Genomic DNA, 56035 nt, shown 5'->3' with positions numbered 1-56035 from the left:
GAGCTGGCGCATAGTCAGGTTCGTACGCCAATGCCTCGTCCAGCCGTGCCCGGTCCTCCAGCGGAAGACTCCTCGGCCTGCCCTTGCGGACCGCGTCCGCAACCGCGCGCTCAGCCCGGAGAACGGAGTTCTCCAGCAGGGCCCGGACTCCGTGATCACACCTTCGCTGCGTGATCATTCCACTGCTTCAGGTTCGCCCTGCTCGAACGCGATGCGGCAGCGTTCCACCCTGGTCGGCGACCTGCTCCATGAACCAGCACATGACCTCGTAGGGGACAACGCGATCGTCAGGGCTGTAGATGCGGACGGTGGGTTGCAGATTCGGGTCCTCGTCTGGGACAAGTGCTACCAAGAAGGCAGCGCCGGGCAAGTGGGTCACCGAGGCGTTGGGGTTCTCGGCCCCCTTGGTCGACGCGGGCACAGCCTCGCTCAGCTCCACGGCCCAGGCATCGTCGGGCAAGGCGTAGTGGAAGAGGACGGCGTAGTGACGGCCTGCGTGTTCTCGCAGCTCCCATGGCATGTCAGCAGGCTGCCACAGCTGCTGTGCTGGAGGCTCGCCGGTATCCCGCTCTCGCATGGGTGCGTCCGGCCAGCGTTTGCGGGACGACCCTCAGGCCGTCGCCTCTGAGTCACGTTCACCGCGGCCGCTTCCGCAGGCCCGATCATGTCCTGCGCTCCGTCTGACCGGCACACCACGCAGCCGTTTGCCTCGGCACATGCTCAAGCAGTGGCGCGGACTGGCCACCCGCCCCGGCGAGACCGCCGCCACCCACCTCATCGGACGCTGACCGGTTTCGGTGACGGCGTCTCGGCGGCGGATGGTGACTGTTTTGTAGAGCATGTCGCTGACGACCCACTCACGTCCTTCGGGCCACTTCGCCTCTTCTTGAGACCGACAGCCTCGACGAATGCGGGATTCCAGGCGCCCTTGCCTGTCATTATGACCTCGTTCGGGGTCTGGCGGTACTCATGAAGCCGGTTGTCAGGTTTCTCTGCGGGCTCGCCCCAGTCGACCGACTTCACTTCGGCCCAGGTGAGCCACGTAGTGCTGTGAAAGCCGTCCTCGCCGTACTACTTGGTCAGCTGCGCGAACCGCGTGGTCACGCCCGCTGAGGCGTCCGCGGGCCAGCCCCGGTTGGCGGCCAGCGGGGAAGTTGAGTAGCTGCGGTTGCTGGGTTGAAGGTGCCGTTGCGGCAGGTTCTACGGTCGCGAGCAGGGCCGGAGACGCCGGCCTGGCGACACGTGTGGGAGTCGTGATGGACTGGCCGATTGAGGAGGTGGCTCGGATGTCGGGGGTTACGGCCCGGACGTCGGGCGGCGCGCCGCTTCGATGAGCCAGGCCGATGCCGACGCGGCGCACCGTGAGCGCACCGCGCAGATGATCCGGCTGGCCGAGTGCATGGCCGCGGGGCTTGCGTCCGACGCCGATCCCGTCCAGGCCGAGATCGACAGCCAGTACCGGACGCTGACCGAAATGTGTGCGGTGTCCGCCGAGGACTATCGGGCTATCGGGCGCGGTGTTGTCGATAACGAGACGTGGCGGAACGCCTACGAGGCCATTGCCCCGGGGCTCGCCGCCTACCAGCGGGACGCCATCGAGGCGTACGTCGCCACCCTGCTCGGATGAGAGGAGGAGCGGCCGCCGTCGCGGGAGGACCGCGAGGGCGGCTGCACCGCATGGTGAAGAATCGCCGGCGCCGCATGTCGCATGTCGCATGTCGCATGTCGGAAGCGGTCGAAATGTAGTGAATAAAGCCATGAGGCCATCCTGTGACCCACGTCACGACTTCGGTTTTCGTCTTTGCGTTATTACCGTGCCTGGCTGAGGCTCTCCCGTGTGCAAGGAACTCCACCAGGCAAGTGAAGGACGGACAGCGTGCAGCGGACCATGGGTTTTGAGCAGCTGACGGATGCGGAGCTGATACGGGGGGCGCAGTATGGCGCTCCTTGGGTGCGTGAGCGCCTCGCGGCCGCGTATCAGCCGCTCGTCCAGGCGCTGGCGGCTCGTGCGCTGGAGGGGAGGGCCGGTGCGGAGGGGGCTGTGCTGGGCGTGGTGCGGGACACGCTGGGGCGCGTGGAGTACGGGTTGGGCAGTGCGGTGTCCGCGGAGGGGCTGCGTCCCTGGATCGTCGCGGTCGCGGTGGAGAGCACGCTCGCTCACGCGGCTTCCGTCCAGGTGTATCCGGGTCTCGCCGCGGTGGCGGGGGGCGGTTTCGCAGAGGCGCTGTGGTGGCTGGACGTCGAGGATGCGCTGATCGCGGCGCTGTCGTCGTTGGAGCAGGAGGGGTGGCTGAGCAGGTTCGAGACGGCTGCGGCGCTGAGCTGGTCCCCGTATGACACCGAGATGCGGATGGAGGCGGTACGCGGGCGCGTGGACGCGGCCCGGTCGGTGACCGCGGCGCTGGTCCGGGAGCCCCGCTGCCCCGTCCTGGCCCGGGAGGCAGCCGCCTGGGACGGGCGGCCGGGTGCGCTCTGGCGCGACCAGCTGGCCAGGCACACCGCGCAGTGCGGTCATTGCGCCACCGGAAGGTTCGCGGGTGCGCCCTCCCGCGGTCCGGCAGCGGGTGTGGCCGCGGTGCCGACCGTTCACGATGCCCTTAATACCCGCAATGCCCCTGATGCCGCTAATACCTTTGATGCCTTTGATGTTGATGTTGATGTCACCGCGGCCTTTGTGCTGCTCCCCCAGGACGGCGATTCCTCCGCTCATGCGGAGCGGGGTGTCGGTGGTGGGGCGGCGGGTGGGCGTGGGACGCGTGCGGCTCGGCGGCGGCGGCGTCAGGCCGACGAACGTACGCGTCGTCGGGCCGCTGTCGCAGCCGGGATCGCCGTCGCCGCAGTGACCGCGGGGGCTTTCTCGCTTCAGTCGGGGAGCGATGGGGAGGACCGGCTTGAGGCGAACCGGGCGGCTGCCCCGGACCTCGCCCTTCCCCTGGCGAACGACCCGGGCACGCTGACCGCCGGGCCGTCCACGACCTCCGCGTCGCCTTCGGCATCCGCGTCGGCATCCGCCACCGCGACCCCGGGCGCCCCCAAGAAGGCCACGCCCAGCAAGAGTGCCCGTTCCACCACCACGCCGGCATCGCGGCGCCCCACGACCCCGGCCGCCACGACGTCCGCGCCGTCGAAGAGTGCCGCGCCGACGGGCGGGACGGACACCGGTACCGGGGGCGGCGGGCGGCAGGACACCGGCCAGGCTACGGCGGCCGATCAGGTGATCGCGCTGGTGAATGCCGAGCGGGCCAAGGCCGGCTGTGGGCCGCTCACTGCCAACGCGACGCTGACGAAGGCGGCCCAGGGGCACTCCGACGACATGGCGGCAAGGGACTTCTTCGACCACACCAACCCTGACGGCAAGGGCCCCGGGGATCGGGTGACAGCCGCGGGCTACCCGTGGTCGACGTACGGCGAGAACATCGCGATGGGGCAGCAGACACCGGAGCAGGTCATGGACGCCTGGATGAACAGCTCGGGCCACCGCGCGAACATCCTCAACTGTGACTTCAAGGAGATCGGCGTAGGGATCCACACCTCGGGCGGTCCTTATTGGACCCAGGTCTTCGGCGCTCGCTGACCTTCGGGTACCTCCTTCCCCGAGCATGCCCGGCGTGCGGTGCGCAACGCACGTCAGGGCGTGTCGCCCGAATGGTGGAAGCGGCACACGATGCCGGGGCCTGGAGTTCGGGGTTCGCCGGGGCGTGGGTCGTACAAGGAGCGTCCGCCGGGCCACTGCCCCAGCTCGGTGGCCAGTGCGGCGCCGTCCTCGACCTCCTCGGGCCGCCAGCCGGTGATGTCGAGGAGCAGGCCGTCCAGGGGCCCGCCTATGAGCACGGCGTAGCTCTGCCCGGGGGTCGGGCCCGGGTCCGGGTCGTCGTGGTCGTGGCCGTACACCCGGCCGCGTAGCAGCTGCTCATCGCCGTTCATTCCTCCAGCTTTCCAGCCGCCACTGACAACGCAGGTCGGGCAGGGCGGCCGAGGTCCCTCCTGAGGCCGGACGGTATGTCCGTCGGTGGTGCCGTTGCCGTTGACTGTGGGGGCCGTGGTGCCGTTGCCGTTGACTGTGGGGGCCATGGTGCCGTTGCCGCTGGCTGTGAAGGCGGTGGTGTGGTTGGCGGTGAGCAGGGTGGTGCCTTGACCGTGAGCGCGGCGACGGCGGCGGGGGCTAGCTGCTGCGTGCACCCGACCCCGCAGGCGGAAAATAGGTCGATCGGCCGCGGCCTGCCGGTCTAAGGTCTGCGGCGTGGCGACGAAACTCAATCAGATCATCGCAGTGGAGAAGGGCGTCAAGTCCCGGGCGCACCAGGACCTGACGGCGGCTCATCACGGCTTGCAGAAGCCCGCGTTGCTTGCCGGCATCTCGCGCACCTACCAGCCGAAGGACGAGGAGGGTGAGCAGCTGCCGCCCGAGTCGACGCTGGTGCAGGTGAAGGCCGAGGACGTACTGCGGGACACCGCAAGGGCGTTGACGCGTCTGTTCGATGTGACGGCCACGAAGGACTGGGCGAACTGTGAGGCGCGCGCGGATGTCGTGGTGGACGGGCGTGTGCTCGTGGGGCAGGTGCCGGTCGCCTATCTGCTGTTCCTGGAGAAGCAGTTGACGGACGTGAGTACGTTCGTCCGGAAGCTTCCGGTGCTGGATGCCGCGGAGTCGTGGACGCAGGACCCGTCGACCGATGCGTGGAAGACGGAGGTCGTGCGCACGGTGCGTACGAAGAAGGTGCCGCGGAACCACGTGAAGGCGGAGGCGACGGACAAGCATCCGGCGCAGGTCGAGGTCTATTACGAGGACGTGCCGGTCGGGTACTGGACGACGGTGAAGTTCTCGGGTGCGCTGCCCGCGCGGCGGGTCAACGAGCTGCTGGCGCGGGTGGAGAAGTTGCAGCAGGCGGTGAAGTTCGCCCGTGAGGAGGCGAACAGTGCCGAGGTCACCGACCAGCGGGTCGGCGACGCCGTCTTCGGCTACCTCTTCGGGTAGCGGGGACACCATGAACTCCCCGGCCACAGAACACGGCCGGGGTGCGCGAGGAGCGCAAAGCTGAAGCTGAGCCTTGTCGTGACATCCGCGGTTCCAGTGGAGGTTCGAGTCCTCCTCCCGGCACTTCGCGCCGGGATGGCCCAACCAGGCAGAGGCAGACCGCGGTCAATCTCAGACTATTGCTCCAGACTCAGCATGCGCCGCTCATCGCCGGATCGACCGGGCCCGGGCCCTGGTGCGTCGAAATGCCAGTTCGAATCTGGTCCGCCGAGCTCGATCGGCGGTGGTCCAATGGCAGGACGCGACGCAATGACGAATGACCCGGGTCCTCAAGTGTGCCGGCGTGTGATGGGGAGCGGCATCGACAGGGTCCGGGGGCAGGCTACGCCCTCGGACCCGCTCCTTTTTCCGCGTGGGGCGGCTTGCGTCAGCTCGGTTGTGCGGTGGGCATGACGGTGAGCTGCTGGATGTTCACGCGGGGCGGGAGGCTCGCGGTGAAGCCGACGGTGTGGGCGATGTCGGCGGGGGTGAGCCACTCCATGGACTCCTTGGAGCTCTCCAACCACGCGAGGGCGCCTTCGTCGGTGACGTGGCTCTGGAGCTCGGTGGTGACGATGCCCGGTTCGATCGCGGAGACGCGGACGTTCTTGGTGCCCAGTTCCGCGCGCAGGTGGCGGGAGAGGTGGGTGACGTACGCCTTGGTCGCGGAGTAGACGGCGAAGTTCGGGAAGATGTTCTGGGCCGCGATCGACGACGTGTTGATGAGGTCCGCGACGCCTCGCTCGCCGGCCGCCTTGACCAGCTGCGGGGTGAAGGCGCCGATGGCGTTCATCAGACCGGTGATGTTGAGGTCGATCTGGTGCTGCCACTGGTCGGCGGCCAGCTCTTCGACGGGGGCCGGCAGCATGACGCCCGCGTTGTTGAACAGGAGGTCGGCACCGCCGAATTCGACCGCGACCCGGTCCGCCGCCCCGCGCACGGCCGTCGTGTCCGTCACGTCGACCGCGAGGGCCAGGGCTTCCCCACCGTTCTTCTCGATCCTGGCGACGAGCTCGTGAAGGCGGTCCGCGCGCCGGGCCAGGACGACGACCCTGGCGCCCAGGTCGGCGAGGTGTTCGGCCGTGGCTTCGCCGATGCCGCTGGAGGCACCGGTGACGACCGCGACGCGGCCGGCGAGGGGGTGGGAGGACGTGTACGTGGTCATGATGACGCCTTTCGAGGTGCGTAAGTGAACAGTGGATGACTGGGTACGAGGGGGGCGGCGCCGTGCGGTTTCCCTCGGCGCCTTCTCAAGAACACCACCCGCGGATGCCGCGTGGAGCGCCGTAGAGGGCCCTGACCAGGCCGGTACTGCCGAGGCTGGTACCGGCAGTACCACCCGCGCCGCCGTCTCGGCCGCAGTCGCCCGGCACACTGGGGGCATGGATGATCGTGGTCGCGAGCTAGCCGATTTCCTGCGTACCCGCCGTGCCCGGGTGACACCCGGGCAGGCGGGGCTGCCCGATGACGGGCGGGTGCGCCGTGTGCCCGGGCTGCGCCGTGACGAGGTCGCCCGGCTGGCCGGGGTCAGTACCGAGTACTACACCCGCCTCGAACAGGGCCGGGCGCAGAACCCCTCCCCCGAGGTCGTCCAAGCCCTCGCCGACACGCTGCGCCTCGACCCCTCCGAGCGTGAGCACCTGACCGACCTGTTCGCCCGGCCCGCGCCGGGCCGCCGGGCTCCGGCAGGGCCTCAGCGGGTGAGGCCTGGGCTGCACTTGATGCTGCAGACGCTCGACCACGTACCCGCGTTCGTCATCGGTCGGCGCACCGACGTGCTGGCATCCAACCGACTGGCCCGAGCGGTCCTCACCGACTTCGACGCACTGCCCGCTCCGCGCCGCAACCTGGCCCTGTACTACCTCCTTGCCCCCGAGGCACGCGAGCGCGTGGGCGACTGGGAGCGGATCGCCGCCGAGACGGTCGCGATCCTGCGCCTGGAGGCCGGCCGCAACACGAACGACCGCAGACTGGCCGATCTCGTCGGCGAACTCACCCTCAAGTCACCGGAGTTCTCCGGCTGGTGGAACGACCACCGGGTGCTGCGCCGCACCCACGGTGCGAAGCACTACCGCCACCCGCTCGTCGGCGACCTGCACTTCTCCTACGAATCCTTCCAGGTGCCCGGCGACTCCGACCAGACCCTTTGCGTCTACGGCGTCGAGCCGGGTTCCGACACCGCTCAGGCCCTGCGTCTGCTCAGCAGTTGGGATGCACCCGAGCCTGCGGCACGGACGTCACCCTCGACGCCGACGCCGACGCCGACGCCGACGCCGACGCCAACGTCGGAACCGGGAGCGTAGGCACACTCCCGTGGGGAGTTCTTCCGTGGTGGTCAGCCGAGCTGGTGGGCGAGCTCGCTGATGTTGCCCTCGGGGCCGCGGAGGTAGGCGAGCCGATAGACGTCCTTGCACTTCGGTGTCCCTGTGCGTGTGCGCGGGCGCTTCGGGTTACGCCGGGCGCGTCCCGTGTTACGCCGGGCGCGCCCTTCGAGGGGTGATGAGCGCTGTGCGCTCGCTGAATCAAGTGAATATGACAGGTGGTGTGTTGATGCGGTTATGCCGATGGGCACGTACCCCCCAGCGGTTCTCACCGTTGAGAGGGACACGCAATGACGAGCCATATGAGGGAAGTCGAGCTGGAAGGCCTTCTGCGCCGAGCGCTGCGGGCCACGGGTACGGGTGCGCGTTGGACGGCCGAGGCGGACGAGATGTGGTGCCGGGTCGCGGCCACCGGGTCGCGGACGCGACGCGAGCAGGGGTGGAAGTTACATGTGTCGGCGACGGCCGCGTCCGCGCCGGCGGTTCTCGACAAGGCCCTAGAGGTGCTGCTGCGCGGGGATTCGGGGTTCAAGTTCGCCCGCTCCCTTGAGCAGGTCAGTGCGCTCAACTCCCGTGGCACGCCTCGGGGCAGCTCGGGGAAGTTCATCACCGTCTATCCGTGTTCCGATGCCGAGGCGGCCGTTCTCGCCCGGCAGCTGCACGAGGTGACGGAGGGGATGCCGGGGCCGAGGATCCTGTCCGACCAGCCGTACGCCGTGCACAGCCTGGTCCATTACCGCTACGGGTCGTTCGTCGGCCGGCGGCGGCTGTCTGACGACGGCCTGCTGGTGTGGTTCATCGAGGACCCGGACGGCAATCCCGTGGAGGACAAGCGGACGGGCCAGTACGCGCCGCCTCCCTGGGCGGTCTCTCCCTTCCCCGCCGCGGCGCCCGCCCCCTCGCGTAACCGTGCGGCGGGCAAGGGCGGGGTGGTGCTCGGCGGCCGGTTCGCCGTGCAGGAGGCGATCCGGCACACGAACAAGGGCGGTGTGTACCGGGGCAGCGATGTCGGTACGGGTGCTCGCGTGGTCATCAAGGAGGCCAGGCCCCACGTGGAGGCGGACGCCTCCGGGTGCGACGTGCGCGACTGGCTGCGGGCCGAGGCCCGGATGCTGGAGACGCTGAAGGGCTGGGGGCTGGCTCCGGAACCGCTGGCGCTGTTCGAGCACGCCGGGCACCTGTTCCTCGCCCAGGACGAGATCCCGGGGGTGACGCTCCGGACCTGGGTGGCCGAGCACTTCCGCGACGCGGGCTTCGAACGCTACCGCGCGGACGCGCTCCTCCAGGCGGCGCGGCTGGTGGACCTGGTCGAGGCGGCGCACGCCCGCGGCTGCGTGCTGAGGGATTTCACGCCGGCGAACGTGATGGTCCGCCCCGACGGTGAACTCCGCCTCATCGACCTCGAACTCGCCGTCCACTCCGACGACTCAGCCCTGCCGACCCGCGTCGGAACACCCGGTTTCAGCGCCCCCGAGCGCCTCGCCGACGCCCCCGTGTCCGCCACGGCCGACTACTACAGTCTCGGCGCCACCGTGTGCTTCGTCCTGGCCGGAAAGGTGCCGAACCTCCTGCCGGAGGAGCCCGCCGGCGAGGCCGTCGAACTGCGGCTCGCCACATGGCTCGCGGCCTGCGCCGGGCCGCTGGATCTGCCGGACGGTGTGGCGGAGACGATCCTCGGGCTTATGAGGGACGACCCCGCCGAGCGGTGGGATCCCGCCAGAGCGCGCGAGGCCCTCCGGGCGGCGACGCGCGGACGGCGGACGTCTCGGGCCTTCACCCGCCCCGTATCAGAGGACGGGGCGCGCGAGGGAGTGGCGCGAGTGGCGGCGACGCGAGACGGAGGGGCACGGGACGCATCGGCACGGGACGCATCGGCACGGAACGCCGGCGGGCCCGCCGCAGCGGGGCCGGCCGTGGTGAGGCCGGGTCCGGTGGGGCTGGACATGACGGGGCCTGACGCCGTGGGGCCTGACGTCCCGAGACCTGACATCGTGGGGCCCGACATCATGGGGCCCGACATCATGGGGCCTGTCGTGGCCGGGCTCGTGGACCATCTGATCGGCTCGATGACTCCGGCCGACGACCGGCGGTTGTGGCCCGTGTCGACGATGGCCGGGGAGAGCGACCCGTGCACCGTGCAGCAGGGCGCGGCCGGCGTGCTGGCCGTCGTGACGCGGTGTTTCGAAGTCACGGGCGATACGCGTCTGCCCGGGGTGATCTCGACGGCGGGCCGCTGGATCGCGGACCGCGTCGATACCCGCTCGACGCGGCCCGGCCTGCACTTCGGCGGTCGCGGGACGGCGTGGGCGCTGTACGACGCGGGCCGTGCGATCGACGACCGCGCGCTGACGGAACGTGCGCTGGCCCTGGCTCTGACGCCGCAGGAGGCGACGCCCCATCACGACGTCACCCACGGCTCCGCGGGGAGCGGGCTGGGGGCGCTCCATCTGTGGCAGCGCACCGGGGAGGCGCGTTGGGCGGAGCTCGCCGTCGACGCGGCCGACCGGTTGGCCGCGGCCGTGCGGCACGGGCCGGACGGGGTGGGATGGCCGGTGCCCGGTCAGGCCGGCGGACCGGAATCCGGCTCGCCGCCGGGTGCCCCTTCGGGGGGCGGCTCGCCGGGACGGGCCTCCGCGCAGGCCGATTCCGCCGGAGAGGGCAAGCGGTATCTCGGCTTCGCGCACGGAACGGCCGGCATCGGCTGCTTCCTCCTCGGCGCGGCGGGCCTCTCGCTGCGCCCGGAGCACAGGGAACTGGCCGTGCGGGTGGGTGAGGAGCTGCTGGCGAGCGCCGTGCTGTCCGGCGAGGCGGCGCAGTGGCCGGCCCAGGCAGGTGACGTACCGACGGCCCCGTACTGGTGCCATGGTGCTGCGGGTATCGGCGGCTTCCTCGTCCGGCTGTGGCAGGCGACCGGGGACGACAGGTTCGGTGACCTCGCCCGCCGCAGTACGCGTGCCGTCGTCGAGCGTGCCTCTCGCGCTCCGCTCACCCAGTGCCACGGCCTCGCGGGCAACGGGGACTTTCTCCTCGACATGGCCGATGCCACCGGTGATCCCGTCTACCGCTCGATGGCCGGGGATCTGGCCCGCCTGATCGTCTGCGAGAAGACCGACCGTGACGGCCACGTGGTCTTCCCCAACGAGTACGGGGACGTATCGACCAGCTGGAGCGACGGGTCCGCCGGGATCCTCGCCTTCCTCCTGCGGCTCCGCCATCCCGGGACCTCCCGGCACTGGATGGTCCAGCCGCCCTCCTGAGCCCGCGGGCCCCTCCCCGAGGTGCCTCTCGCCTCCCCACGGGTACGGGCACGGCCCGGGCCCGCTGGAATGACGTATCCGCTCCGGAATCCCGGTCTTCGCCCGCGGATCCGTCCCCTCGACCCCCGGCACTGGATGGTCCATGTGCCGGTGTGCGCGGCAGCACGCCTGTCGCCACCTCACAGAAGAAGGAGAAACCCCATGGAGAACCACGACATCGAACTGCTCGCCCAGCTCCACGCCCTGCCGGAGACGGACCCGGTCGGCGTCGACGGAGCGCCGTTCGCCGCCACCTGCGAGTGCGTCGGCCTCCTGACGCTCCTCAACACGGTCTGTATCGGAATCAGCTGCGCGTAGGACGTGCGGCACCATCCGGCCGGCGGTCAGACCCGGGACGACCGCCGGCCGGACACCCACCCGCTCGACAGCGCGGCCGCCTGGCGGCCGCGCCTCCACCGCACACACCCCGCCTGATCTCGGGCGTGCCGCCCGCGGCACATCGGACGCGCGTCGCGACTCTCGCGTACGCCCGGTGGCCGCGGTCGGCGAACCCGTGGACGAGGGCCAGGAGACGAGGACCGGACCCCATGCAGCCACCCGCCGGCGACGCCGAGCTCACCCCAGCGGCCCTCCTGACAGCCGCCCCCACGGGCGAGCGCACCGCCCGGCACCCGCCGGGGCCCGCGTACGCCATCAGCACCCGCGCTCTGGGCAAGAGCTACCCGGGGCCGGAGGGCACCGTCACCCAGGCCGTGCGCGGCCTGGACCTGGACGTGGCGCGGGGGGAGACGTTCGCGTTCCTCGGGCCCAACGGCGCCGGGAAGTCCACCACGATCGCGTTGCTGTGCGCCCTGGCCCGCCCCACCTCCGGCCACGCCACGGTGGCCGGAGCCGATGTGCTCGCCGAGCCCCATCAGGTACGACGACGGGTCGGGATGCTCTTCCAGCACAGTGCCGTGGACGGTGACCTGACGGCCGAGCAGAACCTGTTCATCCACGCGCGGCTGTACGGGATGTCGCGGCGTCACGCCCGCGGACGCGTCACCGAGGTGCTGGAGACGGCCGGACTGGGCGACCGGCGCCGCTCCCCCGTACGCACCCTGTCCGGGGGCATGCGGCGTCGTCTGGAGATCGCGCGCCAGCTGCTGCACGCCCCGGGCGTGCTGTTCCTTGACGAACCGACCACCGGTCTCGACCCGCACGCCCGGGCCGAGGTCTGGCAGCACCTGCGCACCCTCCGCGAGCGGCACGGCAGCACGCTCTTCGTCACCACCCACTACCTGGAGGAGGCGGAGAATTGTGATCGCCTCGCCATCATCGACCGCGGCCGTCTGGTGGCCCAGGGCACTCCGCTCGCGCTGAAGACCGCGATCGGGGACGACCGGGTCGTCCTGCGCACCGGCGACGACGCGAAGGCCCGCGACGTCGTGCGTTCGCTCGCGCCGCTCGATCGCGATGTCACCGCGGACGCGGGCGGGGGCGTCTGCCTGCGGGTGCCTGCCGGCAGCTCCTGGATCCCCCGCCTGTGCGCGGCGCTCACCTCGCACGGCATCGCCGTCCACTCCGCCACCGCCACCGCGCCCACGCTCGACGACGTGTTCTTCCACCACACGGGCCGCAGTCTGGACGTCACGCAACCCGGCCGGACGGCCCTCCCTCCCACGGTGCCGGACGGCTCTGCGGATTCCGGCGGTGGCCGATGACCGCCTTCGGTGGGAACGCCTCCGCCACGACCGATGCCGGTGGTCCCACCGATGGTTTCGTCGCCGTGGGAGGTCTCGGCGCTCCCGGCTACGGACGGGCCGCGCGGCTGCGGCACGAGCTGCGCGCGGTCCACGCCCTGGTCCACCGCGATCTGCTGCGCCTGGCCGGCCAGCGCACCCACACCGCGCTGATGCTGCTCCAGCCCGCGCTGTACCTCGTCATCCTCGGGGGCGGGCTGGCCTCGCTCATCCCCCGGTCCCAACTGGGCGTCGGTTACCAGGCGTTCCTCTTCCCCGGCATGCTGATGATGACGGTGCAGACACCGGCCATCATGGTCGGCGTCCGCCTGATCACCGACCGGCAGAGCGGCTACCTGCGCGAGCTCCTGATGGCCCCGGTGCACCGGTCGACACTCCTGCTCGGAAACTGCGCGGGAGGCACGCTGGTCGCCACGGTCCAGGGGGCCCTGCTCCTCACCCTGGCCGGCGTGGCCGGCCTGCCCTACGATCCGCTGCTCCTCGCGCTGCTCCTCGCCTGCATGATCCTGGCCTCGTTCACCATCACGGCCCTGGCCGTCGCGCTGGCCGTCAGCCTTGACCGGGCGGAGACCTTCCACACGCTCCTCGGCCTGGTGATGATGCCGCTCCTCTTCCTCTCGGGCGGCTTCTTCCCCCTCACCGCCCTCCCCGACTGGGCCCACACCCTCGCCGCCGCCAACCCCCTCGCCTACGCCGTGGACCTCCTTCGCCGCTGCATCACCCTGCGCGTGCCCGACCACACGGCCACCGCAGGTCTGGCGTGGGACGGTCACCCGCCGCCCCTGCTCCTCGAAGCCGTACTCCTTTTGACGGGTGGCGTGCTCGCCCTGCTGTGGGCCACCCGCCGCTTCAACCGGCCCGAGTGACCGGGTTCGGGGGCCAGGCGAGCGGGGGGGCGGTCGGTCGACTGACGCACCTCGTGGGCGCGGCGGAGCTACCGGAGGTGTGCCGCCGGTGAGTACCGCTGTTCCGCTCTCGGGGGGCGGAGCGTCTCCACGCTCCAGGCCTCCGCGCCGCGAGAAGGCCCCCGGAGTGTTGCGCCGGGGGCCTTCTCGTACGTTCTCAGCCGTCAGGCGCGTCCGCCGAACTGCCAGTTGTGGACCTCGATCGTGGCGTACCGGTCCTGGCTCAGGAGGGCGCGGGCCGTGTCCGGGTCCGGGGCCCGGACCAGTGCGGCCGTGCCGAGCCAGGTGGTTCCGTCGTCGGCCAGCAGCGGACCGTAGGCGATCAGGTCGTCCGGGAGGGACGGGAGTGAGAGGTCGGCGGCCTGCCCCTCGCCGAGGCCGATGACCAGGTAGCGGTTGCCGCCGGTCCGGCCGCCGGGGAAGTCCCACATGGTGCGCCCCAGCAGGTTGCGCCACCGGCGTATCAGCACGTCCCGGTAGACGCCGGCCTGGTAGTTGGGCTCGTCGAAGGCGAACGCGCGGGCGGCGGCGGAGTCGGGCAGGTCGACGATGTGCACGCTGCCGGTGACGAGGGTTCCGTCGTCGGAGAAGGTCGGGCCCCGGGCGATCAGTTCCTTCGCGTAGCCGTCCATGTAGGCCCAGTGGTCTGCGAGGAGTTCGTCGCGCAGGGGGAGGGAACCGGGCCGGTCGCGGTGGTAGCAGAGGAATTCCATGCCTGATGATCTCTTCGCGGGGGTGTCCTGGTCGAGCGGATTCGGTGGCGGTGTGCCCTCGGCCCCGGAGGGCGGCTCCGCGGTCAGGGGACCATCGGGCCGGAGACCGCGCTGTCGACGGCGGTGTACGTCACTCCGTGGTCGGCCAGGACCTCGGCGACGACGCCGCCGGTGATGGTGAGGGCCAGGAGGATGTGTTCGTCCCCGATCTCGCGGTCCTTGCGGGACAAGGCCACGCGGAGGGACTTCTCCAGGACGGTCTTGGCCTCCCGGGAGAAGGACTGGCGGCCCGACCACCGGCCGGAGTCCTTGTGGTCGGCCGCGAGGGCGCCGGCGCCGTGGGTCTCCTCGACGCGCGCCACGATCGCGCCGACGTCGATGCCGAGGTCCGCGAGGGCCTTCGTGTCGGCGCGGGAGAGTCCTGCCCGGCGCCGGGCGTCGGCGAGCGCGGCGACGAGGGAGGAGCGGCGGTCCGGCGGGCAGAGCTTCCGGAGTGCGACGGCGGCCCGGGTGTCGTCCCGGTCGAGGAGGGCGAGGAGCAGGTGCTCCTTGGTGACGACTTTGCCGCCGTCGCGCTCCGCATGCTCGACCGCGCCCTTGACGACGGCACGTGCGGCTTTGGTGAACCGTTCGAACATCACTGCCTCCCGTACTTCTTGTGGACGGCCTGTCGGCTGACTCCCAGTTCGGCCGCGATTTCCTGCCACGACCAGCCCTGGTTGCGCGCACTGCGCACTTGAACGGCTTCCAGCTGTTCGAGCAGTCGCCGCAGCGCGGAGACGGCTCGCAGCCCGACCCGGGGGTCGCGGTCGCCCGCTCGCGCGGCGAGATCGGTCGCATCGGTCATGACGTCAACTTACGTTGACAAGGCGTGTTGTGTCAACCTCGGTTGACATCGACCCTCGCGTTCCCGCACTCCCCGCCACAAGACCCCGCGCGAGGACGTCAGGCGCCGCCGGCCGGCAGGATCTCCACGCCGAGCGCCTTGAGGCGCACGAGGACCGGGTCGCGGGGGTCGGCGTCGGTGATCAGCCCACTGATGCCCTCCCAGGGCAGGACGCGGAAGCGCGACGCCGTGCCGATCTTCTCGGAGGAGGCGAGGATGTACGTCTCCGCCGCCCGCGCGGCCAGGGCGCGCTTCATCGCCGCTTCCTCGCCGTCGCCCGTGGTCAGTCCCGCCTCGGGGTGCACGCCGGTGACGCCGAGGAGGCAGAGGTCGGCGGAGACGTTCTGCGCCGCTTCGACGGCCGCGGCGCCGCAGGTGACAGCCGAGTGCTTGAAGACGCGGCCGCCGAGCAGGAAGAGCTCCGCCCGCGGGTGGTCGAGGAGTGCCGCGGCGATCGTCGGGCTGTGCGTGACGACCGTGCAGGCGAGGTCCTTCGGGAGCGCGTGGGCGACGGCGAGCGCGGTGGTTCCGCCGTCGAGGATGACCGCGCCACCGGGGGGCACGAGTCCGGCCGCCACCGAGGCGACCCGCTGCTTCCCGTCCGGGGCGACGGCCTGCCGGGCCGCGTAGTCGACCACCGCGGGCGATACGGGCAGCGCGCCGCCGTAGACCCGTTGACAGAGGCCCTCGGCGGCGAGATCGCGCAGATCGCGTCGCACGCTGTCCTCGGAGATGCCCAGTTCGGCGGCGACGTCCTTGGCGACGATCTTGCCCTCGCGGGCGAGCAGAGCGAGCAGGTGGTCGCGCCGTTCGGCAGCCAGCATTCGCGTTCTCTCCTGTTCTTGCACGTTTCTGCATGTATCGTAGCGCGTCATGACCGACAAGCCGATGCTCATCCTCATCGCCGGGCCCTACCGCTCCGGAACCGACGGCGACCCGCGGGCCATGGCCGCGAACCTCGCCCGCCTCGAAGCGGCGGCGTGGCCGGTGTTCGCCGCCGGCCACGTCCCCGTGATCGGCGAGTGGATCGCCCTGCCCGTCCTGCGCTCGGCCGGCGCGGGGCCCACCGACGTGCTCGCCGACCAGGTGCTCTACCCGACCGCGCAGCGCCTGCTCGCCCACTGCGACGCCGTGTTGCGGCTGCCCGGCGAGTCGACTGGAGCCGATCAGGACGTCGCCACGGCCCTCGCCCGCGGCCTGCCCGTCTACCACGACGTGGCCGAGCTTCCCCGTCGCGCCCCGCAGGAGGCCGCGTGAACGCCCGGCCCGGCATCGACTCCCCCGACCACCGCGGCCGCACCGGCCTCGACCGCGCCGGGCGCGACCTGGACGGCAACCCCGACGTCGTGGTCCGCGACGTGGAGCTCACGTCCCAGGGGTGGCACGTCCTGCGGCGCACCACCTTCGACTACCGGCGCCGCGACGGACGCTGGGTCACCCAGCAGCGCGAGACGTACGACCGCGGCAACGGCGCGGTGGTCCTGCCGTACGACGCGGAGCGCGGACGCGTCCTGCTCACCCGCCAGTTCCGCTACCCGGCCTACGTGAACGGCCACCCGGACGGCATGCTCGTCGAGGCCGCGGCCGGGCTGCTCGACGGCGACGACCCGCTCTCCGCCATCCGCCGCGAGAGCGCCGAGGAGCTCGGCGTCACGCTGGGCCCGCTCACCCACGTCCTGGACGCCTACATGAGTCCCGGCTCGGTCACCGAGCGCCTGCACTTCTACGCGGCCCCCTACACGCCGGCCGACCTCAGCGGCGACGGCGGCGGCCTCGAAGAGGAGGGCGAGGACATCGACGTGCTCGAACTGCCCTTCCCCGACGCCCTCGCCATGTGCCACGACGGCCGCATCGCCGACGGCAAGACCATCCTGCTGCTCCAGTGGGCCGCCTTGAACGGGCCTTTCGCGCCGGGGCCGGGCACCGACTGACGCCCGCACCCCCGGGGTCGCTAACCTGACCCGGAATCAGAACAACTTTCTGGAACTCTGTTCTGGAAAAGGGTCGTTCACACCGCCACGGGGGAACCGGATGTCGCAGTCGCAAGAGCCCTGGTACAGGCACAAACCACCGCCCTGGCCCGTGCAGGACAACCCGTACGCGTCCGAGGGCTACGGGCCACCGCCGCCGGGGCCGCGCCGGCGCCGGTGGCCGGCCGCGGCGGCGGGCCTCGTACTCCTGCTGCTCGCCGGCGCCGGTGTGTACCTGGTGCAACGGGGCGGTGGGGAGGACGGGACGTCGCCGCCCGTCGCGGAGGGGACGACGCGCCCTCCGGGGACGGCGCCCACTCCCTCGCCGACGAAGCCCGCGGCGCGGCCCTCGCACATCCCCACCACCGAGGAGATCGCGCGAGGGCGCCGTTCCGGCGAGGCGAGCGGCTGGATCGTCGACGACAGGACCGACCTGCCCCGCCGGAGCATCGGGCTCGAAGATCTGTGGATCGTGGGTGACACCGCCGTCCAAGCCGTCTACAAGAAGGTCGTCGCCCACCGGCTCAGTGACGGCGCCGAGCTGTGGAGCGTCACGCTCCCGACTCCCGTCTGCGAGACGCCGGTCAACCCGACACCCGACGGCAAGGTCGTGATCGTCCTCAAGAACGTCGAGGCCTGGACCGGCACCCGGTGCAACCAGCTCCAGATGATCGATCTGCGCACCGGGAAGGCCGGCTGGCACGAGCAACTGGCCGAGACGGGGTCCGGGGACGACACGATCATGGTGGACAGCGCGGTGGGCGGCGACACCTTCGCGATCGTCCAGAGCCTGAAGGCCACCGCGTACAAGGTGGTGGACGGGGCCAAGCTGTACGACATCCCCATGGAGAACCCCGGCAAGTGCTACCCCGGCAGGGTGGCGGGCGGCAAACGGCTGCTCGTCGTCGCGGACTGCGCGATCACCGCGAGGGAGAAGTCGTACAGCCAGCTCCGGGAGATCGATCCGGTGACGGGCAAGGTCCGGTGGCGCTACCGGACCGAGCCGGGCCGGCTGATCGGCCAGGTGCTCTCCGCCGACCCGCTCGTGATCACCACCGTGCGCAAGGAGACGAGCGGAGCGGACTGGCGGGTCGTCGCCCTCGGGCCCGACGGCCGCGCCCGCACGACCATCGACCCCCGGGCGAAGGGATTCACCCACTGCGGGGACTCCGTGAACACCAGCGACAACGCGCAGGCGTGCCGCGAGGCCGTCGTCGGGTCGGGCCTCGTGCTCCTGGGTGGGACGGACCGCGTCGGCGCCTACGACCTCGCCACCGGGAAGCTGGTCTGGGGCGTGAAGTCGGAGGGGACCTCGTACGGGTACTTCCCCCTGCGCGCCGGACCGGGCAAGACGGGATTCGTCTACCAGGTGGGCACGCTGAGTGCCCCCGGTCGCGTCTTCCGCGTCGGCCCGGGCGGCGTGGACACGATCAAGGACGTGCTGAAGCTGCCCGCGTCCACGGCGCGGGTCGAGTTCGGGATGGGAGTCGTCGGGTCGAACGCCTACGTGGGTGACCGGCTCGTGCTCACGCCCTCGGGCATGAGCGGCGACGACGCCCAGCACGAGCCCCGCATGCTCTCGTTCGCTCCCTGACCCCGCCTCAGGGCGCGGCGGGGAGCCCGACCGTGACGACGAGACCGCCGGCGGGGCGGGGTTCGAGGTCGAGGGTTCCGTCGTGGGCGCGGACGATGCTGTGCACGAGGGCCAGGCCGAGTCCGACGCCGGGGTGCTCGTCGGTGCGTGCGCGTTCCGTTCCGCGCTGGAAGGGCTCGGTGAGGGTCGGCACCAGGTCCGGTGGGAGCCGGCGGCCCGTGTTCTCCACCCGCAGCACACTCGTGGTGCCGTGGGCCTCGGTGTGGACCGTCACGGTGCCGCCGCTGGGAAGGTTGTGGACGATGGCGTTCTGGACGAGGTTCGTCGCCATCCGCAGCAGGAGTTCCGCGGAGCCGCTGGTTCGTGCCGCTCTCCTGATTGGGGTCGCTCCGCCGGTGACGTCGAGCGTGATCCCCCGCTGCTCGGCGAGCGGAAGCAGGGTCTCGGCGGCCTCTTCGGCGACGAGGGAGAGGTCGACGCTCTCGCGGGTGAAGGTACCGCGGTCGCTGCGGCTGAGCAGCAGGAGGGCCTCGGTGAGGTCGATCGCCCGGGTGTTGACGACCTGCAGGCGCTCGATGAGTTCGCCCCGGTCGCGGCTGGGGTCCTTGCGGGCGACGTCAAGGAGCGTCCGCGAGATCGCCAGCGGGGTGCGCAGTTCGTGCGAGGCGTTCGCGGCGAACCTCCGCTGCTCGGCGACGTGCGATTCGAGCCGTCCGAGCATGCTGTCGAACACGTCGGCGAGTTCACGGAACTCGTCCTGCCGGCCTTCCATGCGGATCCGGTGGGACAGCGACCCTTCCCCTGCCATCCGTGCCGCATCCCTGATCCGCGTGAGGGGTGCGAGCATCCGGCCGGCGAGGATCCACCCCCCGAGGAGCCCGAACACGAGCAGGAACGCCATCGCCACCGCGGCGGCGGGCGCGAAGCTACGCACGAGGAGGTAGCGGTTGGGCGAGGTCCAGAGGAGGCCCTGGGAGTTGTCGGGGACGTAGCGCAGGATGAAGACCCACACCACGACCAGCAGAAGCGCGCCGGCGAGGGCGAGGAATCCGGCGTAGCTGAGGGTGAGCTTGAGCCGGACGCTGAGCCCGGGGCGTCTACGCACGCGTGTCGCCGGCGCCGCTGGTTCCGGGGTCCGGGAGGTCCCCGCCCGAGGTGTCTCCGCCAGGGATGTCTCCGGCCGGGATGTCTCCGCCCGGGGCGTCTCCGCCCGGGGTGTCGGTGCCGCCGCCGGTGTCGATCCGGTAGCCGACGCCGGGGACGGTGGTGATGAGGCGGGGTTCGCCGAGCCGTTTGCGCAGCGCGGAGACGGTGATGCGTACGGCGTTGGTGAGGGGGTCGGCGTTCTCGTCCCAGGCGCGTTCGAGGAGTTCCTCGGCGCTGACGACCCCGCCCTCGGCGGCGACGAGGACTTCCAGGACGGCGAACTGCTTGCGGGTGAGGGCGACGTAGCGTCCGTCGCGGAAGACCTCACGACGGAAGGGGTCGAGCCGCAGGCCCGCGATCTCGTGGACCGGGGGTCGGGCGTACGCGCGTCTGCGGTCGAGTGCCCTGAGCCGCAGGACGAGCTCGCGCAGGTCGAACGGTTTGGTGAGGTAGTCGTCGGCGCCGAGCTCGAACCCGGACGCCTTGTCGTCGATGCGGTCGGCGGCGGTGAGCATGAGGATCGGGATGCCGCTGCCGGAGGCGACGATGCGCCGGGCGACCTCGTCGCCGGAGGGGCCCGGGATGTCGCGGTCGAGCACCGCGAGGTCGTACGAATGGACGCTCAGCAGCTCCAGGGCGGAGTCCCCGTCACCGGCGATGTCGGCGGCGATGGCCTCCAGCCGCAGACCGTCACGGACGGCTTCGGCCAGGTAGGGCTCGTCCTCCACGATCAGTACACGCATGCCCGAAGCCTAAGCAGCACGACATATCGCCACCGTATGCGGCGGCGTGCGCGAGGAGGTGTCGCCCGCCGGCGCCCGCCGACGCCCGCCCCCTCGGGCCGCCTCAGCCCGCCGGTTCCGGCACGGGGCGGTGCCGGTCCGGCCGCGGTGCCTCCGCCGCGGTGCGCCACCAGCGTCGCGACGCCAACGCGGCCAGTACGGCGCCGGCGGCGTTGACCAGCACGTCGTCCACGGAGGACACCCGGTCGAGCCTCAGCACGTACTGCGCGGTCTCGACCAGCGCCGAGCAGCCCGCCCCGAGCGCCAGGATCCTCGGCAGGGACGCCAGCGCCGCCCACCTCATCGGGGCGAAGAACCCCAGCGCCGCGAAGACCAGCAGGTTGCCGGCGATGCCCAGCGACCCCATCGTGACCAGGTCCCTCAGCGGCACCAGGGACACCCGGGCGGGGACGGTGCCCGCCCCGCCGCCCGGCATCATCGTCAGCCACAGGAACGGCACCGTCCCGTGGACCATGCCCACCTCGGCGAGCGACAGCCGCCACGCCGACGCGACTCCGCCGGCACGCCGACGGCGCGCGAGCGCCCACGCCACGAGTACGGCCAAGGGCACCGTGACCAGCGTCATGAGCACCACGCCGTTGAACGTGTCGTAGCACCCGTGCCACCGCCCGGCCATGCATCGCGGAGCGGACATCAGCAGCGGCCCCCGCACGGCGGACAGGGCGCCCGCCAGGACGAGGACCGCCACGCCGATGAGCACGATCCCGCGCGTGCGGCCGGGCGGCGACGGGGGTGGGTTGTGGTTCATGCTCCTATGGAAGACGACGGGCCGTTGCGGTGGCGTATGCGGTTTCCGATACGCCCGCGATACGCCGACCGCCGGCCCGGCGAGGCCGTCAGGGGGTACGCCGCACCCGGGACACCGCCCGTGCGCCGAGGATCGTGCTCGTCAGACCCACCAGGATGGCCACATAGGCCCCGCCGAGCCCGTTGCCGGTGCCGAGACCCCCGTCGGCCGTGGCCGCGACCACTACGCCGAGGGTCAGGGCGACCAGCCCGGCCCCCAAGGCCGTCCTGGCCCCGAGGGGTCCGACGGCGACACCGAAGCGGCCGGTGGGACGGGACACGGCCAGCCAGCCGATGACCGCGCCCGCCAGTCCCAGCAGCGCGCCCACGGAGGATCCGGCGCGCCCGGGGCCGAAGTCGTAGACGGCGGCGGCGAGCGGCTGGGCCGAGGCGTGGGCGCTTGCGGGTACGGCGAGTGCGACGCCGGCGACCCACACGGTGGCGACGGCGGCGAGCAGACGGTGGGCGGGCAGACGGTGGGCGGGCAGTCGAGCGGACATGGAGGGCTCCTCTTCTCGGGACGGGTCGCCGTCGTGGTGCGGGACGGGTCGCCGTCGCGTTTCTGGACGGGTCGCCGTCGCGGTTCGGGACGGATCGCCGTCACGTTTTCGGGACTCGTCGCCGTCGCGTTATCGGGACTCGTCGCCGTCGCGTTCGCGGGACTCGTCGTCGTCGCGTCCGGGGACGGTTCGTCGTGACCCGAGCATGTCCGCCGGGGGCGCCTCCGGTCGTCCGCCGGACGCGGACACTTCGCGCTGCCGCCGACGCGGCACGCGGCTACCGCGGACGTCGCATTCCGCGGGGAACTACTGCGTGCGTGGTAGTCGGTGGCTCGTCTCCGAGGCGGACTCGCTCGGGGCGGCGGGCGGTTAGGGTGCCCGCATGAGTGCAGGTGCGGCCCGTCTGAGGGCCCGGTTCGGTGACGGGGTCGTCGCGGTGGGCCTGGCGGCGACGCTTGTCGTCACCGGGCTATCGCAGCAGGGGTCCGCCTCGGGCGGGCGGGCCGTCCTGGGGTACGCGCTGCTCGCGGTCGGCGGGCTCGCGCTGGCCGCGCGGAGGCGGGTTCCGGTCGCCGTGCTGGGGGCCACGGGCGCGTGCGCCGTCGGGTACCAGGCGGCGGGCTTCGACGTGCCGGCCGTGGCGTACCTCTTCGCCGTGTACGCGGCCGTACGGGCCGGCCATCGCACGGTCGCGGTGGTGGTGAGCGTCGTCGTACTGGCGCTGCTGCCGCTCGCGGCCCTCGCCTCGGGATCGCATGACACGGGCGAGGCGTTCGCGCAGGCGCGCGGCGCCCTGGAGATCGCCTGGCTCGTCGCGGCGGGCGCCGCGGGAGAGGCGCTGCGGCAGGCGGAGCAGCGGGCGGACGAGGCCGAGCGGACCCGGGAGGAGACCGCGCGGCGCCGTGCGGACGAGGAGCGGCTGCGCATCGCACGGGAGCTGCACGACTCGCTCACCCATCAGATCTCGGTCATCAAGGTCCAGGCGGAGGTCGCCGTGCACGTGGCCCGCAAGCGGGGCGAGGACGTGCCGTCGTCGCTCCTCGCGATCCAGGAGGCAGGACGCGAGGCGAGCCGGGAGCTGCGTGCCACGCTCGAGGCCCTGCGCGACGACGACACGACCCCGCCGCGCGGGCTCGACGACGTCCCGGAGCTGGTGCGACGGGCCCGTACGTTCGGCCTGGACGCGACGCTGACCGTCGAGGGGGCGCACCGCGACGTGTCGGTCGCGGTGGACCGGACCGTGTACCGGATCGTGCAGGAGTCGCTGACGAACGTCGCCCGCCACGCGGACGCCACCACGGCGTCGGTCCGGATCGACTGCCGTCCGGACGCCCTCGTGATCGCCGTGGTCGACGACGGCAGGGCCGCGTCCGGTCCCGCCCCGATGCCGGGCCTCGGGTTGCTCGGCATGCGCGAACGCGTCACCGCCCTGGGCGGCCGGCTGTGTGCCGCACCGCGTGACGGTGGCGGCTTCGCCGTCCGGGCCGAGCTCCCCGTGGAGCGGACGTCGTGATCCGTGTGCTGCTGGTCGACGACCAGCCCCTCCTCCGCAGCGGGTTCCGCGCGCTCCTCGATCTCGAGGACGACATCGAGGTGGTGGCCGAGGCCTCGGACGGCGGTGAGGGCGTGGAGCTGGCCAGGAAGTACCTGCCCGATGTGGCGCTCGTCGACATCCAGATGCCGACCGTGGACGGCATCGAGGCGACCCGGCGCATCGCGGCGGACCCGGACCTGGCCGGGGTGCATGTCGTCATCCTGACGAACTACAGCTTCGACGAGTACGTCTTCCACTCGTTGCGGGCCGGTGCCGCCGGGTTCCTCGTCAAGGACGTCATGCCGGAGGACTTCCTGCACGCCGTGCGCGTCGCCGCCCGTGGCGACGCGCTCCTCGCCCCGTCGATCACCCGCAGGCTCATCGACCGGTACGTCAGCCGGCCCGTCCCCACGGGTGCGGGCGCTGAGCTGCGGGAGTTGACGAGTCGCGAACGCGAGGCCGTCGTCCTGGTGGCCCAGGGCCTGTCCAACGACGAGATCGCCGACCGCATGGTCATCAGCCCGCTGACCGCGAAGACCCATGTCAACCGGGCGATGACCAAACTCCGGGCCCGCGACCGGGCCCAACTCGTTATCCTGGCCTACGAGTCGGGCCTGGTGGTCCCACACGGCTCCTGACCGGGGCGAGAGGGTGGGGACGTGCGGCCCTCCGTGGGCGGAGGGGCACGCGGTCGGGCTCAGGCCTCGCGGGAGCCTTCGTGGGCGGAGGGGCACGCGGTCGGGCTCAGGCCTCGCGGGAGCCTTCGTGGGCGGAAGGGCACGCGGTCGGCTCAGGCCTCGCGGGAGCCTTCGTACATGGCCTCGACGAGGTGGGCGTACTCGTTCTCGACGAAGGGCCGCTTGACCTTGAGGCTGGGGGTGAGCTCGCCGTGTTCGACGTCGAGGTCGCGGGGAAGGACGGAGAACTTCTTGATGGTCTGCCACCGCTGGAGGTCGCCGTTGACGCGCTGGACGAAGCCGTCGATCAGGGCGTGCACGTCCGGGGAGGAGACGACCTCGGCGTAGTCGCGGCCCGCCTGGCCGTGGGACTCCGCCCAGGGCATGATCGCGGTTTCGTCGAGGGTGATCAGGGCGGTGCAGTAGTTGCGGCCGTTGCCGATGACCAGGATGTTGCTGACGTACGGGCAGACGGCCTTGAAGCGGCCTTCGATCTCGGTGGGGGCCACGTACTTGCCGCCCGAGGTCTTGAAGAGGTCCTTCTTGCGGTCGGTGATGCGGACGAAGCCGTCCTTGTCGACGTCGCCGATGTCGCCGGTGCGGAACCAGCCGTCGGCCTCCAGCACTTCGGCGGTCTTGTCCGGGAGGTTGTGGTAGCCGCGCATGATGCCGGGGCCCCGCAGGAGGATCTCTCCGTCCTCGGCGATGCGGACCTCGGTGCCGGGGAGGGTCCTGCCGACCGTACCGACCCGGAAGTCGTCGGCGGGGTTGACGGTGCAGGCGGCGCTGGTCTCGGTCAGTCCGTAGCCTTCGAGTACGGGCACGCCCGCGCCGGCGAAGAAGTAGCCGATGTCGGGGGCGAGTGCGGCGCTGCCCGAGGCGCTGCCGCGGAGCCGGCCCCCGAAGGCCGCACGGATCTTGCCGTAGACGAGCCTGTCGGCCACCGCGTGCTGCACGGAGAGCCACAGGGGCACCGTGCGACGCCCGGTCGCGACCATCCGTTCCTGCCCGGTCCTGGCGTGGTCGCGGGCGACCTTCGCCGCCCACAGGAAGATCTTGTACGTGGCCCCGCCCTCCGCCCTCGCCTTGGCCGCGATGCCGTTGTACACCTTCTCGAAGACCCTCGGCGCGGACGCCATCACGGTGGGCCGGACGACGGGCAGGTTGGTGATGATGCGGTCGATCCGCCCGTCGACGGCCATCACGTGACCGGACGTGATCTGACCGGATATCAGGGCCTTGCCGAAGACGTGGGACAGCGGAAGCCACAGGAACTGCACGTCGTCGGGGCGTACGAGGCCGGTGGCCTCCTGCGCGAGGCCCTGGTAGGACCAGCAGTCGTGCACCAGCCGCACGCCCTTCGGGCGGCCGGTGGTTCCGGAGGTGTAGATCAGGGTGGCGAGCTGCTCCGGCTCGATGGCCTGGACCGTCGCCTCGATCGCGTCCGGGTGTTCCCGCAGGTGCGCCTCGCCGCGCCTCTCCAGCTCGGCCAGGGTGAGTGTCGTCAGGCCCTCGGTGCGGGGCGGGTCGGCGTCGGCGTCGGCGTCGGCGTCGTTCTCACTGTGGGTGTCGGGGTCGGGGTCGGGGTCGAAGAGGATCACGTAGTCGAGTCCGGGCAGGCGGTCCTTGTGCTCGGCCACCTTGGCCAGCTGCGCGGCGTCCTCGACGAAGATCGCCCGGCTGCCGGAGTCCGCGAGGATGTACGCCGTCTCGTCGGCGTTGGTGCTCGGGTACACGGCGGTCGCGGCGCCTCCCGCGCACATCACCCCCATGTCGGCCAGGATCCACTCGACACGCGTCGAGGAGGAGATGGCCACCCGCTCCTCGGGCCGCAGCCCCAGCGCCAGCAGGCCGGCCGCGATGGCCTTCACCCGCTCCGCGGTCTGAGCCCACGTCAGCGACCGCCACTCCTCGGCGCCGTGCGCCCCTGGGCCGCCCGCCACGGGGTAGCGGTACGCCTCCCGGTCGGGTGTGGACCCGACCCTGGAGAGGAAGAGGTGCGCCACCGAGTGCGGGCGGCTTTCCAGCGGATACTGCGCGGAACTCATGTCGACCTCCGGGCCCGGTGCGCCCATCACAGATGCGTTAACTGGCAGGTAACTTGCGCGCAGTGGTGAGGCTAAGGGGCGAACCCCCCTGCCGGTAAGGGGATCCGGGCGGGAAAGTGCGCCGCGGGGACGGCCGTCGCCGTCCGGACTCCACCGCGCCCGGGCCCCACCGCGCCCGAGTCGCCGTGGTCACGGAGCTCTGGCCGGAACCGTCACCGTCCGGGAGGCGTGTCCTGAGGAGCAGCGCGCCGACCGGCCGCGCGGGCCGGACATCGGAGGGGGAAACGATCATGCGGGCCAGGAAGGCGTGCGCCGGGGTGCTCGTGGTGCTGTCGCTGGCGACCGTGGTGGGGTGTGCCCAGGAGCGGCGGCCCGAGGCGCGTCCGGAGAAGGCGCCGCCGAAGGTGCGGCACGACGAGGGGCCCATCGCCTCGTCGCTGCCGCAGCTCGGTGACGTGGAGAGCGTCGAGTGGACGTACGAGCCGCTGGGGGTGGCCGATCCGAGGGTGCCCGGGCCCACCGACCGCGAGCTGAGGGGGTTCGCCCGCCTGACGGAGGCCGACGTACGACGGCTCACGAAGCAGTACGCGTGGACCGAGGGGGCCGAACCTCCGCCGACGCCCCCGCCGGGCGCCGGCGCGGGCACCAGGTGGCGGACCAGTACGGAGTTCGAGGCGGCGGCGGGTTCGGGGGCGTCGGCGGAGGCCGCGGAGTTCCGGTTGGACACCGCCGGCCGGGTGATCGTCTTCCGGCTCCTCAATCCCTCGTGAGCCGGACGGCGGCGATCCGCCGGAAAAGATCCGGGCGGCGATGTCGAGAAGGCGTGGCCCGCTCCGTCCCCGGTGTGAAGGCGACCAGAATGGGTCGCACGAGCACCGAGGAGAAGACGATGGCCAAGTACCTGCTGCTCAAGCACTACCGCGGCGCCCCGGCAGCGGTGAACGACGTACCCATGGAGCAGTGGACGCCGGAGGAGATCTCGGCCCACGTGCAGTACATGCGGGACTTCGCGACCCGGCTCGAGGGGACCGGCGAGTTCGTCGACGGCCAGGCGCTCGCCCCCGAGGGGACGTTCGTCCGGTACGACGGCGAGGGACGCCCGCCGGTCACCGACGGCCCGTTCGCCGAGACCAAGGACCTCATCGCGGGGTGGATGGTGATCGACGTCGACGGCTACGAGCGCGCCGTCGAGCTGGCCGGGGAGCTCTCGGCCGCTCCCGGGGCGGGCGGGAAGCCGATCCACGAATGGCTGGAGCTGCGTCCGTTCCTGACCGAGCCCCCCACCGTCACGGAGTGACCCCACCGATGGACGAGGCCCTGCTCCGCACCCTCACGCCGGTCGTCCTGGCGATCCTCGTCCGCCGCGGAGCCGATTTCGCGGCGGCCGAGGACGCGGTGCAGGACGCCCTGGTCGAGGCCGTACGCGTCTGGCCGGCCGGCGCTCCGCAGGACCCGAAGGGCTGGCTGGTCACCGTCGCCTGGCGCAAGTTCCTCGACGCCGCCCGGGCGGACACCGCACGCCGCCGGCGCGAGGAGCGGGTGGACGAGGAGCCGGGGCCCGGGCCCGTGCCGTCGGTGGACGACACCCTGCGGCTCTACTTCCTGTGCGCCCACCCGTCGCTGACGCCGTCGTCGGCGGTCGCGCTCACCCTGCGCGCCGTCGGCGGGCTCACCACCCGCCAGATCGCCCGGGCCTACCTGGTGCCCGAGGCGACGATGGCCCAGCGGATCAGCCGCGCCAAGCGCACCGTTTCGTCCGTCGGGTTGTCCCCTGCCCGGGCGGAGCCGGGAGGTCGGGGAACGCTCGACCGCACCGGCGACGTCGGCACCGTGCTGCGCGTCCTCTACCTGGTCTTCAACGAGGGCTACTCCGGTGACGTCGACCTCTCCGCCGAGGCCATCCGGCTCACCCGGCAGCTGGCTGCCTCCATCGACCACCCCGAGGTGGCGGGCCTGCTCGCCCTCATGCTCCTCCACCACGCCCGCCGCGCCGCGCGGACCGCGCCCGACGGCAGCCTGGTGCCCCTCGCCGAGCAGGACCGCGGCCTGTGGGACGAGGCGGCGATCAGAGAGGGCGTCGAGATCCTGCAGGCGGCCCTCGCCCGCGACCGGCTGGGCGAGTACCAGGCCCAGGCCGCCGTCGCCGCCCTCCACGCCGACGCGCCCACCGCCGAGGAGACCGACTGGGTGCAGATCGTCGAGTGGTACGACGAGCTCGCCCGCCTCACCGACAGCCCGGTCGTCCGCCTCAACCGCGCCGTCGCCGTGGGCGAGGCCGACGGACCCCACGCCGGTCTCGCCGCCCTCTCCCTCCTCGACGTCTCCCTCCCCCGCCACACCGCCGTCGCCGCCCACCTCCACGAACGCGCCGGCGACCTCACGACAGCCGCACACCTGTACGCCGAGGCCGCCCGCAAAGCCCCGAACCTCGCCGAACGCGACCACCTGACCCGCCAGGCCGCCCGGCTGAACACGCGGCTGCACCGGCAGGGCTAGCTGCCGCGGGCCGGGACGCCGTCGACGCTGTAGGTGAGTCGGCCTCTGAAGGCGGATGCGCGGTGATGAGGCTGAGGGTCGGTGCGACTGTCGATGGTCGCCTCAGGCGGTCGGGTCCCAGAGACCGCCGGCGTCGCCACGAGCGAGGTGCTCGGCGTAGACGCCGACTTTCCAGGCGATGACGGAACGGCATTCCTCCAGTGCCCGGATCTGTGCGTCGACGCGCTGTCGATGGGCGTCGAGCAGGCGCAGGCGTTCCGCCTCGTTGCCGGGGCCGTGCCGCACCAGGTCGGCGAACCGCCTGAGGTCGGAGAGGGGCATGCCGGATTCCCGGAGTTTGACGCAGATCAGCAGCCAGTCCACGTCGAGGACGGAGTACCGCCGTCGGCCGCCCGACGTGCGGGGGACCGGTCCGACCAGCAGGCCCTCGCGTTCGTAGAAACGCAGGGTGTGCACGCTGAGCCCGGTCCGCTCGGCCACCTCGCCGATACTCAGGGGCTCCCCGTGGGTCTGGGTGGTCGTCATGCGGGGCAGTCTAGGACTTGATCTAGACTTCGCTCTAGATCGTAGCGTCTGCGGTATGACCACTACTGATCAGCGGCCGCTCGGCTCGCCCTTCTCCGCCGCCACCGCCGCCGAGGACGTCATGGAGGGCGTCGACCTCTCCGGCAGGACCGCCCTGGTGACCGGGGGTTACGCCGGACTGGGGCTGGAGACCACCCGGGCCCTGGCGGCCGCCGGGGCTCGGGTGGTCGTTCCGGCACGCCGCCCCGACACCGCCCGCGCCGTCCTCGGGGAGGTGGAGGGGTGCGAGGTCGTCGCCATGGACCTGGCCGACCCCGACAGCGTGCGCGCCGCGGCCGTACGGATCGGCGACCGGCTCGACCGGCTCGACATCCTGATGGCCGTCGCGGGCACCATGGCCTCCCCGGAGCGCCGAGTCGGCCCCGGTTGGGAAAGCCAGTTCGCCACGAACCACTTCGGGCACTTCGCGCTCGCCGGCGAGCTCTACCCGCTCCTGGCCGCCGCGGACGGCGCGCGCGTCGTGGTCAACAGCTCCGCCGGACACACCCTGACGGACATCCGCTGGCACGACCCGCATTTCCGTACCGGCTATGACAAGTGGCTGGCCTACGGCCAGGCGAAGACCGCCAACTCACTGTTCGCCGTGCACCTCGACGCCCTCGGACGCGACGACGGAGTCCGGGCGTTCGCCCTCCACCCCGGCAAGATCATCACTGGTCTCCAGCGGGAGATGGGCCTCCAGGAGCAGGTGGACCGCGGGAGGGTGGACGAGCACGGCAACGTGGTCGGCGCCGGCTTCAAGACCCCCTCCCAGGGCGCCGCCACCGGCCTGTGGGCAGCCACGTCTCCCCTCCTGTCCACACGCGGCGGGCTGTACCTGGAGGACTGCGACGTCGCACGCGTCTCCGCCCCGGAAGAGCCCATGGACGACGGCGGCGTCCGCGCCTACGCCGTCGCGCCCGACGCAGCCGCACGGCTCTGGGAACTGTCCCTCGCGGCGACCGGCACCACCCCGATCGCCCGGTGAGGACGCGTACGGCCGACGGCTGCGGATGACCGGGCGGGCTACTCGACTTGGTCCAGCGGCGTCGCGACCGTTGTCCTGACGGCGTGCCAGGGCAGTGGCCCGCCCAACGGGCGCACCTCGGAGCGGGGCGGGGGTACGGGGGCGCCGACCGGGGGCGTGAGGGGGTTGAGGGGGTTGAGGGTCGTCAGCAAGTGGCGGAGGGCGGCGCGGGCGTGGGGGGCGTCGAGTCGGGAATCGAGGTCGGCGAGGGCGCGGAGGGTCCGTCGGCGGGCGCGGGCGGTGTGGCCGGCCCGGTGGTCCGCGAGGGCGCGGGCGTGGTGGGCGAGGGCGGTGGCCCAGGCGTCGTTGCGGCCGTGCTGCTGGGCGAGGGCGCGGCGGGCGGTGCGGGCGGCGGCCGCGGGGTCGCCGTGGGCCTGGACGACCGCGAGGGCGGCGAGGCTGACCATGGGCGGCGGGCCTCCGGGAGCTCCGCTGGGTACGGCGTCGGCGGCCTGGCGGTAGTACGCGGCGGCGGCATCCGGATCCCGCCGCTCCCAGGCCAACGTGCCGTGGACGTGGGCGATGCGGCCGATCAGCGCGTCGTCGCCGTGCAGGACGGCGACCGGCCAGGCGAGGGAGAGCAGGTGGCGCGCCGTGTGCGGATCCGGCGCCGCGCACAGCCAGGCCGCGAGCCAGCGGCCGCGCGCCACGAGCACGCTGTCGGAGGGGAGCCTGGGCAACAGGGCCCGCAGGTGGGCGCTGCCTTCCGCGGCGTGATCGTGGACGGCCCACCAGAACCAGAGGTGGAGCGTGGTCTCCAGCGCGGTCTCGGCCTGACCGGTGGGGTCCGTGGCGTTGACATCCGCAGGGGTGTGGCCGGTTCTCGTGGGGTCGGGTCCGGTGCGGCCGGGTCTGGTGTGGTCGGCTCGGCTGTGATCGGGTCCAGCGTGGTCGGACCCAGCGAGGTCGGACCCAGCGTGGTCGGACCCAGCGAGGTCGGACCCAGCGTGGTCGGACCCAGCGTGGTCGGACCCAGTGAGGTCCGTCCCGGTGAGGTCGGCCCGACCGTGGTTGGCTCTGGTGTGGTCGGCTCGGCTGTGGTCGGGTCCGGTGCGGTCGGCTTCGTCGTGGGCCGCTCCGCGGCGGATCAGGGCCATCAGGTCGTCGTGCTCGTCCTGAACGGTCTCCAAGGCCTGCCGCTGGAGGCCCGTGTTCCACAGGGTTTCGGCGACCGCGGCGACACCCCGGAAGTGGGCGGCGTGCCGGTCGCGTGTCACCGGCAGTTCGCCCGCCGCGGCCAGCCGTTCCGTGGCGAAGTCACGGGCGGAACGGGCCATGCGGTAGCGGGGCCTGCTCACTCCTCCCGGATCGCCGAGCACCTGGAGCACTCCCGCCGCGCTCAGAATCGCCAGCGCGGGAGGCACCTCGTGCGGTGCGAGGCCCGAGCCCGTGCAGACGAACACGGCCGCCGCCTCGGTGAACGGCCCGGCGAAGACGCCGGCGCGGCGCCACACCCTGCGCGCCGCCGGTCCGCAGAGGGCGTGTACGGCTCCGACGGCGGCCCGCAGGGAGCGGTGCCGTCGGAGCAGCGGCGACGGGTCGGCGAGCCCGCACTGGTCGGCCTCGATGCGGGCGGCCAGTTCGTCCATGGTCCACTCCCCCAGCCTGGCCGCGGCCAGTTCGAGGGCCAGCGGTACTCCTTCGAGTAGTCGGCACACGCGTGCCACCGTTACGGGATCGGGGGCTTCGCCGGTCCATCCCCGCTCCCGTGCGCGGGAGAGGAGGAGTTCCGCGGCGGGCGAGGACCTCACCCCGGCTCGTACACTCTCCGGTCGCGTCTCTTCGGCTCGTAGCCCGGTGACTCGTGGGCCCTCGGCTAGCGGCCCGGTGACTCGTACGCCCTCGCCACGCTTTCCTTCACCTCGTTCACCTCGTTCACCTCGTTCACCTCGTTCACCTCGTTCACCTCGTCCACCTGGTTCACCTCGTCCACCTCGTTCGCCTTCGCCTCGTGCTCGTACGGCTCGCCCCCCTTCGGTTCCCGCCTCTCGGCTTGGCGTTCCCTCGGGCCGGCGGACCGCGGCGGTCTGGGCCGGGACCTCGAGGCGTACGGCCTCGAACCGCAGCGGTCCCAGGCGGACGACCTTCTCGTCGCCGAGCCCGAGGGGTCGGCGTGCGGTCACCAGGATCCGCAGGGCCGGCAGGGTCATCAGGAGTGTCTGGACGAGGCCGACGCATTCGGTGTGCACGGGATCGACGTCGTCGAGGAAGAGCAGGATCTCGCCGGGCGGGAAGGTGCGCGTGACGGCCGCGATGTCCGTGTTCGTCGAGTCCGGCGGGGGGCCGCCCGGGTTCAGGGATCGGGCGACCCTGCCCGTCAGGGCACGACGGCCCACGGGAATCCCGTCGTGCCAGCGCACGCGGACGATCGTCCGTCCGGGGGCGTGCGGCGGCGAGGCGATGGCCGTGCCGGCCAGGCTGCTCTTTCCCGTGCCGACCGCTCCCGTCACGGTGACGAGGCGGTGCTCGCGGAGAGCGTCCCGGAGGGCCGCGAGTTCGCCGTCCCGTCCGACGAGGCCGCGGCCGCCCGGGAAGCGGTCCACGAACCGGGTGTCGTGTCCATCGCCGCGAGTCCACAAGTCCGGCATAGCTCACCATCCAGGTCATCGCTCTTGTCGCCGCACGCCACCACCCCGCCAAGGCCGCGGGTCGGCGCAGAAACCTGCAGGTCCCGATTGCAGAACCGTCACTGCACGGGCGTCACGGCAACCCAACGCGCTCCGCCGTTCGCGGGTGGCGCGAACACCCGATGAATCACCCGCCGCGATGAACGGGAGAACGCGCGACCGATACGGCGCCGGGGCGTCTGCCGGCCGCGGGCAGGCCCCGTACGGGTGCGGTGCGGCGCGCGCCGGGTGGCGCAGGGGGCGCATGAGGGCCAGGACTCCGAACGGCGTAACGCCGCGGGCCGCGCCCCGGGTCCGCGCCTAGCGTGGGGGCAGGCTCAGGGCGGGAGCGGCGGCACGGGGACAGGTGGACGGTGAGCGGACCCGGGATCGACTACCAGGCGGTCTTCCAGGCGATGCCGGGCGCGTTGGCGCTGCTCACGCCGCGGCTCGTGTACGCCGATGTGAACGAGGCGTTCCTGTCGACGGCCGGGCGTACGCGGGAGCAGGTCGTCGGCCGCTATCTGTTCGACGTCTTTCCCGACAACCCGCGGGATCCTTCGGCGACGGGCATGCGCAACCTGCGCGCCTCGCTGGAGCGGGTCGCGGCCACCGGGGAGCGCGACAGCATGGCGTTGCAGCGCTATGACGTCGAGGATCCCGACCGGCCCGGTGAGTGGCGGGAGCGGTACTGGAGTCCGGTCAACGCCGCCGTGCTGGCGCCCGACGGCTCCGTGGCCCTGCTGCTGCACCGGGTGGAAGAGGTCACCGAGCTCATTCGCGCCCGCGGTGGCGGGGACCGCGCGCAGGTGCTGGAGTCCGAACTCTACACGCGGGCCCGGGAGTTGCAGGAGGTCAACGAGCGGCTGCGGCGGGCCCATGCCCGTGAACGCGAGGTGGCGCTCCATCTCCAGGAGGCGATGCTGCCGACGCCGCGGCTGCTCGGGCGCCACCAGGCCGCGGTGCGCTACCGGCCCGCGACGGGCGCGCTGAACGTCTGCGGCGACTGGTACGACCTGGTCGACCTGCCCGGCCGTACGGCGGTCGCGGTCGGTGACGTCGTCGGCCACGGGCTGCGCGCCGCCGGGGTCATGGGACAGCTCCGCAGCGCACTTTCGGCGGCGTCACGGGTCGCCGACGGCCCGGGACAGGCGCTCGACGTGCTCGATCTGTACGCGCGTGACATCTACGGCGCCGAATCCACCACCGCCGTGTCCGTCTTCATCGACTGGGACAGCCGCACCCTCGCCTACAGCAGCGCCGGGCATCCCCCACCGGCGCTCTGCCACCCCGACGGCACGGTGGTGCTGCTCGACCAGGCGACCGACCCCCCGCTCGGCGCGCACCCCGAGCACAGGCCACGTCCTCAGGTCCACACCGCGTTCGCGGACGGCTCCGTCCTCGTCCTCTACACCGACGGACTGGTCGAACGTCGCCACGAGGACATCGACACCGGTCTAGAGCGGCTCACCGGCACCCTCGCGCACCACCACACGACCACACCCGAGGCGCTGGCCGACATCCTGCTCGGCAGCCTCCTCCCGCCGGGGGGCAGCACCGACGACACGGCCCTCGTGGTGCTCCGCCTCCGGCCTCCGGCGGAGGCGGGCTGGCCGTCCGGTGCGTGACGGGAGCGGCCGGGCATGCCGACGGCGCCCGCACGGGGTGCGGGCGCCGTCGGTGGAGAATGTCGTGACCGGAGCTCAGCCGCGGACGATGTTCTCGGCCTGCGGGCCCTTCTGGCCCTGCGTGATGTCGAAGGTGACGGCCTCACCCTCCGTCAGCTCGCGGTAGCCGTTGCCCGAGATGTTGGAGTAGTGGGCGAAGACGTCCGGACCGCCGCCGTCCTGGGCGATGAAACCGAACCCCTTCTCGGAGTTGAACCACTTCACAGTGCCGCTGGCCATGCTCGTCCCTCTGGTCAATTCAGCAGCGGTCCGCCATCGGACCCCTGAGGTGCCCTTCCACGGACACCCACACGCGTCATCCCCCTCCTCACGCGTCTCTACACCCATCAATCCGATCTTCTTATGGTCGGCGGCCGAGGACCTCGGGAGTGAGGTGCCGGGAGAGGAGGGCGAGGGCCTCCGCGAGGCTCCGGAGCGTGTCGGGGTGGGGCGGGGTGCCGTCGGGCGCGGTGAGGGCGGCGGCGAGGGCGTCGTCGATGGTGCCGGCGCGGACTTCGGCGACCCGGGCGGAAGGGTTCGCGGTGGGGTGGATGAGGCGCCGGCGGCGGTCTGCGGGGTCGGGGCGGGTGTCGACCGAGCCGGCTTCCTGGAGGCGGGCGACGGCGGTGGAGACCTGACTCTGGGGCAGGCCGGTGCGGGTGGCGATCTCGCCGACCGTGGTGCCGGGGTGGGACACGAGGTCGCCGAGGACCACGAGGACCGAGCGAACGGACCCTCGGGAACCGGACGCCGCCGGGGGCATCGCCTGTTCGCCGATCTTCATGAGGGTGCGTCCCAGGAGGAACAGTTCGACTCCGTTCATGACCCCAGGCTACATCGCGATCGATACATCGATATTGATGCATCGAGATAGATGGGTTACCGTCGTGGTGTCAGTCGGAGACGCCGACGACATCTGGCAAGGGGGGAACCACCATGGCCACGGCCGCTGCCACCATCCGCACGCTCGACGTCCCGGGCGCCACGCTCCACTTCCGGGTCGAGGGCAGTGGTCCCGTGCTCCTCCTCTCGCAGAGCGGCGAAGGGGACGCGGACCGCACGGTGGATCTCGTCCCGCACCTGACGGACCGCTTCACCGTCGTCACGTACGACCGCCGCGGCCTGTCCCGCAGCACGCTCGACTCCCCCACCCGGGCCGTCACCATGGCCGATCACGCCGACGACGTCGCCCGGCTGCTCGCGGAGGTCACCGACGAGCCGGCGCTGATGGCCGGGTTCAGCATGGGCGCGGCGATCGGCCTCCAGGTCGTGGCCCGTCACCCGGGGATACTGAGCGCCCTCGTCGCCCACGAACCCGTCATGCCGAATCTGCTGCCCGACGCCGACCGCGACGACCACGTCGCCGAACTGACCGCCATCCGGACCGCCTACGCGGACGGAGGGCCGGCGGCGGCCTTCCCGGCCATCGCCCGCCACCTCGGCATCGACCCGGCCCACGAGGACACCGAGGCCGACGTCACGCCCCAGCCGATGACGCCCCGGCGCCAGGCCAACTTCGGCCACTTCATCGGCACCGAGTTCACCGCAGTCACCTCGGACACCCTCCACCCGGAGGAGCCCCTGCGGGCCGCCGCGCTCGCCGGTACGCGGATCATCCCCGCGACGGGCCGGACGACCCCGCCGCAGGTCCACACCTACCGCTGCGCCCTGGCCCTGGCGGCCCGGCTGGACACGCCGCCGGTCGAATTCCCCGGCGGGCACAACGGAAACACCGCCTTCCCCCGGGCGACGGCGCGGGTCCTGAAGGACGTACTGGGATGACGGGAAGCGCGGCGGCCGGGAGGCTGCCCACCGGTCCTGCACAGCGGTCCTGCCCACTGGTCCTGCCCTGCGGTCCCGCCCACGGATCCCGCGGCCCGGTGGGCGGGGACCGGCGGGGCCCGTCAGCCGGCGCCGCCGCTGAGCGGCCCGGCCCTCGGGCCCGTCAGCCCGCGCCGTCGAACAGCAGCTGCGCGGCGACCGTGGTGCCGTCGGTGCGGAGGGTTCCGGCCACCGCGGCCGCGCGGGTGCGGAGTGCCGGGGCGAGGGCCTTCCGGAGGGCCGCGGCCAGCGACTCGACGGTCGGCGTGGGGTCGTCGCACCAGGTGCCGACGCCGAGGTCGGCGACGCGCCCGGCCCAGTACGGCTGGTCCGCTCCACGGGGGATGACCAGCTGGGGGACGCCGGCCTGGGCGGCGGTCGTCGTCGTGGCCGCGCTGCCGTGGTGGACGACGGCGGCGGACCGGCGGAACAGGGCCTGCTGGTTGACCTCGCCGACGACGAAGCAGTCGTCCCCTCCCTCGGCGGGGGCCAGGTCGGCCCAGCCCCGGGAGACGACGACGCGGTGGCCCTGGGCGCGTACGGCCTCGACGGCCGGGTGGGCGACGTCCGCCACCGCGCCGCCGGGCATGCTGCCGAAGCCGACGTAGACGGGCCGTGCGCCGGCGTCGAGGAAGTCCACCAGGTCGGCGGGGAGCGGGCGTTCGTCGATGACGTGCCAGGCGCCGGTCTGTACGACACCGAGGCCGGTCGGCCGCCACGGGGAGAGGATCGGGTCCGTGGCGAGCCACGGGTGGTCGGTGAAGGCGAAGTCGCGGACGTTCTCCACCGGCGGGAGGCCGAACGCGGCCCGCCGGCTGCGGAGCATGTCGCCGAACATCGCGTCCGCGATACGGGCGTCCTCGTCCCAGAGCGCCTTGTTGTCGCTCTCGTCCTCGGCAAGGGAATGCCCCCGCCGGGCGGGCGGGCGGCGGTGCGGGGACGGCAGGCTGACGGGCTGGTGCCCGGCGTGCACAAAGCGGATGCCCAGCTTCTCGGCCACCGAGCGCGCGCCGGAGACGACGGGCAGCGGCCCGGTCGCCACGAGGACGTCACACCCCTCGGCCACCGCGGCGACCGTGTCGAACTGCGCGTCCATCAGTTCGGCGGCGCGTTCCGCCAGGCCGGCGGCCGAACCGGGCGTCACCGTCGTGACCAGAGGGCGTACGGGCCGACCCGTCGACACCATGGGCACGGCGAGCTCGGCGAGGCGCTCGGCGAACTCCTCGTCCGGCGGCCCGCACACCCGTGCCTCCGCGCCGAGTTCCCGCAGGCGCGCCGCGAGGGCGGCCATGGGTTCGACGCTTCCGCGTGACCCGTACGTCGACAACACCACACGCATTCCGTGACTCCCCGTTCCTCTTCCTCGTCCGGTATCCGTCGGAGATTCTGCCCCGCTCGTGATCTTGACCGAGCCACTGGGGCACGTGCGCGACGAGGTCTCCAGGTGCCGCCACGGCCGGGGGCGGGACGTGGGGGCGGTGGACCCGAAAACGCTTGGACCGCGGGGGTGTCGGCGCGGGAGAATCCGTTTGCTCACCTTTCGGTAAGACAACACAGGGTTGGGTATGGGATCACCTGAATCGAACGAAGGATTACCGAGCAAGGGTTCGGTGCTTCTGGCTCTGCGCTGCTACGGCCGGGAACTGGTCCGGCTCCGGTGGCTGACGCTGCCGGCGATGGCCCTGCCGGCGCTCGGGAACATCGGGATCAACTACATCGCGCCGCTGATCGTGGCGAAGCTCGTCGGGAGGATCGCCGGGGGCGGCGAGGAGGCCGTGGACATCGGCTCGATGCTGCCGTACGTGCTCGGGTTCGCGGGGGTGCTGCTGTTCGCAGAGACGTTGTGGCGCGTCGGGCTGCACTGCCTGAACCGCCTCGACGCACGAGGGATCGAGCATCTGTACGTCATCGGGATGGACGAGCTGTTCGCCAAGGACGCGGCCTTCTTCCACGACAACTTCGCGGGGTCGCTGACCAAGCGGGTACTGAGCTTCGCGTCGCGTTTCGAGGAGTTCGTCGACACGCTGACGTTCTCGGTGATGGGCAGTTTCCTGCCGTTGCTGTTCGCGTCGGTGGTGCTGTGGCAGTACGACCCGCTGCTCGTGGTCGGGCTCCTGGCGATGATCGCGTTCACGGGGCTGTGCGCGGCGCCGCTGATCCGCCGCCGTCAGGTCCTCGTCGCCGAGCGGGAGCAGGCGATCGCGCGGGTGTCGGGGCACGTCGCGGACAGTCTGATGAACATGGACACGGTTCGCGCGTTCGCCGCGGAGGACCGGGAGGCGGCCGAGCACCGGTCGCGCGTCGCGGAGTCGCGGCGGCTGACGCTGCGTTCCTGGGACTACGGCAACCTGCGGATCGACACGCTGGTCGCGCCGATGTCGGTGCTGACGAACGTGCTGGGTCTGGTGCTCGCCCTGGGGCTGGGCGGGGCGGAACACGGGGTGGAGGCGGTGATCGTGGCCTTCACGTACTACGCGAGCGCGACGCGGATCATGTTCGAGTTCAACCAGATCTACCGGCGGTTGGAAAGCTCGATGACGGAGGCCGCCCAGTTCACGGAGCTGCTCCTGGAGCCGCCGACCGTGCGTGACCCGGTGAGCCCCGACGTGCTCATCGGTCGGCCGTCGGACGTGTGCTTCGATCGGGTGAACTTCGCGCACGGCGGCGCGAAGCCGCTGTTCGAGGGCCTCGACCTCGACGTGCCGAGCGGGACGAAGATCGGTCTCGTCGGGCGGTCCGGCGGTGGCAAGACGACCCTCACGCGGCTGCTGCTGCGGATGACGGACATCGACGGCGGCCGGATCCTGGTCGGTGGGCAGGACATCAGCCGGCTGCGTCAGGCGGACCTGCGCGGTCTGATCGCGTACGTGCCCCAGGACCCGGTGATGTTCCACCGCACGCTGCGGGACAACATCGCGTTCGCCCGGCCGGAGGCCACCGACGCGGAGATCCGCAGGGCCGCCGAGGCCGCGCACGTCACGGAGTTCGCCGACGCCCTGCCCGAGGGGTTCGGCACCATGGTCGGCGAGCGTGGGGTGAAGTTGTCCGGCGGGCAACGCCAGCGGGTCGCCCTCGCGCGGGCGATCCTGCGCGACGCGCCGATCCTGCTGCTCGACGAGGCGACCAGCGCCCTCGACTCGGAGAGCGAGATCCTCGTCCAGGACGCGCTGTGGCGGCTGATGGAGGGGCGGACGGCGCTCGTCGTGGCGCACCGGCTCAGCACGGTGGCCACGATGGACCGGCTCGTCGTGCTGGAGCGCGGGCGGATCGTCGAGCAGGGCTCCCACCAGGAGCTGCTCGACGCGAAGGGCGCGTACGCGAAGCTGTGGCGGCACCAGTCGGGCGGCTTCCTCGACGACACGGCGGGCGGTGTCACCCCTTCGGGCGACGCCGCCACACCGGCTGATCTGTGTTGACGACGCCGACGTCCCCCTGTCCACCCCCGTGGGTCAGGGGGACGCCGGCGTCGGGTCAGGCGGTCTCGCAGGTCGGGTCGGCCAGCGCGCTCACGGTGTACGGGGGCCGGCCCGGCGGCTCGTCCAGCTGGCTGTTGACCACGTAGAGGCGGCAGTCGTGCCGGGCGAGGGTGGTCGGCAGATCGAAGGGTCCGTCCGTGAGGCGGTGGGTCACGGTGCCCGTCCGCAGTTCCTCGTCAAGCCGGGCGATGTAGACGCCGTGCGGGGCGCCGTAGTTGAGGACGGCGTAGAGGGTGCGGCCGTGCAGCACCATGCCGTCGGCGCCGAAGGACTGGTCGCCCAGGTCGAGTCGGGTGATTCCCTTGTCGGTCGTGTCGACGCGCCACACGGCCTCGGTGCCGTTGGACGCCACGAGCAGGGTGGTGCCCGACGCGTCGGCCACGATGCCGTTCAACAGCCAGTAGCGCGCGGGGAACTGCGGGAACGCGTCGCGGACGTCGAGCCAGGGTTCGAGCGGGCCGATGCCGCCGTCGGCCCGGATCTCCGCGCGGTGGACGACGGGGTTGGCCCAGTCGGTGACGTACACCGCGTCGTCGGTCACGGCCAGGTCGTTGAGGTGGGGCGCGCCGAGCGGTCCGTCGGCGGCCGTGCGCTCGGCGAGGAGCCGGCCCTTGCGGTCGTGGACGGTCAGGGTGGCGCCGCCTACGGAGAGGATCCGGCCGCGCCGGTCGGTGTGGACGCCGAGGGAGCTGGGGCGGTCCTCCAGGCCGCTCGCGGGGAAGGGCGTCAGGTCGGGGCGGCCGACGCGGCCCCGGTAGAGGGCTCCGGTGCCGTCGGAGGACACGTACATGGTGCCGTCCCTGGTGATGGTGATGCCCTCGGGGAGCACGCCGGGTGTCCGGGAGACGACATAGGTGTCGGGCAGGTCCCGCGCGGCGGCGGGGCCGGGTGCGGCGGCGAGGGAGGCGAGGAGGACGGCTGCGGTGAGGCAGGCGGTACGGGCGGGTGTGCGGCGCATCGGTGCGGCCTCCGACGGGGCTCGGTGGGTGGACAACCGGAGCCTGCCGGGGCGTCAAGCGGAACGCATGGCCTTTCATCCCTGGGTGAAAGGGTCCTGCGGGCCGATAATCGGTCAGCATGCTCCGCCTTCACTTCACGGCCGCCGATCTGCGGCAGATCACCCTCGCCCCGGCGGCCGACGCGCTGTCGGAGACGGTCCTGAGCCTGCGTCTGGTCCTGCGCCTCGGGCGGGGGTCGGAGGGTCGCGGTCGCGGTGACGCGCGGTTCCACCAGCTGCGCCCCGCCGCGCGCCAGTGGCAGCGGTCCCTGCGGCCCGGCGTGGGGGCCGGGGCCGGTGTGCTCGCCGAGCTGGTCACCGAGGACGGGTTCGTGCCGGACTTCCTGCTCCAGCCGTCGGCGCACGACTTCGACGGCGCGCTGGAGTCGGCCGCCTCGACGCCCTCGGAGCGGCTGGCGCTCGACCTGGGGATACCGGAGACCGAGGGCTGGAACGGGGGTCTGGCCAGGCCCGGCCGGTGGGCGCACGAGCTCGTCCAGGGGTCCCCGGCCGCATCCCGCGCCCTGGTCGACGACACGCGTCGCCACTTCCGGACGTCGGTGGAACCGCTGTGGCCGAAGATCCGCGGCGACGCCCTGACGGACCGGGCGCTGCGGGCCGAGATGCTGCTGCGCGGCGGTGTCGACGCCCTCCTGACGACCCTGGGCACGACCTGGCGCTGGGAGGCGCCGACGCTGCACCTGCCCTCCGCGTCGACGTACGACATCCCGCTGTGCGGGCGTGGGCTGCTGCTCGTCCCCTCGTGGTTCGCGACCGGCCCGATGGTGATGTACCGCCCCGAGGAGCCGACCGTCCTGGTGTACCCCATGTACGACGGGTCCGGCGGGGGCCGGGCCGACGGTCCCGGTGACCGGCCGGAAGCGCTGGCGGCGCTGCTCGGGCGCACCCGGGCGCAGGTCCTCGCGCTGTTGCGTTCCCCCGCGACGACGACGGCGCTCGCGGAGCGCGCCTCCGTGTCCCTCGCGGCGGCCAGCCAGCACGCGGGCGTGCTGCGGGGGGCGGGCCTGATCGACACGGTGCGGACCGGGACGGCGGTGCTCCACAGCCTCACGCCGCTCGGCCACTCGCTGCTGGCGGGTGTCCGGCCGTAATTCGCTTGCCCCGGGCAGGGGCCCGGGCTGGACTGTGGCCGGGCGCCGCGGGTCGTGGTGCCGTCGATTCGAGGAGGCAGCGGCAGCCATGGAGATGCGTACGACGACGGATGAGGACTTCGGGGTCTTCGTCGACACCCTCCATGCGGCTTTCGGGCGCTTCGCGGAGACGCCGGTCGACGGCGGTGGGCTCTGGTGGTCGGCGCTCGAGGCGGACCGCTGTCTGCTCGCCACGACGGCGGAGGGGCGGCCCGTCGGGACCGCCGGCACGTACCCCTTCGAGCTCACCTTGCCCGGCGGGATCCTGGCGCCGGCCGCCGGGGTGACCGCCGTCGGCGTGCTTCCCTCGCACCGGCGTCAGGGCGTGCTCACCGCGATGATGCGGCATCAGCTCGGGGAGCTCCGGGCCCGCGGCGAGTTCCTGTCCGTACTGCTGGCCTCCGAGGCCCGGATCTACGGCAGGTTCGGCTACGGGCCGGCGACGTACACGGCTCGGCTGACGGTGTCGCGCCACAGGGCCGCGTTCGCGGCTCCCCGCGCCGGTGCCACGGCGGGCGCACCGGCGGCAGGCTCGGTCGAGGTGCTGCGCGGTGCCGCGTGCGGCAAGGTCCTTGAGGAGGTCTACGACCGGTACCGGCGGGCGCAGCCCGGTGCGCTGTCCCGGCCGCGCCGGTGGTGGGAACTGCGTGCGGGGCAGCCGCCGATCTCGCCTGCGCCGCGGTACGTCGCCGTCCACCGGGATGCCGCCGGTCTCCCGGACGGGTATGCCAGCTACGCGATCGGCGAGGCCGACACCCTGCAGGTCGACGAGGTCATCGCGACCGACGACGCCGTGTTCACCGCTCTGGCCCGGTTCGTCCTGGAACACGATCTGGTCTCCCAGGTCGTGTTCAAGCACGTCCCGCCCGGGCATCCGCTGCGCTGGCGGCTCGCGGACTTCCGTGCGGGCGAGGTGAGCGGCGACACCGACTGGCTCTGGGTGCGTCTTCTCGACGTACCGCGCGCGCTGGCCACGCGCGGCTGGTCAGCGGACGGCGAGCTGGTCCTCGACGTCGACGACCCGTTCCTCGGGGAGCGCGGCCGCTACCTGCTGACCGTCCGGGACGGCAAGGCCGACTGCGTCCCGACGGACCGGGACCCCGATCTGTCCCTGGACGTGCGGGACCTGGGTTCGCTGTACCTCGGGGGCACCGCGCCGAGCACGCTCGTGGGCGCCGGCCACGTCCGGGCCCACCATTCCGGGGCGGTCGTCCTCGCCGACGCCCTGTTCCGCGCCGAGCGCTCCCCGCACTGCCTCCACTGGTTCTGACGGCGCGCGGCCCTGCGCGGGCGAACGGGCGGCGTCACTCGCGAGGATGAGGTCGGCCGGGTCCCGGCTGCGCTTGCGCTGCCGGGGGTGCGGGGCATCGGAGAGTGGGCGGACGACACACGTCCCCTTCGAGGAGGGAGCCAGATGGGCACTCGCCCGGCCCTTCGATGCCGTACCGCCCTCGCCGTGCTGGCGCTGACCGCCGTGACGGCGGCGGTGCCCGGTGCGCTGTCCCTGCCGGGGGCAGCGGCCTCGCCCGTCGCGCCGGCGTTCGACACGGCGCCCGCGCGGGCGGCACTGAAGCGCCTGCTGCCTTTCCAGGCACGGCAGTTCACCCTGGTCCCCGTCGAGGAGCCGGAGTCCGGCGCCTCGTTCTCGGTGTCCGGCGAGGCGGGGGCGATCCGGGTGCGGGGCACGTCGCCGGCCACGCTGCTCGCCGGGGTGGGCTGGTACCTGGAGCGGGTCGCCGGGGTCGACATCGGGTGGCCGGGCGACAGCGTCGAGCGGTTGCCCGCCGTCCTGCCCGCGGTGCCCGGCACCCTCACCCGGTCCGCGACCGTGCCCCACCGCTACGCGCTGAACGACACGGACGAGGGGTACTCCGGCGCCTACCGCGGCTTCGAGGCGTACCAGCACGACATCGACGTGATGGCGCTGCACGGCGTGAACGAGGTCTTCGTGCCGACCGGCGCCGAGTACGCCTCCTACCGGGCGCTGCAGGAGTTCGGTTACGACGCCGCGGAGTTGCGCGAGTGGATTCCCGCACCCGCGCACCAGGGCTGGTGGCTGCTGCAGAACATGTCCGGGTTCGGCGGGCCGGTGTCCGAGCGGTTGATCGAGGCGCGCGCGGCCCTGGGCAGCCGGGTCGCGAGGCATCTGCGCTCCCTGGGCATGACCCCTGTGCTGCCGGGCTTCTACGGCACGGTGCCTCCGGGGTTCGCCGCCCGGAACCCGGGGGCGGTCACGGTGCCGCAGGGCCGGTGGGTGGGGTTCGACCGGCCGGACTGGCTGGACCCGACGGGGCCGGTCTTCGACCGGCTCGCCGCCGCGTACTACCGGGCCCAGAGGTGGCGGTTCGGCGAGACCGACATGTTCAAGATGGACCTGCTGCACGAGGGCGGCACGGCGGGGCCGGTCGATGTGGCGCGGGCCGCCGGGGCCGTCCAGAGGGCGCTGGAGGCGGCGCACCCCGATGCCACGTGGGTGATGCTCGGCTGGCAGCGGAACCCGAGCGCGGCGCTCCTGAGCGGCGTCGACCGTCGCCGGGTGCTGATCGTCGACGGTCTGTCCGACCGGTACGACGCTCTGGACCGCGAGTCGGAGTGGGGCGGGACGCCGTACGCGTTCGGCTCGATCGCCAACTTCGGGGGCCACACCACACTCGGGGCCAACACCGGTGTGTGGATGGGCCGTTTCCACACGTGGCTGGCGAAGCCCGACAGCGCGATGCGCGGCATCGCCTACCTGCCCGAGGGCACCGGCGGGAACCCCGCCGCGTTCGACCTGTTCACCGAACTCGCCTGGCAGCCGGGCGCCGTCGACCACCGGGCCTGGTTCGCCGCGTACGCCGCCCGGCGCTACGGCGGCGCCGACCCGCACGCGGCCGCCGCGTGGGAGCAGCTGCGGCTGGGCCCGTACAGCGGACGTTCCGGCACGTGGAGCGAACCGCAGGACAGCCTGTTCGCCGCGTGGCCGAGTCTGACGACGGCGAAGGCCGCGCGGTGGAGCCCGTCCGGCATGCGCTACGACGGGGACACGGTGGAGCGCGCGCTGGCGGAGCTGCTCCGGGTGGCTCCCGAGCTGCGGACGACGGACGCGTACCGCTTCGACCTCGTGGACGTGGCGCGGCAGGCGCTCACCAACCGCGCCCGCGTCCTGCTGCCGCGGATCAGGGCCGCGTACGAGGCCCGGGACCTCGAGACGTTCCGGGCGCTGGTGGGCGAGTGGGGCGCCGACGAGGAGCTCCTCGCGCGGCTCGTGGGCGCGGACCGGCGGTTCCTCGTCGGGCCGTGGATCGCCGCCGCCCGCTCGTGGGGCACGCACCCGGCCGAGCGCGACCGGCTCGAGTACGACGCCCGCTCGATCCTCACCACGTGGGGCGACCGGGTGCCGAGCGAGTCGGGCGGGCTGCACGACTACGCCAACCGCGAGTGGGACGGGCTGCTGCGGGACGTCTACGCGCCGCGCTGGGCCGCCTTCTTCGGCGGTCTGGACGCGGCCCTGGTGACCGGCACGGCCCCGGCGGCCGTCGACTGGTTCGCCGGTGACGACACCTGGGCGCGTGACCACGGGGCCTACCCGTCGGCGCCGACCGGCGACCCGGTCGCCCTGGCGGGCGAGGTGCACGCGGCCCTTGCGGTGGCGGATCGGGACGGAAGGTCGGGGGCGGGAGGCGCAGCGGAGGAACACTGCGGCGTGCGCGGGGCACGTGCGCCGGTAGTGATCCCGTGCGCGGGTCGGTGAGGTGCGTGGGCCGTTGAGGCCACCGGTCGCTCCGCGCATGCTGGGGCGTGGCGGGCCGGAGGCACCGCGGGCCGCGGCATGTGAGCGAGAGGCGAACGATGATGCGTCTTCCCTGGGGCAGGGCCGTGGTCGTCGGAGGCAGTTACGCGGGCCTGGTGACCGCGCGGGTCCTGGCCGACTTCTTCGACGAGGTCGTCGTCATGGAACGCGACCCCGTCGACGGGGAGACGGGCAGCCATCCGGGTTCGCCGCAGGGCTACCACGCGCACGCGATGCTCGCGCGGGGCGGCGAGATCCTGGAGAAGCTGTTCCCCGGGCTGCGCGAGGAGCTGCGGGAGGCCGGCGCGCCGGTCTTCGACTACGGCGAGGGGATCGACTTCCTGCTGCCCGCGGGCAACGCTCCCCGGACGCGGACCGGGGTCCTGGTCCAGACGTTCACCCGTGACGAGCTGGAGCGGCGGGTCCGGCGCCGGGTGCTCGCGCTGCCGCGGGTCACCCTGATGGCCGACACGTCCTGCGCCGGTCTGCTGCGCGACCGGAGCGGGCGGGTGAGCGGAGTGACGTACCGCCGGCAGGACGCGCCCACGCAGCCGTTCGGCGCGGTCGAGCTGTCCGCCGACCTCGTGGTCGACGCTTCGGGCCGGTCCAGCTCCCTGGAGCGCTGGCTGGGCGAGCTCGGGGTCCCGGTGCCGGCGAAGCGGACGGTGAAGGCGAAGGTCACCTACACCTCGATGAACTTCGACCGGCCCGAGGACGGGCATCCCGCCTTCTTCATCGCGTACCAGATGCTGTTCGCGCCCCGCGTCTCCCGCGCCGGCGTCCTGCTGGCCGTGGAGGGGGGCCGGTGGACGTGCTCGCTGTTCGGGTTCCAGCAGCAGCCGCCGACCGACGACGCCGGGTACCTGGAGTTCGCCCGCTCGCTCGGCAATCCGCACCTGGCGGAGCAGCTCGCCCGGCGCACCTCCCAGGAGGCCACCCACCGGTACACCAACGTCGACAACCAGTGGCGGCCGTACCACAGCGTCAAGCGGTGGCCGGACCGGCTCATCGCGGTCGGCGACGCCGTCTGCGTGTTCAATCCCGTGTACGGGCAGGGTCTGACCGTGGCCGCGATGGAGGCCGAGCTGCTCCACGGCATGCTCGCCCGGCAGCGGGCGGCGGGTCGCACCCCGGACGGCGTCGCCCGCGACTTCCAGCGGCGCGTGGGGCGCCTGCTCCTCGCCCCCTGGACGCTGTCGACCAACTCGGACCTGATGTGGGATCCCCGGCAGCGGGCCGCGGGCGCCCGGTTCGCCCACTGGTACAACACGCGCCTGTTCCGGGTCGCGGTGAAGGACCCGGCGGTATGGTCACGATTCGTCCGCGTGGTCAACATGACGGCCTCTCCCGCCGTACTGTTCCATCCGGCGGTGGCCGTGAAGGTGGTGGCGGCGGCCCTGCGCGAGTGACGCGGGCCACGTTGCGCACGGACGGCCGATGAGGGCCCGGATCACGGCAGTGGGGCGTTAGCACGACGGCAGTGGGACGTCAGCACGTCGCGGGAGGCTGGGAGGGACCATCGTGGCCGGTGTCCGCCGGCCGCGCACCAGCCGACCAGGGGGGCCTCACCATGCGTGCCGACGATCGAGCGAGAAGGACCGGTGCGGCAGCCGTGCCGGCGACACCCGGACGTGCGGCGGCACCCGGCCGCGCCGAACGCGCGCGAAAGAGCGGGTAGAGACGTGCTGACCACAAAGGTGGCGGTGACCGTCCACGCCTCCGACCCGCTCAGCCGGGCCGGGCTCATCAGCCATCTGCGGCACCAGCCGAGCATCGACTTCGTGCCCGAGCAGCCGGACGGCGACCGCGACACCCCCGCCGTGGCCGTCATGCTCGCGGACCGGATCGACGAACCGACCACGGCGGAGCTGCGGCGGCTGCTGCGGGGCAGGGACCAGCGGGTGGTGCTCGTCGCCCGCGAGCTGCGCGAACCCGACCTCCTGTCGGTGGTCGAGTACGGCGTACGCGCCATCATCTGGCGCCATCAGGCGACCGAACAACGGCTGTTGAGCGCGGTGCACAGCGCGGCGCGCGGCGACGGCGAGCTCCCGCCGGACCTCGTCAGCCGGCTCCTGAACCAGGTGGGGCGGCTTCAGCGGGCGACGGCCGGGGGCACGGCCGCCGGCGGGGCGGTGCCGCTCTTCGGGATGGCGCCCCGTGAGGTGGACGTGCTGCGGCTGCTCGCCGAGGGCCTCGACACCCGGCAGATCAGCGAGAAGCTCGCCTACTCCGAACGCACCGTCAAGAACATCCTGCACGCGCTGATGACCCGACTCCAGCTCACCAACCGGGCGCATGCCGTCGCGTACGCGCTCCGCGAAGGCTACATCTGATGATCCACGAGATCGACGAGGCTCTGCGCGGTCTGCTCGCGCCCGCCGTCACGGGCGACATAGCCTTCGACGCGCCGACCCGGGACTGGGCGGCCCGCCGCAACGCCCCGACCCTGAACGCCTACCTGTACGACATCCGGGAGGACGTGGCCCGGCGGGAGCGCGGCGCCCATGCCGAGCGCGACGCCCACGGGATCGTGACCCGGCGGCGGCAGCCCGCGCGCTGGTTCCGGCTCTCGTACCTCGTGACGGCCTGGACCTCCCGTCCGGAGGACGAACACCGCCTTCTGTCCGGCGCGTTGGCGCTGCTCCTCCCGCACGAGGTGCTGCCCGCCGACGCCGTGCCCGAGTCGGTGCGTACGCTCACCACCGCCGTGCCGCTGTCGGTGGCCGTCCCGCCGGCGGAGTCGCGTTCGCTGGCGGACATCTGGTCGGCGCTCGGCGGCGAACTCAAGCCGTCGCTCGACGTCGTGATCACGACGCCGTTCCCGGTCACTCAGGTGTACGCGGTGGCACCGCCGGTCACCGAGGCGGAGATCGTGGTCCGCGGGGCCGACGGGGTCCCGGGGGACGCCAGGCCGCGGATCGTGCGGCGCACGGCGATGTCCGGCAGCGCCCCCGCCGCGGAGGAAGGGGACGGGGCGTGAGCGACCTCGACAGGAGCCGCGACGGCGTCCTCGACGCGCTCGCCGCCTTGCGCGCCCGGGTCGCGGCGCTGGTGGACGCCCGCAGCGCCGGGGATCCGACGGCCGGAGACCCGCTGCGCGGCCTCTACGTCACCGCGGAGACGGCCCGCCGGATCGCGACGGAACCGGCGCCGCGGGTCACCTCCGCCCCGGCGGGCGGCGTGCCGCTGCCGGACGGCGGCGGACCGGGCCGGCTCGCCGCGCTGGCGGGGACCTTCGGACTTTCCGCGCTCGACGCGCAGATCCTCGTGGCGGCCCTGGCTCCCGATGTGGACCGGGGGTTCGAGGCGCTGTACGGGTATCTCAACGACGACGTCGGGCGGCGCCGCGCGACCGTGGCGCTGGCACTGGACCTCGCGGGCACCGGCGCCTTCGACGCGTCGGCCCGTGACCGTTTCCATCCGGCCGCCCCGCTGCGTTCCGGGGGTCTCCTCGACGTGGAGGACGAGGACCGGCCGCTGCCCGGGCGTGCGCTGCGGGTGCCGGAGCGGGTGGTGGCGCATCTCCTCGGCGACGACAGCCGCCTCGACGCCGAACTCCTGGGTTGCGGCGTGGAATTGCTCCCGCCTGCCACGCATCCGAGGGGCGCGGCGGGCGGGTCGTCCTCTTCGGTCGGCGCACGCGTCGCCGCGGCCGGGCCCGTCACCGTCCATCTGCGGGAGCGTGTGCCCGGGGCCGCCGCCGACGCCGTGGTGACCGCGCTGCGGGCGGCCGGGCGGCCCGTGCTGCGGTACCGGCCGGAGTCGGCCGACCCGGCGGCGGGGCGCGCGCTGGTGCGAGAGGCCCGGCTACGGGGGGCCGTCGTGGTCGTCGAGCCGCTGCCGTCGCGGCCGGGGCCGCTGGTGCGTGCCCTGGCGTCGCGGGGTGCGACGGTCGTCCTGGCCGGCACCGACGCGCCCGACCCCCGGTGGGCACCGGAAGCCGAGCTGCTGGCGCTCGACGCGCCGGACGAGGCGGCGGGTCCCGGTGACCTGTGGCACCGCGAACTCGACGGTTTCGACAGGGACTTCGATCTGGACGAGGCGACCGCGCCGTACCGGCTCAGCGCCGACCAGGTCCGGCGGGCGGCGCGTTCGGCGCGGGCGCTCGCCGCGTTCGAGGGCACCGGGCTGGGGCTCGCGCAGGTGCAGCGCAGTGCCAGGCTGGTCTCCGCGCCGCTGCTCGACAGTCATGCGCGGCGGATCAGGCCGGCTGTCGGCTTCTCCGATCTCGTCCTGCCCGAGGAGCCGTTGGGGCTGCTGCACGAGCTGACCGCCAGGGCCCGTCATCGGGATCGGGTGCTCGGCGAATGGCGGCTGCGCACCGGTGGCGGGCGCGGGCGCGGTGTCGTCGCCCTGTTCGCCGGGGAGTCCGGCACCGGCAAGACCCTGGGCGCCGAGGTCGTCGCGGGCGAACTGGGCCTCGACCTCTACGTGGTGGACCTGTCGTCGGTGGTGGACAAGTACGTCGGCGAGACCGAGAAGAACCTGGAGCGCATCTTCGCCGAGGTCGACCGCACGGACTGCGTGCTGCTCTTCGACGAGGCGGACGCGGTGTTCGGAAAGCGCTCGGAGGTGAAGAGCTCGCACGACCGCTACGCCAACCTGGAGAGCGCGTACCTGCTCCAGCGCCTTGAGGCGTTCGCGGGGATCGCGGTCCTCACCACCAATCTCCGGGCCAACATCGACGAGGCGTTCACGCGCCGGCTCGACCTGGTCGTGGAGTTCCCGTTCCCGGATCCCGGGCAGCGCGTGTCCCTCTGGCACTCGTGCCTGGCCGGTACACCGAAGGCGGAGGACGTGGCGGAGGAGATCGTGCGCTGCGCCCGGGAGTTCGAGCTCGCGGGCGGCGCGATCCGGTCGGCCGCGGTGACGGCCGGCTATCTGGCGGCGGCCCGTGGTTCGGCGGTGACCGGCGAGGACGTACGGGCGGGGGCGCGGCGCGAGTACCGGAAGGCCGGGCGTCTGGTGCCGGACGCGGGGACGCCCTGGGCGCCGTGACGGCGTGAGGTGCGGCAGGTGACGACGGCGGAGGGGGCCACCCGTGCGGGTGGCCCCCTCCGTCGTGCGAACCGTCGGCGTCAGGTGGTCACATGACGCTGCCGCCGATCAGCTTCTTCAGCGTCTCCCCGTCGACCGTGCCGGTCGCGGGCAGTCCGACGGCCCTCTGGTAGTCCTTGATGTGGGCGGCGACGTTGTCGTCGTACTTGGTGGTCTTCGACGTGTTGTTGCGGAAGTGGTCGATGCCGTACTGGGCGTTGGTGCGGGCCACGTCGAGGTCGTGGTCGTCGAACTGGCGGTTGTACGCCCACCAGAACGCCGCCATCAGCTGGGTGGTCTGCCAGGTGTTGGTGCCGTACTTCACCTGGTCGGTCCTGATCCCCTGGGACCAGAGGGAGGTGAGGGTGGCCCGGTTGAGGGTGCCCTCGGCGTCCGTCTTGTAGATCGCGGCGGAGTTCCTGCCGTTCTGGACCCCGTCGTTGTAGACGGCGCGCTGGTAGCAGACGAGGGAGGCCCGCGTCTGCGCGTCGATCACTCCGCGGGTCCACCCCGGCTTGAGGTCGCAGGCGTTGTCCAGGGCCGCGAGCCGCTCCTGGGCGTACTCGACGACAAGGTCCCTCGCGTCGCCCTGGCGCCACGGCGGGAGGGTCTTCGTGGGGGCGGGCGGTGCCGGGGGCTGGCCGCCGCCGCTGCCGGGGTCCGTCCCGCCCTCGGTGGGCGTGCCCGGGTTCTCGGCTCCGCCGCCGCCCTCCGTCGGGCCGCCGCCCTGGTTGCCGCCGCCGTCGGCCGGTGGCGGACCGCCGTCCGCGAGGGGCGGGGGGCCGCCGGGCGTCGGTCCGCCGGGCGTGGGTCCGCCGCCGCCGTCGGACGGCAGAGGCGCCTGGGGAAGTTCGTCCCCGTCGCCCTGGGGCGCGGGCCTGGGTGCTCCGCTCGCCTGGATCTCCTTCGCGGCGCTGACGATCTTCGGCGAGAAGTTGAACCAGAGCACGAGGAAGGCGATCACCGCGGTCAGCAGGAGCCCACCGACCACCACCAGCCAGTTCCCGAAGACCGGGCGCTGGTCGAACGTGGCGTCGAGGTCGAGCGCGGTGTCGTCGCCCGCCCGCCGCACGGCCACGGTGAACCGGTGCGACTCCTCGGCGCCGGTCCACCGCACGGCCTGCGGCCGCACCACGAGCTCGCCGAACGCGGCGCGGCCCGGTGCGATCTGCACGGCGTTCGGCCGTACGTCGAAGGTGAGCCGGTTCGCCTCGTCGCGCACCACGAGGGATGCCGTCAGCGGGGTGTTGCCCAGGTTGTCCACCGCGATCCGCGCCCGGCCGCGGAAGCGGCCGAACAGCGCGGGCGGCAGCACTTCCGCGCGCGTCTCCGTGAAGGGCGTGACGGTCAGCCGGCCCTCCAGCACGTCGCGGGCACCGGAGTTCTCCCGGGGGTCGACGCGCACGCCGTACGCGAGCGGTCCGGCCTCCACGTCCGAGGAGCGCGGCGGCGCGAACGAGATCTCGGCGGTCCCCTCGCTTCCCGGGTAGAGGCGGAGGACGTCCGGCTCCACCCGGGACCAGCCCGAGGGTTTCCCGACGAGGGAGAGCCGGTACTCCTCGACGGTGTCCCCGGTATTGCGCACCCGCAGTCGGGCGGAGGTCCGGGCCCCTGGCTCGACGGTCACATCGGCCGGGTCCAGAGAGGTCCACATGGTCATGAGCGCAGGTTAGGGGGACGGGGGTGGTGTCCGGCTGCCCGAAAGTCCCCGCTCGGGGGCAGCGCGGCCTGCCCCCGCGCCCGCGCGGGGCCGTTCGGCGCGGGCAGGACCCCCCGTCGGGGCGCCCGCGGCCCGGCGGCGCGACGACTCACCCACGCGCCCCTGCCCGTTCGTCCCCCACGCGTTGCCCTTCGGTACCTCGTCCCCGCGTCGGCGGGCCGCTACGCAGGGTTGGCGCCGCCGCCCGGGTGCGGAGAGACCGCCCCCTACGGGAGGACGAGGACACCGTGTCGACAGGAGCACAGCACGGGCGGAGCCCGGCCCGCAAGACCCCGCCCGGTGCCGGGCGCTCCGCCGCCCGCCGGGCACCACGGCGCACGGCCGACGCGGAGGGCCGGTTCGCATCCGGTCTCTCCCCCGCCGAACGGACCGGTCGCCGCCGCGTGCGGCCCCGGCCTGACGGCCGTGGCCGACGTCGTCCGCGACGGGCGCGGGCGGGGGCGGCCCTGCCGGACCGGGCGTCGGGCCCGGGACTTTCGGGCAGGTCGCCCTGCCCTCGTGCCCGCCCGTTCACTCCTGCTGCCGCGCCCGCCGTCGGGGGAGAGTCGACCGTGTCGGAGCGCCCTGCAGCGACGACGCCGACGCCTGTGCCTCAGCCGCGAACCGCCGCGCCCCGGTGGACACCGGCCGACCGACCCCATCAGCGAGGAGCAACCGACCGTGCCCACCTATCTGTCCCCCGGTGTCTACGTCGAGGAAGTCGCCAGCGGCTCCCGTCCCATCGAGGGCGTCGGCACCTCCGTCGCGGCGTTCGTCGGACTGTCGCCGACCGGGCCGCTGAACGAGCCGGTGCTGGTCACCAACTGGTCGCAGTACGTCGCGTCGTTCGGAGACTTCACGGACGGCTACTACCTCGCCCACTCCGTGTACGGGTTCTTCAACAACGGCGGCACCGCCGCGTACGTCGTTCGTGTCGGCGGCGGGGACGCGGCGGGCGCCACGCGGGCCGTCGGCGCGGCCGCAGCGGCCGTGCCGGAGCTCGTGGCCGGTGAGGCCGTCGCCCTGGGCACGTTCCGGGTCGCCGCCATCGCGGCCGGCGCCGAGGCCGGCGGCGCTCTCACGGTCGAGGTGCAGGACGTGGAGGGCGAGACCGAGCGCTTCAAGCTGGTCGTCAAGGACGGCGAGAAGGTCGTCGAGAGCTTCGACGCGTCGGCCAAGAAGAGCGCCCGCAACTACGTCGTCGCGCAGGTCAAGCAGCGCTCCAAGACCATCGTCCTGGAGGAGGCGGCCGCCGGGGGGCAGCTCGCCAAGCCCGACGCGCAGTCGGTGACGCTCGCCCCGCCGGCACAGCTGCCCACGCCGGCGGCGGCGCAGGCCGCCGGGTCCGCCGCGCTGGAGTCCGGGCAGTTCATCGGCGACTCCGCCGACCGCACCGGCTTCGGCGGTCTGGAGGCGTTCGACGAGATCAACATGGTGGCCGTGCCCGACCTGATGGCCGCCTACCAGCAGGGGCTGATCGACCTGGAGCAGGTCAAGGCCGTCCAGCTCGGTCTGATCGCGCACTGCGAGATGATGGGCGACCGGATGGCGATCCTCGACCCGCCGCCGTCGCTGAACGCGCGGGACATCCGCAAGTGGCGCCAGGAGATCGCCGGTTACGACTCGCGGTACGCGGCGCTCTACTACCCCTGGATCAAGGCGTTCGACCCGGCGACCGGGCAGACGCGGACGGTTCCGCCGTCGGGTCACATGGCCGGCGTGTGGGCCCGCAACGACGCCGAGCGCGGTGTCCACAAGGCTCCCGCGAACGAGATCGTGCGCGGCGCGGTCGACCTGGAGCTCCAGATCACGCGCGGCGAGCAGGACCTGCTCAACCCGATCGGCGTGAACTGCATCCGGGCGTTCCCCGGCCGCGGCATCCGGGTGTGGGGCGCGCGGACCCTGGCGTCCGACCCGGCCTGGCGCTACCTGAACGTCCGGCGCTACTTCAACTACCTCGAGGAGTCGATCCTCGTCGGTACGCAGTGGGTCGTCTTCGAGCCCAACGACCAGTCGCTGTGGGCCCGTATCCGCCGCAACATCTCGGCCTTCCTCGTCAACGAGTGGCGGCAGGGCGCGCTGTTCGGCCAGCGCGCCGAGGACGCCTTCTACGTGAAGTGCGACGCGGAGACCAACCCGCCGGAGTCGGTCGACCTCGGCCGCGTGGTCTGCGAGATCGGCATCGCTCCGGTGAAGCCGGCCGAGTTCGTGGTCTTCCGGCTCGCGCAGTTCCAGGGCGGCGGCGGCGAGCTGGAGGAGTAGTCCTCCGCACCGCTCCTCCCTCCCACCCAGCCGAACCCTTCTCATGAACAGGAGTGACCCGCATGTCCCTCGACACCGGTGACGCCCTCACTACCCACAATTTCGGCCTCCAGATCGACGGCGTCATGGTCGAGACCCTCCAGGAGATCAGCGGCCTCTCGATGGAGCAGGACGTCATCGAGTTCCAGCAGGTCTCGGCGGACGGCAAGCCGATCATCAAGAAGCTCCCCGGCGTGAAGAAGGCCGGTGAGTGCACGGTGACCCGCGGTGCCACGCAGTCCGCCGCGTTCACCGAGTGGATCTCGTCGTCCATCGCCGGCGACATGGGCTCGGCCCGCAAGGACGCGTCCATCATCTTCCTGGACTACCAGCTCAGCGAGGTCAAGCGGTACAACCTGCGCAACGCCTGGTGCACCAAGGTGGAGCTGAGCGCGACCAAGGCCGGCGACGCCGCCGCCCTGACCGAGCAGGTCACCATCACCTTCGAAGAGCTGACGCTCGGCTGATGCGACGCGAGGGATCGGCGGGAGCGCGGCACGACCGCGCGGAGGATCCGCTGCGCACGGAGTTCGAGTTCGAGCTGCCCCGGGGTTTCGTCGACGAGGCGGGCACCGTGCACCGCAGCGGGGCGATGCGGCTGGCCACGGCCAGGGACGAGCTGCTCCCGCTCCGGGACATCCGGGTCCGCGAGAACCCGGCGTACCTGTCCGTGGTGCTGCTCGGCCGGGTGATCACCCGGCTCGGCACGCTCCCGTCGGTCCACGACGGGACGGTGGAGAACATGTTCGCCTCCGACCTGGCGTTCCTCCAGGACTTCTACCGGCAGATCAACGCGGAGGGCCACACCCGGGCCGCCGTCGCCTGCCCGCACTGCGAGCAGTCGTTCGAGGTCGAGCTGGCCGGGAGCCGCCTGGGGGAATCGTGACGTACGCGGCCGACCGGATCGAGGAGGAGACCGCGTACCTCGCCTTCCATTTCCACTGGGGCATGGACGACATCCTCGATCTGGAACACGCGGACCGGCGGAAGTACGTGGCGCAGGTCGCGTCGCTGGTGGAGCGGTCGCAGGCGTGACGGCATGACGGGGAACGGCAGTTCGGGAAACGGGAGGGAGGAGAAGGTGGGCATGTTCGGGAAGTGGCGGGGCCGGAAGTCGCACGGCGCGGAGGCCGGTGCCCCCGTGGAGGGCGCGGCTCCTGCCGCCCCCGCGGCGGCGCCCGGGGACGCGTGGCGCGGACTGCCGCCCGTGCAGCGGGTGCTCGACGCCCCCCGCACCATCGCGGAGCACGGCTTCTCCACCTCCCTCGCGACCCACTGGAACCCGTCCTTCCAGAGCGACCTGGGCCACGGCGCCCTCCCCGACGCGCCCGCCGGCGTCCTCCTCGACGCGGTACGGCCCGTCCTCGGGTCCGGTACGGGCCCGGCGGGCGGCGAACTGCCGGGGCTGCGGCTGCCGGTGGCGCGCGCTGCCGGATCGGCCGCCGACCCGGCGCCCCTTCCCGACGACGCGGCCGGAACCGCGCCCGAGGGCCCGCGTGCCGGTGGCGGGCAGGCCGTGCAGCGC

Annotated in this window: 49 protein-coding genes and 4 pseudogenes (1 of these 53 cut by a window edge); 33 read left to right on the top strand and 20 right to left on the bottom strand. The window is 72.7% G+C overall.

Features of this window, described 5'->3' with window-relative positions; translation table 11 throughout:
* A pseudogene (locus tag MRBLMG1_RS21160) lies at nt 1-159 on the bottom strand (helix-turn-helix domain-containing protein) (its annotated part extends 259 nt beyond the left edge of the window); the annotation flags it as partial.
* Between the two features lie 28 nt (nt 160-187).
* Entirely contained in the window at nt 188-520 is a 333-nt protein-coding gene (locus tag MRBLMG1_RS21155) for a hypothetical protein (RefSeq protein ID WP_367825657.1), read from the bottom strand.
* Between the two features lie 789 nt (nt 521-1309).
* Between MRBLMG1_RS21155 and MRBLMG1_RS21150 the strand changes: the two are divergent.
* A pseudogene (locus MRBLMG1_RS21150) lies at nt 1310-1627 on the top strand (TipAS antibiotic-recognition domain-containing protein); the annotation flags it as partial.
* A 249-nt stretch (nt 1628-1876) separates the two neighbouring features.
* Entirely contained in the window at nt 1877-3574 is a 1698-nt protein-coding gene (locus MRBLMG1_RS21145; RefSeq protein ID WP_367825656.1) for a CAP domain-containing protein, read from the top strand.
* Between the two features lie 53 nt (nt 3575-3627).
* Here MRBLMG1_RS21145 and MRBLMG1_RS21140 read toward each other — a convergent pair whose 3' ends face one another.
* Entirely contained in the window at nt 3628-3924 is a 297-nt protein-coding gene (locus tag MRBLMG1_RS21140) for a hypothetical protein (RefSeq protein WP_367825655.1), read from the bottom strand.
* 316 nt (nt 3925-4240) lie between these two features.
* Here MRBLMG1_RS21140 and MRBLMG1_RS21135 point away from each other — a divergent pair, with 316 nt between their 5' ends.
* Together MRBLMG1_RS21135 and MRBLMG1_RS21130 are read left to right on the top strand one after the other, a co-directional pair.
* On the top strand, nt 4241-4975 hold the full coding sequence (locus tag MRBLMG1_RS21135) for a hypothetical protein (RefSeq protein WP_367825654.1): 735 nt from the start codon (nt 4241-4243) through the stop codon (nt 4973-4975).
* A gap of 35 nt (nt 4976-5010) precedes the next feature.
* A pseudogene (locus tag MRBLMG1_RS21130) lies at nt 5011-5098 on the top strand.
* A 304-nt stretch (nt 5099-5402) separates the two neighbouring features.
* Here MRBLMG1_RS21130 and MRBLMG1_RS21125 read toward each other — a convergent pair.
* The gene (locus MRBLMG1_RS21125; RefSeq protein WP_367825653.1) at nt 5403-6179 is read right to left on the bottom strand and encodes an SDR family oxidoreductase; all 777 of its coding nucleotides are present in this window, start codon (nt 6177-6179) and stop codon (nt 5403-5405) included.
* 217 nt (nt 6180-6396) lie between these two features.
* On the opposite strand from MRBLMG1_RS21125, the gene MRBLMG1_RS21120 reads away from it, so the two are divergent.
* The 5 genes from MRBLMG1_RS21120 (at nt 6397) to MRBLMG1_RS21100 (ending at nt 13200) form a co-directional block, all read left to right on the top strand.
* On the top strand, nt 6397-7317 hold the full coding sequence (locus MRBLMG1_RS21120; RefSeq protein ID WP_367825652.1) for a helix-turn-helix transcriptional regulator: 921 nt from the start codon (nt 6397-6399) through the stop codon (nt 7315-7317).
* A 308-nt stretch (nt 7318-7625) separates the two neighbouring features.
* Nucleotides 7626-10592, top strand: a complete 2967-nt coding sequence (gene lanL, locus MRBLMG1_RS21115; RefSeq protein WP_367825651.1) for a class IV lanthionine synthetase LanL — start codon at nt 7626-7628, stop codon at nt 10590-10592.
* A gap of 201 nt (nt 10593-10793) precedes the next feature.
* The gene (locus MRBLMG1_RS21110) at nt 10794-10949 is read left to right on the top strand and encodes a VenA family class IV lanthipeptide (RefSeq protein WP_367825650.1); all 156 of its coding nucleotides are present in this window, start codon (nt 10794-10796) and stop codon (nt 10947-10949) included.
* Between the two features lie 230 nt (nt 10950-11179).
* Nucleotides 11180-12295: an ATP-binding cassette domain-containing protein gene (locus tag MRBLMG1_RS21105; protein WP_367825649.1), complete on the top strand. Its 1116-nt coding sequence runs from the start codon at nt 11180-11182 to the stop codon at nt 12293-12295.
* A complete protein-coding gene (locus MRBLMG1_RS21100) occupies nt 12292-13200 on the top strand; it encodes an ABC transporter permease (protein ID WP_367825648.1) in 909 nt (302 codons plus the stop codon). The genes MRBLMG1_RS21105 and MRBLMG1_RS21100 overlap by 4 nt, the downstream gene beginning before the upstream one ends.
* A 203-nt stretch (nt 13201-13403) precedes the next feature.
* Here the strand turns inward: MRBLMG1_RS21100 and MRBLMG1_RS21095 are convergent, their stop codons facing one another.
* The 4 genes from MRBLMG1_RS21095 to MRBLMG1_RS21080 form a co-directional block, all read right to left on the bottom strand.
* A complete protein-coding gene (locus MRBLMG1_RS21095; RefSeq protein ID WP_367825647.1) occupies nt 13404-13952 on the bottom strand; it encodes a YciI family protein in 549 nt (182 codons plus the stop codon).
* Nucleotides 13953-14035: 83 nt separating this feature from the next.
* Nucleotides 14036-14590: a Clp protease N-terminal domain-containing protein gene (locus tag MRBLMG1_RS21090; protein WP_367825646.1), complete on the bottom strand. Its 555-nt coding sequence runs from the start codon at nt 14588-14590 to the stop codon at nt 14036-14038.
* The gene (locus MRBLMG1_RS21085; RefSeq protein WP_026058749.1) at nt 14590-14799 is read right to left on the bottom strand and encodes a helix-turn-helix domain-containing protein; all 210 of its coding nucleotides are present in this window, start codon (nt 14797-14799) and stop codon (nt 14590-14592) included. Before MRBLMG1_RS21085 ends, MRBLMG1_RS21090 begins: the two co-directional genes overlap by 1 nt.
* A 98-nt stretch (nt 14800-14897) precedes the next feature.
* Complete coding sequence (locus MRBLMG1_RS21080) at nt 14898-15662, bottom strand: DeoR/GlpR family DNA-binding transcription regulator (RefSeq protein ID WP_367825645.1); 765 nt, start codon at nt 15660-15662, stop codon at nt 14898-14900.
* A 49-nt stretch (nt 15663-15711) separates the two neighbouring features.
* Between MRBLMG1_RS21080 and MRBLMG1_RS21075 the strand changes: the two genes are divergently transcribed.
* The 3 genes from MRBLMG1_RS21075 (at nt 15712) to MRBLMG1_RS21065 (ending at nt 18402) form a co-directional block, all read left to right on the top strand.
* Nucleotides 15712-16095, top strand: coding sequence for a DUF4406 domain-containing protein (locus MRBLMG1_RS21075; protein ID WP_367825644.1), 384 nt, complete (start codon nt 15712-15714; stop codon nt 16093-16095).
* The gene (locus tag MRBLMG1_RS21070) at nt 16092-16769 is read left to right on the top strand and encodes an NUDIX domain-containing protein (protein ID WP_367825643.1); all 678 of its coding nucleotides are present in this window, start codon (nt 16092-16094) and stop codon (nt 16767-16769) included. The genes MRBLMG1_RS21075 and MRBLMG1_RS21070 overlap by 4 nt, the downstream gene beginning before the upstream one ends.
* A 151-nt stretch (nt 16770-16920) precedes the next feature.
* Nucleotides 16921-18402, top strand: a complete 1482-nt coding sequence (locus tag MRBLMG1_RS21065; RefSeq protein ID WP_367825642.1) for a PQQ-binding-like beta-propeller repeat protein — start codon at nt 16921-16923, stop codon at nt 18400-18402.
* Between the two features lie 7 nt (nt 18403-18409).
* Here MRBLMG1_RS21065 and MRBLMG1_RS21060 read toward each other — a convergent pair whose 3' ends face one another.
* The 4 genes from MRBLMG1_RS21060 to MRBLMG1_RS21045 form a co-directional block, all read right to left on the bottom strand.
* Entirely contained in the window at nt 18410-19507 is a 1098-nt protein-coding gene (locus MRBLMG1_RS21060) for a sensor histidine kinase (RefSeq protein WP_367825641.1), read from the bottom strand.
* Nucleotides 19500-20291, bottom strand: coding sequence for a response regulator transcription factor (locus MRBLMG1_RS21055; protein ID WP_367825640.1), 792 nt, complete (start codon nt 20289-20291; stop codon nt 19500-19502). Before MRBLMG1_RS21055 ends, MRBLMG1_RS21060 begins: the two co-directional genes overlap by 8 nt.
* Before the next feature lie 103 nt (nt 20292-20394).
* Nucleotides 20395-21099, bottom strand: a complete 705-nt coding sequence (locus MRBLMG1_RS21050; RefSeq protein WP_367825639.1) for a VanZ family protein — start codon at nt 21097-21099, stop codon at nt 20395-20397.
* Between the two features lie 88 nt (nt 21100-21187).
* Nucleotides 21188-21637 (bottom strand): DUF6223 family protein, encoded by a 450-nt coding sequence (locus MRBLMG1_RS21045; protein WP_367825638.1) that lies wholly within the window; start codon nt 21635-21637, stop codon nt 21188-21190.
* A 382-nt stretch (nt 21638-22019) separates the two neighbouring features.
* Here MRBLMG1_RS21045 and MRBLMG1_RS21040 point away from each other — a divergent pair, with 382 nt between their 5' ends.
* Both MRBLMG1_RS21040 and MRBLMG1_RS21035 read left to right on the top strand, forming a co-directional pair.
* Nucleotides 22020-23150, top strand: a complete 1131-nt coding sequence (locus MRBLMG1_RS21040) for a sensor histidine kinase (protein WP_367825637.1) — start codon at nt 22020-22022, stop codon at nt 23148-23150.
* Complete coding sequence (locus tag MRBLMG1_RS21035; protein ID WP_367825636.1) at nt 23147-23809, top strand: response regulator; 663 nt, start codon at nt 23147-23149, stop codon at nt 23807-23809. The genes MRBLMG1_RS21040 and MRBLMG1_RS21035 overlap by 4 nt, the downstream gene beginning before the upstream one ends.
* 152 nt (nt 23810-23961) lie before the next feature.
* Here the strand turns inward: MRBLMG1_RS21035 and MRBLMG1_RS21030 are convergent, their stop codons facing one another.
* The gene (locus MRBLMG1_RS21030; RefSeq protein WP_367825635.1) at nt 23962-25896 is read right to left on the bottom strand and encodes an AMP-dependent synthetase/ligase; all 1935 of its coding nucleotides are present in this window, start codon (nt 25894-25896) and stop codon (nt 23962-23964) included.
* Between the two features lie 290 nt (nt 25897-26186).
* Here MRBLMG1_RS21030 and MRBLMG1_RS21025 point away from each other — a divergent pair, with 290 nt between their 5' ends.
* The 3 genes from MRBLMG1_RS21025 (at nt 26187) to MRBLMG1_RS21015 (ending at nt 28392) form a co-directional block, all read left to right on the top strand.
* Nucleotides 26187-26666: a hypothetical protein gene (locus tag MRBLMG1_RS21025; RefSeq protein ID WP_367825634.1), complete on the top strand. Its 480-nt coding sequence runs from the start codon at nt 26187-26189 to the stop codon at nt 26664-26666.
* Nucleotides 26667-26785: 119 nt separating this feature from the next.
* Nucleotides 26786-27193: a YciI family protein gene (locus tag MRBLMG1_RS21020; protein WP_367825692.1), complete on the top strand. Its 408-nt coding sequence runs from the start codon at nt 26786-26788 to the stop codon at nt 27191-27193.
* A gap of 8 nt (nt 27194-27201) precedes the next feature.
* Nucleotides 27202-28392, top strand: coding sequence for an RNA polymerase sigma factor (locus MRBLMG1_RS21015; protein WP_367825691.1), 1191 nt, complete (start codon nt 27202-27204; stop codon nt 28390-28392).
* A 102-nt stretch (nt 28393-28494) separates the two neighbouring features.
* Here MRBLMG1_RS21015 and MRBLMG1_RS21010 read toward each other — a convergent pair whose 3' ends face one another.
* Nucleotides 28495-28917, bottom strand: a complete 423-nt coding sequence (locus MRBLMG1_RS21010) for a MerR family transcriptional regulator (protein ID WP_367825633.1) — start codon at nt 28915-28917, stop codon at nt 28495-28497.
* A gap of 55 nt (nt 28918-28972) precedes the next feature.
* Here MRBLMG1_RS21010 and MRBLMG1_RS21005 point away from each other — a divergent pair, with 55 nt between their 5' ends.
* Nucleotides 28973-29944 carry an SDR family NAD(P)-dependent oxidoreductase gene (locus tag MRBLMG1_RS21005; protein WP_367825632.1) on the top strand — a complete coding sequence of 324 codons (972 nt, stop codon included), beginning with the start codon at nt 28973-28975 and terminating at the stop codon, nt 29942-29944.
* 38 nt (nt 29945-29982) lie between these two features.
* Here the strand turns inward: MRBLMG1_RS21005 and MRBLMG1_RS21000 are convergent, their stop codons facing one another.
* The gene (locus MRBLMG1_RS21000) at nt 29983-31641 is read right to left on the bottom strand and encodes a hypothetical protein (protein WP_367825631.1); all 1659 of its coding nucleotides are present in this window, start codon (nt 31639-31641) and stop codon (nt 29983-29985) included.
* Between the two features lie 1322 nt (nt 31642-32963).
* Between MRBLMG1_RS21000 and MRBLMG1_RS20995 the strand changes: the two genes are divergently transcribed.
* Nucleotides 32964-34217, top strand: a complete 1254-nt coding sequence (locus tag MRBLMG1_RS20995; RefSeq protein WP_367825630.1) for a PP2C family protein-serine/threonine phosphatase — start codon at nt 32964-32966, stop codon at nt 34215-34217.
* 75 nt (nt 34218-34292) lie between these two features.
* Here the strand turns inward: MRBLMG1_RS20995 and MRBLMG1_RS20990 are convergent, their stop codons facing one another.
* Nucleotides 34293-34496 carry a cold-shock protein gene (locus MRBLMG1_RS20990; protein WP_030213732.1) on the bottom strand — a complete coding sequence of 68 codons (204 nt, stop codon included), beginning with the start codon at nt 34494-34496 and terminating at the stop codon, nt 34293-34295.
* Nucleotides 34497-34617: 121 nt separating this feature from the next.
* Nucleotides 34618-35079 (bottom strand): MarR family transcriptional regulator, encoded by a 462-nt coding sequence (locus tag MRBLMG1_RS20985; protein WP_367825629.1) that lies wholly within the window; start codon nt 35077-35079, stop codon nt 34618-34620.
* A 113-nt stretch (nt 35080-35192) separates the two neighbouring features.
* Between MRBLMG1_RS20985 and MRBLMG1_RS20980 the strand changes: the two genes are divergently transcribed.
* On the top strand, nt 35193-36038 hold the full coding sequence (locus MRBLMG1_RS20980) for an alpha/beta fold hydrolase (RefSeq protein ID WP_367825628.1): 846 nt from the start codon (nt 35193-35195) through the stop codon (nt 36036-36038).
* A 163-nt stretch (nt 36039-36201) separates the two neighbouring features.
* Here MRBLMG1_RS20980 and MRBLMG1_RS20975 read toward each other — a convergent pair whose 3' ends face one another.
* Nucleotides 36202-37368 (bottom strand): glycosyltransferase, encoded by a 1167-nt coding sequence (locus MRBLMG1_RS20975; RefSeq protein WP_367825627.1) that lies wholly within the window; start codon nt 37366-37368, stop codon nt 36202-36204.
* 274 nt (nt 37369-37642) lie between these two features.
* Between MRBLMG1_RS20975 and MRBLMG1_RS20970 the strand changes: the two genes are divergently transcribed.
* Nucleotides 37643-39493: an ABC transporter ATP-binding protein gene (locus MRBLMG1_RS20970; protein ID WP_367825626.1), complete on the top strand. Its 1851-nt coding sequence runs from the start codon at nt 37643-37645 to the stop codon at nt 39491-39493.
* 55 nt (nt 39494-39548) lie between these two features.
* Here the strand turns inward: MRBLMG1_RS20970 and MRBLMG1_RS20965 are convergent, their stop codons facing one another.
* Nucleotides 39549-40511, bottom strand: coding sequence for a hypothetical protein (locus MRBLMG1_RS20965; RefSeq protein ID WP_367825625.1), 963 nt, complete (start codon nt 40509-40511; stop codon nt 39549-39551).
* A gap of 119 nt (nt 40512-40630) precedes the next feature.
* Here MRBLMG1_RS20965 and MRBLMG1_RS20960 point away from each other — a divergent pair, with 119 nt between their 5' ends.
* The 7 genes from MRBLMG1_RS20960 to MRBLMG1_RS20930 all read left to right on the top strand — a co-directional run bounded on the left by MRBLMG1_RS20960 (nt 40631) and on the right by MRBLMG1_RS20930 (nt 50471).
* Nucleotides 40631-41662 carry a winged helix-turn-helix domain-containing protein gene (locus MRBLMG1_RS20960; RefSeq protein WP_367825624.1) on the top strand — a complete coding sequence of 344 codons (1032 nt, stop codon included), beginning with the start codon at nt 40631-40633 and terminating at the stop codon, nt 41660-41662.
* Nucleotides 41663-41750: 88 nt separating this feature from the next.
* On the top strand, nt 41751-42971 hold the full coding sequence (locus MRBLMG1_RS20955; RefSeq protein WP_367825623.1) for a GNAT family N-acetyltransferase: 1221 nt from the start codon (nt 41751-41753) through the stop codon (nt 42969-42971).
* Between the two features lie 186 nt (nt 42972-43157).
* Nucleotides 43158-45434 carry an alpha-N-acetylglucosaminidase gene (locus MRBLMG1_RS20950; protein WP_367825622.1) on the top strand — a complete coding sequence of 759 codons (2277 nt, stop codon included), beginning with the start codon at nt 43158-43160 and terminating at the stop codon, nt 45432-45434.
* 98 nt (nt 45435-45532) lie between these two features.
* Nucleotides 45533-46882 (top strand): FAD-dependent oxidoreductase, encoded by a 1350-nt coding sequence (locus tag MRBLMG1_RS20945; protein WP_367825621.1) that lies wholly within the window; start codon nt 45533-45535, stop codon nt 46880-46882.
* 273 nt (nt 46883-47155) lie between these two features.
* The gene (locus tag MRBLMG1_RS20940) at nt 47156-47806 is read left to right on the top strand and encodes a helix-turn-helix transcriptional regulator (protein ID WP_367825620.1); all 651 of its coding nucleotides are present in this window, start codon (nt 47156-47158) and stop codon (nt 47804-47806) included.
* Nucleotides 47806-48453: a DUF4255 domain-containing protein gene (locus tag MRBLMG1_RS20935; protein WP_367825619.1), complete on the top strand. Its 648-nt coding sequence runs from the start codon at nt 47806-47808 to the stop codon at nt 48451-48453. The genes MRBLMG1_RS20940 and MRBLMG1_RS20935 overlap by 1 nt, the downstream gene beginning before the upstream one ends.
* Entirely contained in the window at nt 48450-50471 is a 2022-nt protein-coding gene (locus tag MRBLMG1_RS20930) for an AAA family ATPase (RefSeq protein WP_367825618.1), read from the top strand. Before MRBLMG1_RS20935 ends, MRBLMG1_RS20930 begins: the two co-directional genes overlap by 4 nt.
* A gap of 88 nt (nt 50472-50559) precedes the next feature.
* Here MRBLMG1_RS20930 and MRBLMG1_RS20925 read toward each other — a convergent pair whose 3' ends face one another.
* A complete protein-coding gene (locus MRBLMG1_RS20925) occupies nt 50560-52170 on the bottom strand; it encodes a peptidoglycan-binding protein (RefSeq protein WP_367825617.1) in 1611 nt (536 codons plus the stop codon).
* A 720-nt stretch (nt 52171-52890) separates the two neighbouring features.
* On the opposite strand from MRBLMG1_RS20925, the gene MRBLMG1_RS20920 reads away from it, so the two are divergent.
* The 5 genes and pseudogenes from MRBLMG1_RS20920 to MRBLMG1_RS20900 all read left to right on the top strand — a co-directional run.
* Nucleotides 52891-54471, top strand: a complete 1581-nt coding sequence (locus tag MRBLMG1_RS20920) for a phage tail sheath family protein (RefSeq protein ID WP_367825616.1) — start codon at nt 52891-52893, stop codon at nt 54469-54471.
* Nucleotides 54472-54533: 62 nt separating this feature from the next.
* Nucleotides 54534-54977, top strand: a complete 444-nt coding sequence (locus MRBLMG1_RS20915) for a phage tail protein (protein ID WP_017242133.1) — start codon at nt 54534-54536, stop codon at nt 54975-54977.
* Complete coding sequence (locus tag MRBLMG1_RS20910) at nt 54977-55396, top strand: hypothetical protein (protein ID WP_367825615.1); 420 nt, start codon at nt 54977-54979, stop codon at nt 55394-55396. Before MRBLMG1_RS20915 ends, MRBLMG1_RS20910 begins: the two co-directional genes overlap by 1 nt.
* On the top strand, nt 55393-55545 hold the full coding sequence (locus MRBLMG1_RS20905) for a DUF6760 family protein (protein WP_266900549.1): 153 nt from the start codon (nt 55393-55395) through the stop codon (nt 55543-55545). Before MRBLMG1_RS20910 ends, MRBLMG1_RS20905 begins: the two co-directional genes overlap by 4 nt.
* A 52-nt stretch (nt 55546-55597) precedes the next feature.
* Nucleotides 55598-56035: pseudogene (locus tag MRBLMG1_RS20900) on the top strand (hypothetical protein); the annotation flags it as partial.

Origin of the sequence: Streptomyces sp. LMG1-1-1.1 (assembly GCF_040815545.1) — a bacterium.
GTDB lineage: Bacteria > Actinomycetota > Actinomycetes > Streptomycetales > Streptomycetaceae > Streptomyces.
This window is presented reverse-complemented; position numbering and strand designations above follow the sequence as displayed.

Excerpts from the sequence above, each read along its gene's own strand:
- MRBLMG1_RS20915 (WP_017242133.1), top strand. The coding sequence starts at position 54,534 with ATGTCCCTCGACACCGGTGACGCCCTCACTACCCACAATTTCGGCCTC.
- MRBLMG1_RS21095 (WP_367825647.1), bottom strand. The coding sequence starts at position 13,952 with ATGGAATTCCTCTGCTACCACCGCGACCGGCCCGGTTCCCTCCCCCTG.
- MRBLMG1_RS21040 (WP_367825637.1), top strand. The coding sequence starts at position 22,020 with ATGAGTGCAGGTGCGGCCCGTCTGAGGGCCCGGTTCGGTGACGGGGTC.
- MRBLMG1_RS20980 (WP_367825628.1), top strand. The coding sequence starts at position 35,193 with ATGGCCACGGCCGCTGCCACCATCCGCACGCTCGACGTCCCGGGCGCC.
- MRBLMG1_RS20955 (WP_367825623.1), top strand. The coding sequence starts at position 41,751 with ATGGAGATGCGTACGACGACGGATGAGGACTTCGGGGTCTTCGTCGAC.
- MRBLMG1_RS21020 (WP_367825692.1), top strand. The coding sequence starts at position 26,786 with ATGGCCAAGTACCTGCTGCTCAAGCACTACCGCGGCGCCCCGGCAGCG.
- MRBLMG1_RS20975 (WP_367825627.1), bottom strand. The coding sequence starts at position 37,368 with ATGGCCGCCCTCGCGGCGCGCCTGCGGGAACTCGGCGCGGAGGCACGG.
- MRBLMG1_RS21005 (WP_367825632.1), top strand. The coding sequence starts at position 28,973 with ATGACCACTACTGATCAGCGGCCGCTCGGCTCGCCCTTCTCCGCCGCC.
- MRBLMG1_RS21030 (WP_367825635.1), bottom strand. The coding sequence starts at position 25,896 with ATGAGTTCCGCGCAGTATCCGCTGGAAAGCCGCCCGCACTCGGTGGCG.
- MRBLMG1_RS20960 (WP_367825624.1), top strand. The coding sequence starts at position 40,631 with ATGCTCCGCCTTCACTTCACGGCCGCCGATCTGCGGCAGATCACCCTC.
- MRBLMG1_RS21100 (WP_367825648.1), top strand. The coding sequence starts at position 12,292 with ATGACCGCCTTCGGTGGGAACGCCTCCGCCACGACCGATGCCGGTGGT.
- MRBLMG1_RS20925 (WP_367825617.1), bottom strand. The coding sequence starts at position 52,170 with ATGACCATGTGGACCTCTCTGGACCCGGCCGATGTGACCGTCGAGCCA.
- MRBLMG1_RS20970 (WP_367825626.1), top strand. The coding sequence starts at position 37,643 with ATGGGATCACCTGAATCGAACGAAGGATTACCGAGCAAGGGTTCGGTG.
- MRBLMG1_RS21010 (WP_367825633.1), bottom strand. The coding sequence starts at position 28,917 with ATGACGACCACCCAGACCCACGGGGAGCCCCTGAGTATCGGCGAGGTG.
- MRBLMG1_RS21140 (WP_367825655.1), bottom strand. The coding sequence starts at position 3,924 with ATGAACGGCGATGAGCAGCTGCTACGCGGCCGGGTGTACGGCCACGAC.
- MRBLMG1_RS21045 (WP_367825638.1), bottom strand. The coding sequence starts at position 21,637 with ATGTCCGCTCGACTGCCCGCCCACCGTCTGCCCGCCCACCGTCTGCTC.
- MRBLMG1_RS21055 (WP_367825640.1), bottom strand. The coding sequence starts at position 20,291 with ATGCGTGTACTGATCGTGGAGGACGAGCCCTACCTGGCCGAAGCCGTC.
- MRBLMG1_RS20935 (WP_367825619.1), top strand. The coding sequence starts at position 47,806 with ATGATCCACGAGATCGACGAGGCTCTGCGCGGTCTGCTCGCGCCCGCC.
- MRBLMG1_RS21080 (WP_367825645.1), bottom strand. The coding sequence starts at position 15,662 with ATGCTGGCTGCCGAACGGCGCGACCACCTGCTCGCTCTGCTCGCCCGC.
- lanL (WP_367825651.1), top strand. The coding sequence starts at position 7,626 with ATGACGAGCCATATGAGGGAAGTCGAGCTGGAAGGCCTTCTGCGCCGA.
- MRBLMG1_RS20990 (WP_030213732.1), bottom strand. The coding sequence starts at position 34,496 with ATGGCCAGCGGCACTGTGAAGTGGTTCAACTCCGAGAAGGGGTTCGGT.
- MRBLMG1_RS21110 (WP_367825650.1), top strand. The coding sequence starts at position 10,794 with ATGGAGAACCACGACATCGAACTGCTCGCCCAGCTCCACGCCCTGCCG.
- MRBLMG1_RS20985 (WP_367825629.1), bottom strand. The coding sequence starts at position 35,079 with ATGAACGGAGTCGAACTGTTCCTCCTGGGACGCACCCTCATGAAGATC.
- MRBLMG1_RS21015 (WP_367825691.1), top strand. The coding sequence starts at position 27,202 with ATGGACGAGGCCCTGCTCCGCACCCTCACGCCGGTCGTCCTGGCGATC.
- MRBLMG1_RS21120 (WP_367825652.1), top strand. The coding sequence starts at position 6,397 with ATGGATGATCGTGGTCGCGAGCTAGCCGATTTCCTGCGTACCCGCCGT.
- MRBLMG1_RS20965 (WP_367825625.1), bottom strand. The coding sequence starts at position 40,511 with ATGCGCCGCACACCCGCCCGTACCGCCTGCCTCACCGCAGCCGTCCTC.
- MRBLMG1_RS21025 (WP_367825634.1), top strand. The coding sequence starts at position 26,187 with ATGCGGGCCAGGAAGGCGTGCGCCGGGGTGCTCGTGGTGCTGTCGCTG.
- MRBLMG1_RS21090 (WP_367825646.1), bottom strand. The coding sequence starts at position 14,590 with ATGTTCGAACGGTTCACCAAAGCCGCACGTGCCGTCGTCAAGGGCGCG.
- MRBLMG1_RS21155 (WP_367825657.1), bottom strand. The coding sequence starts at position 520 with ATGCCATGGGAGCTGCGAGAACACGCAGGCCGTCACTACGCCGTCCTC.
- MRBLMG1_RS21075 (WP_367825644.1), top strand. The coding sequence starts at position 15,712 with ATGACCGACAAGCCGATGCTCATCCTCATCGCCGGGCCCTACCGCTCC.
- MRBLMG1_RS21125 (WP_367825653.1), bottom strand. The coding sequence starts at position 6,179 with ATGACCACGTACACGTCCTCCCACCCCCTCGCCGGCCGCGTCGCGGTC.
- MRBLMG1_RS21050 (WP_367825639.1), bottom strand. The coding sequence starts at position 21,099 with ATGAACCACAACCCACCCCCGTCGCCGCCCGGCCGCACGCGCGGGATC.
- MRBLMG1_RS20945 (WP_367825621.1), top strand. The coding sequence starts at position 45,533 with ATGATGCGTCTTCCCTGGGGCAGGGCCGTGGTCGTCGGAGGCAGTTAC.
- MRBLMG1_RS21085 (WP_026058749.1), bottom strand. The coding sequence starts at position 14,799 with ATGACCGATGCGACCGATCTCGCCGCGCGAGCGGGCGACCGCGACCCC.
- MRBLMG1_RS20910 (WP_367825615.1), top strand. The coding sequence starts at position 54,977 with ATGCGACGCGAGGGATCGGCGGGAGCGCGGCACGACCGCGCGGAGGAT.
- MRBLMG1_RS21105 (WP_367825649.1), top strand. The coding sequence starts at position 11,180 with ATGCAGCCACCCGCCGGCGACGCCGAGCTCACCCCAGCGGCCCTCCTG.